Source organism: Pseudomonas qingdaonensis, from assembly GCF_018398475.1.
GTDB classification, from domain to species: Bacteria; Pseudomonadota; Gammaproteobacteria; order Pseudomonadales; family Pseudomonadaceae; genus Aquipseudomonas; species Aquipseudomonas palmensis.
Genome location: NZ_CP074676.1, coordinates 3,185,635 through 3,242,521 on the forward strand (window position 1 = coordinate 3,185,635; position 56,887 = coordinate 3,242,521).

A 56,887-nucleotide genomic window follows, 5' to 3' on the forward strand; every position below is an offset into this window, starting at 1 on the left:
GCCAGCAGGTTGGGCAGCCGCGCCCGCAGGCCGTTGATGTTGAATGTGGCGATCTTCAGCGTTTTCATCCGCACCTCCCTGGCGATCAGGTATCCGGGTCGTCGACCTTGGCCTCCACGGCCGCTTCGATGGCGTGCGTGTTCGCCTCATCGGCCATGGCCTTGAGCGCCAGCCAGTCGTCCCATTCGATGGCACCGTCGTCCAGCAGCGCCTGGGCCAGGCTGACCAGGGCCTGGTGGTAGGCATCCGGCGACTCCAGCCGGTAACTCTGATCGTCCAGCACGGCATACCAGGCTTTGAGTTCAGGCGTATTGCGGTCAACCGACATGGCATTGTCCTCTGGGTCACTCAGCTCTAGTGAGTGCCGGGCGCGGCCGAACGTTCAGTTGCAGTGCACAGGCGGTCAGTCGGCCGCCACCACCTGATTGCGCCCCTGGGCCTTGGCGCGGTACATCGCCTGGTCGGCGCTGTTGAGCAAGGTGTGCAGGTCGCTGTGCGCCGCACTGGCCACCGCCACGCCGAAGCTGGCCGTCATGCCCTGGCGACCATCGCTGTGGTGCACGAACTGCAATTGGGCGATGGCTTGCGCCAACTGTTCGGCGATGCCCAGCGCCGTGTCCATCGGGGTGTCGGCCAGCAGCACCGCGAACTCCTCCCCGCCCAGCCGACCGTACACGTCGGTGTCGCGGAACGAGGCCTTGATCACCCCGCCGATCTGGCGCAGCACCTCGTCGCCGACCTGATGACCGTAGGTGTCGTTGATGCGCTTGAAGTGATCGATGTCCAGCATCAATGCGCACAGCGGGCGCTGCTCGCGCTGGCTGTGGGAGTACAACTGCTGGGCATGTTCGAAGAACGCCCGGCGGTTCTTCAGGCCGGTCAGCTCATCGGTTTGCGCCGCGCTGCTGGCGATGTGGTGCGCGCGTTCCATCTCGTGGGTCAGGCATAACGCCTTCTCCAGCGCCGCGCAGAGCTTGCCGGTGGCACGCAGCATGAACGAGGAAAACACCAGCACCGCCAGGGCCATGCCGGTCTGCAACTGCGAGGGCTGAAACAGCAGCCACAGCGTGCAGGGCAGCAGCACCAGGCCGATGGCGGCCAGGGTCATCGAGCGGTAGGCGTAATAGCAGGACACCGCGCTGCCCGACATGCCCACGGCGAACAACAGCACGATCGCCTGGGCCAGCAGGCTGTCGTGCGGCATCACCGCCAGCGCCCCCAGGCCCCACACGCCGGCACTGAACACCAGGGTGACCCAGTATCTGCGTTCCCAGCGCGACGGGGTATGGCTGGTCTCGGGGCTGCGGTAGTAAGCGGTGAACAGCACGATGCGCGACAGGGTCGCCACGCTCAGCACGCCGATCCAGCTCAACGCGACGTTGTGCTCGATGTAGTCCCAGCACAGCCAGCACAGCATCACTGCGCCAAGAAAGCTGCCGTATACCGCGGTCAGCGACTGACGGAACAGCAACTGCAAACGGTCGGTACGGGCCAGTTGCGCCACAGTGGCATCAGGGTGCGAAAAGGGATGATCCATTGGCTATGCCCGCTATGGTGAAGCGCTGGTAAGCCGCATTGTGGCACTGTGCGATCATCTCGAACAGCCGGCTGTCGGCTGGGGCGCGCACGTGCGATTGAATGTTCAGAGGGTCGAGGATAGCCTGTGCGCACGGCGGCCATGCCGACGTCTGACGCCAGGAGTGCACCATTGGTCTTGAACCTCGATATTCGCAGCTATCAGGCTGAAAGCGCTCATCACCAGCATGACTTCACGCAACTGGTGCTGCCCATCTGCGGGCGCATGGAAATCGACGTGGATGGCCGTGGCGGCAGCATCGACAATGCCCTGGCGGCGCTGGTGCGACCCGGTTCGCAGCACGCGCAGCTGGCGCAGCCCGGCAGTCGCTTCCTGGTGCTCGACTGTGCCCCCGATGCACTGCACGGCCAGCCGTTCACGGCGCTGGCGCAACGCACCTACGTCGCCATCCCGCCCGCTACCCGGCGCCTGATCGAATATGCCGAGCTCATCGGCCGTGGCCAGCTGGCGGCCACTGCAACGCACCTGGCGCCCTTGCTGCTGGCGTCGCTGGCCGCCCTGCCGGTGCAGCCGAACCCCGGCCTCAACCGCCTGATTGCCCAGGTACACGCCCGACCAGCCGCCGCCTGGAGCAACGAGCGCATGGCCCATGTCGCGGGCATGAGCCTCAGCCAGCTGCATCAGCGCTTTCGCGAGCTGCATGACTGCACCCCGCAGGGCTGGCTGACCCGCGTACGGATCGAGCAGGCCCAGCGCTGGCTGGGCGACAGCCACCTGCCGATTGCCGAGATCGCCCTGCGCAGCGGCTTCAGCGACCAGGCCGCCCTTACCCGCGCCATGCAGCGGGTGGGCGGCATCACTCCCGCCGCCTACCGCAGGCGCCAGCAACAGCCTGGGTAAAAAACCCCGCAGTCGGCGCCAATACCACCACTGGCAAAACCCGCATGCTGGGCACCTTTCACGGCAGGGGTGGTGCGATGTTCGCTGATCGTTCGTTGGTAAAGGGGCTTGGCTACGGCGTGGCGGCCGGGGTGTGCTGGGGCGTGATCTTCCTGGGCCCCGAACTCACCCCAGGGTTGAGCGGGGTGCAGTTCGCGGTACTGCGGTTCCTGTGTTACGGGCTGTTTTCGCTGGTGCTGCTGATGCCGCGCCTGCACCGGGTATGCGCGCAGCTCACCCGTGCCGACTGGGTCTCGCTGTTCTGGCTGAGCCTGGTGGGCAACCTGGTGTACTACTCGCTGGTGGGCAGCGGCGTGCAACTGGTCGGCATCGCCACCACCTCGTTGATCGTCGGTCTGATCCCGGTGCTGGTGACCCTGGCGGGGCGCCATGACGCCAACGCGGTGCCTGTGCGGCGGCTGATCCCCTCGCTGACCCTGGCGATGGCCGGCGTGGCCCTGATCAGCCTCGATGCGTTGCACAGCGGCGCCGACACCCGCACCAGCAGCGGCCAGGTGATAGCCGGCCTGCTGTGCGCCGTGGGCGCGCTGGTGAGCTGGAGCTGGTACGCGGTGGCCAACGCCCGTCGGCTGGCCCTGGTCGGCGGCGTGTCCTCCCACGACTGGGCCTTGCTCACAGGCCTGATGACCGGCGCACAGGCGCTGGTGCTGGCGATCCCGGTGCTGGGCCCTGAAGTGGCGGCCCATGGCGCGGCAACCTGGGTTCACTTCGTGCTGGTGGCCGCGGGCGTGGCGCTGCTATCGTCGGTGGTCGGCGGCGCCTTCTGGAACCAGGCCAGCCGGCTGCTGCCGCTGGCGCTCAGCGGCCAGGTGCTGGTGGTGGAAACCCTGGCGGCGCTGCTGTTCGGCTTTTTGTGGGAACAGCGGCTGCCCGGTGCGCTGGAGCTGGTTGCTATTGCGCTGCTGGTCGGTGGCGTGGTCTGGTGCCTGAACTGCCACCGCAGCGATACTGCCAGTGCCACCGCAACCTCCTCCTGAACCAATGGACTGTGAAATGCTCACCATCAGACCCGCTACCAGCGCCGATGCCCAAGTGGCCTACGACATACGTCGGGAGGCAGTCCGTCATCACTGCATCGGGGCCTACCCGGCAGAACAGATGCTGGCCTGGACGGCGGGCACGGCCGAGGATGGCTACGCCAGCCTTATGGCCAGTCACTTCTACATGGGGTGCATCGAAGGTGAGCCGGTGGCAACCGGCATGCTGGATGTGAATGCCCGTGAAATCGGGGCGATCTTCGTGTTGCCGGGGTACATGCAGCAAGGCCTGGGCAAACAGATGCTGGCGTTTCTTGAAGCGCTGGCGCGCAACCTGGGGCTGGCGCAGGTGAACCTGGACGCCACGCTGAACGCTGCAGCCTTCTATCGACAGTGTGGTTATGTGGGCGAAGCGACAGCGCTCTATCACTCACCCCGGGGCATCGACCTGGCGTGTGTGCCCATGACCAAGGTACTGGTATAGGTCGGCGCCGGCCTCTCGCGGGTCAAGCCCGCTCCCACAAGGATGGCGGTGTGCCTTGTGGGAGCGGGCTTGACCCGCGATGCTGTCACTTCGTCCCGAACATCGCCGTCCAGTAGATCCCCGCATCGCTCTTGGGGTCCACCGCATAAGCCGCGCCCAGCTCCTTGAACTGCGGGTTCATCAGGTTGGCGCAATGCCCGGCACTGGCCAGCCAGCCATCGACCACCTTGCGCACGTTGTCCTGCCCGGCGGCAATGTTTTCCCCGATCAGCTGATAGCTGTAGCCCTGCAACTCGGCGCGGTCGCCCGGCATGCGCCCGTCACGGTCGCGGTGGTCGAAGAAATTGCCGTTGGCCATGGCCCGCGTATGGCCCTGTGAGGCCTCTGCCAGGGTGGTATTCCAGGCCAGCGGCGCGCTGGCCGCATAGGCCTGGGCGCCGCACTGGCGCGGCTGGGCCCGCGCACTGTTGATCGCATCGAGCAGCTTCTGCCCCTCCACCTGCGACTCCGCCAGCTTGGCACTGAGCAGTGGGCGCGCCAGCACGATGCGCCAGTCACGCCCTTCGCGGCTCACGCCCACATCGACGAACTGCGGGTCGAGCACCACCTTGCAGAAGCTCTCCTGAATCGCCTTCATCGCTGCCGCTGCATCGCGTGGCCCCGACAGGCTGATGGCCTGCACGCTGACCATCGGGTACGAGGCCTTCACCAGCGCCTGCTGCAAGTCACCGACACCGTTGGCCGGGAGCACCAGGCGCTGGTCGCTGGCCAGCGGCGGCAGCTCCAGCGACACCTGCTCGGCACAACGTTGCGACTGGCTGCGATAGCCATTGATCGACTCGACCAGTTGCGTCTCGTCGCTCGCCACCGCCAGCGTGGTGACAAGCATGCCCAGCGCCAACGCGCCCAGACGCAGCCTGGATGATAAGTCGTGCATGTAACTCTCCCTTGAACAAACTGCGCCCATGATGCGTGATTTTGTGTTGCTTTCGTAGCACCACGGGATGCGACGCATTATCAATACCTGCTTATGCGCCGCTATCGAGCTTGGATGCGCAGTGCCGGCCGGCGTTCCTTGCCCTGCGCACAAATCCACCGGTTGACGCCCCTACCCTCACACCAGCCGCAGGCTGGCAGCGGCCTGCGCGCCCGTGTCGCCAAGGCGCTGCTGCACGAATGCCCTGGCCTGGCGGGTGAGTTGATCCAGATGACGGTCGCGCTGCTTTTCGGCGTCCACCATGGCCCGCTTGCCGTGCTGCTTGAGCAGGTAGGCGTGAATCTGCTGGACCTCAAGGGTGCGGTAGATCGGCGCCACGTCGAGCACCGCCAGCAGCCCCTCGGTGGCGTAATCGCGGGTGTTCATCAACACCTGCGGCCCGCGTGCCCCCAGCACCTGAAAGCCCATCGCCTCGAAATACGCCACCTTGCCCACGGCGCAGGCCAGCTCCACGTGCGGGTAGCGCTCGCGCACCTGCCCCAGCAGGGCCCGGGCGATGCCCTGGCGCCGGTGCCCGGCCAGTACCGCCATGTACGCCACCGCACAGGCCTGGGGGTCGTCCTGCACCGGCAGGTACAGCACGAACCCCAGCAGCCGCGAGGGGTCCTGCTCGTCGGTGGCCACCAGCAGCTCCACCGGGATGCCGCGCGCGCCACTCAGGGCCTCCAGGTACAGGTGCACCTCATAGCCGATGCCGTACTGGTAGAGGCTGTACAGCGGGTTGCTCGGCGGCAGGGCCACACTGCTGATGTCGGTCAGGTAGTCGACCACCATCTGCAGGATCTGGCCCTTGATCGGTTCGTCGGGGGGTGTTTGCAGCAGGGTGATGACAGGCATGCGGCGTCTGGCTCCGGAAACAGGGTGACCTTGCGGTCCTGGCGGGGATTCTACAGGTCTGCGCGGCCCCGCCCTACCCCGCGCTCAAGCCCCACAGCACCTGCAGCACATGGCCGGTGGCACGCTCCACCTCGCCGCTGCGGTGCGCGATGCCCAGCTGGCGCCACAGCAGCGGCTGCAACGGGCGCATCACGATGCGCGCATCGGCCAGCGGCGTGGAGCCCTCGTTGGGCAGCAGGGTGGCGCCGTAGCCGGCAGCCACCAGGCTCTTGATCGCATCGTTGTAGTTGAGCTGGATGCGCGGCGCCGGCTGCTGGCCGGCCGCGTTGAACCACTCCGAGGTCAGGCGTGACAGCCCGGTGCTGCTGTCGTTGAGAATCAGCGGCTGGGTCGCCAGCCACTCGGGCGTGACCTGCGCCGGGCAGTCCCAGCGTGCCGGCAGGTACGCCATGACCGGGTCGCGCCGCCAGGGCTCGATGCTCAGCCCCTTCACCGGGCTTTGCGGCAGGGCCACCAGGCCGATGTCCAGCGAGCCCTCGGCGAGCTTGTTGAGTGTTTCGCGCGAGGTCAGCACCGCCACCTGCACATCGATGCCGGGGTGTGCATGGCCCAGGGTTTCCAGCGCCTGGGGCATCAGTTGCGCAATCGCCCCGGTGGACGCCCCCAATCGCACGCGCCCGGCCAGGCCCAGCACCTGGCGCTGCACGTCGTCCAGTGCCTGCTGCGCGTCGGCCAGCAGGCGGCGGGCGCGCTCCACCAGGGTTTCGCCGATGGCAGTGGGCTGCACGTTGCCACGGGTGCGCGAAAGCAGGGTGCCGCCCACCCGTGCTTCAAGCTCGGCGACATGCAGGCTGACCGTGGGCGGCGCCAGGTTGAGCACCCGCGCGGCTTCGGCGAACGACCCCAGGTCGGCAATCGCCACCAGGGTACGCAAACGGTCCAGGCTGATTTCACGCATGGGTGTTGCCTCTTCAGTAAAACTGAACCTGACCTTTGCCAAATTCAACTTTTCCTATCTTAACCGCGCATCGAAGATAAGCCCTGACCTTTTTCACGTGCGAGCACACTCATGGCCACACCCGTTGTATTCATCGATGGCGACCAGGGCACCACCGGGTTGCAGATCCACCAGCGCCTGCAGGGCCGAACCGACCTGCAGTTGCTGACCCTGCCCGCCGAACACAGAAAGAGCCCGCAGCACCGCGCCGAGGCGATCAACGCCTGCGACATCGCCATGCTGTGCCTGCCCGACGATGCCGCGCGCGAGGCGGTGGCCAGCATCCGCAACCCGGCGGTGCGGGTGATCGACGCCAGTTCCGCGCACCGTACCCACCCGGAGTGGGTCTATGGTTTCGCCCAGATGAGCCCGCAGCAGGCCGAGCGCATTGCATCAGCCAAGCGGGTGAGCAACCCCGGGTGCTACCCGACCGGGGCCATCGGCCTGCTCAAGCCGTTGATCGATGCCGGCCTGTTGCCGCAGGACTACCCTGCCAGCCTGCATGCCGTGTCGGGCTACTCGGGCACCGGGCGTGCCGGTGTCGAGCTGTACGAGGGGCCGGATGCGGCCGGGGCGCCGGCATACCAGGCGTATGGGCTGGGGCTTGCGCACAAGCACGTGCCGGAGATCCAGCAGTACAGCGGGCTGGGCCAGCGGCCGATGTTCATGCCGGCCTATGGTGCGTTCCGCCAGGGCATCGTGCTGACCATCCCGGTGCAACTGCGGCTGCTGGCGCCGGGTGTTACCGGGGAGCGCTTGCATGCGTGCCTGGCCGAGCACTATGCGCAATTGCAGCACGTCGAGGTGCTTTCGATGCAGCAGGCCAAGGCGCTGACGTACCTGGACCCGCAGGTGATGAACGGCACCGACGACCTGCGCCTGATGGTGTTCGAGAATGGCGAGCAGGTGCTGTTGGCGGCGGTGTTCGACAACCTGGGCAAGGGCGCGGCGGGGGCGGCGGTGCAGAATCTGGACCTGATGATGGGGGGTGAGTGAGGGACACTTCCCTGGCGATTGGCGCGGTGGCCTCGCAGCAAAAGCCTGCATTGTGCATGTAGGCCTTGCGACCGCTTCGCGCTCGATTCGCGGGTCAAGCCCGCTCCCACGCCCTGCGGGCAGAAGCGGATTATGCATGGCTCAATGATCTGTTTCGGGCCGCCAGGCCGTGGGAGCGGGCTTGCCCCGCGATCTGGTGCGCAGCGCCAGCAAAACCTGCACACGCGGTTTTTCTGCCCACTCCGTTGCCAACCTCGCCCCACCAAGGCACTCTGCCATCGCTCGGCTGTTGCGCACCCTCGGCAATAAGGACCATTGCAATGACCTCACCCGATTTTCGGCCCAAGCCCGTCCACCAGCTGATCAGGGAGGACAGGCAAAGCCCGGTCAATCGCTTCTGGATCCCCGCCTACCAGCGCGGCTACCGCTGGAAACCCGAGCAGGTGCAGCAACTGCTGGAAGACATCCTCGAGTTCGCCTACCGCAAGAACCCGCAGAACGACGACTTCTACTGCCTGCAGCCACTGGTGCTCAAGGCCCGCGACAATGGCCAGTATGAAGTGGTCGACGGCCAGCAGCGCCTCACCACGCTGCTGCTGATTCTGCGTTTCTTCAACCAGCGGCTCACCGAAAGACACCGCGCACCGGTGTTCGAACTCAGCTACGAAACCCGCCCGCACCTGCCGGATTTTCTGCTCGAGCCCTCGGCCGAGCAGGCCCGCGGCAATGTCGATTTCTTCCACCTGTACCAGGCCATGCACAGCATCGAGCACTGGTTCGATCAGCACGACAACGAAGTCGACGACTTCAAGTCCACCCTGCTCAACCGCACCAAGGTCATCTGGTACGAGCTGGCCGCCAGCGAGAACCCGGTGGACGCCTTCACGCGCCTGAACATCGGCAAGATCCCCCTGACCGACGACGAGCTGATCCGTGCGCTGTTTCTCAAGCGCAACGCCGACGACGCCTCGGGCGAAACGCCCCAGCAACTGCGCATCGCCCACGAATGGGATCAACTCGAAAAGGCACTGCAGAACGACGCGCTCTGGTACTTCCTGAACGAGCAGCCAAGCACCGGGCGGAACCGCATCGGCTTCCTGTTCCAGCTGGTAGCCCGGCTGGAAGGCGCAAGCGCGCCAGCCCGACAGCGCTACTCCGTGTTCCATCACTACAGTCGCCGGCTGGCTGCCCCCGACGCCTCGGCGCAACCGCTATGGCAGCAGGTCAAGAACACCTGCATGCTGCTGGAGGAATGGTTCGAGGACCGCCGGCTCTACCACATCATCGGTTTTCTGGTGCAGCAGGGTGTCGCCGTGGCCGAGCTGTTCGCCCTCTCGCAAGGCCTGCCCAAGAGCCAGTTCGAACAGCGCCTGCGCCAGCGCGTGTTCATGCAACTGACCGGCTCGCCCCTGCCCCAGCCGGCTACCCGCGACGCCATTACCGATGCGCTCTCGCCCTTCCTCGCCGGCCTGGACTACTCACAGCGGGACAGATCGGCCATTCGCGCGACCCTGCTGCTGTTCAACCTCGCCAGCCTGCTGCAGAACCCGCAATCGAACGTGCGCTTCCAGTTCGACAGCTTCAAGAAGGAGCGCTGGGACATCGAACATGTGCGCTCGGTCACCGCCCACCGCTTCAACGGCGCCGAGGAAAAACAGCAATGGCTGCAGCGCTGCCTGCCGCACCTGCCGGACAAGACCGAAACCCGGCCCCTGCGCGAGGCCCTGGAGGCATTCATTGGCGACCCCAAGGGTGCAGACGATGAGGCTTTCAACGCGCTCCACCAGGCAGTGCTGGAGGCGTTCGGCGAAAACCAGGAGGTCGACGACAGCATCGCCAACCTCACGCTGCTCGACCAGAAGACCAACCGCAGCTACAAGAACGCGATCTTCGCGGTCAAGCGCGAGCGCCTGCTGGCCCTGGACCAGGGCGGCGTGTTCGTGCCGCTGTGCACGCGCAACCTGTTCCTCAAATGCTACAGCCCTGACGTCAAGCACCTGCTGTTCTGGGGCGAACAGGACCGCAAGGGCTACGCGCTTGCGCTCTTGCACACCCTGATAGCCTTCTTCGCCGACCCACAGGAGCAGCACGCATGAGCGCCAACAGCCAGATCATCTTCGGCCAGCTGTTCGAGCGCTACGCCGGCACCCGCATCCCGCTGATCCAGCGCGACTACGCCCAGGGCAGGGCCGATACCGAAGAGGTGCGCAGCGAATTCCTCGGTGCCCTGGCCCGCGCCCTGGCACTGCCGCCCGACGACCCGAGCCTGCCGCTGAACCTGGACTTCGTCTACGGCACGCTGAACCCCCAGCGCCAGTTCGTCCCGCTCGACGGCCAGCAGCGCCTGACCACGCTGTTTCTGCTGCACTGGTACCTGGCGCAACGCGACGGTGAGCTGGCAGCCTTCGCCCAGCTGTTCTGCAACGCCAACGGCAGCGCCCGATTCGCCTACAGCGTCAGGCCCAGCAGCAGCGAGTTCTTCGACGCCCTCAGCCAGCATGCGCCCTCGCCCGCGCTGGGTGCCGACGACTCGCTGATCGAGCACCTCACCGACCAGCCCTGGTACTTTCGCCACTGGCGCCTGGACCCCACCATCCAGTCATGCCTGACCATGCTGCAGGCCATGCACGAGCGCTTTCACAACGCCGCCACCGCCCGTTTTGCCCGCCTGATCGATGTGCAGCGGCCGGTGATCAGCTTCCAGATCCTCGACCTGGACGACTTCGGCCTGGCCGACGACCTGTACATCAAGATGAACGCCCGCGGCATGCCGCTGACCGCCTTCGAGACATTCAAGGCGCGCTATGAACGGCACCTGCACACCCAGTTCGACGGTCACACCCGGCAGATGCACGGCAAGCCGGTCAGCACCGCGACCTTCTTCGCCTGGCGCATGGACACGCGCTGGGCGGATTTTTTCTGGAACTTCAGCAACGCCCGCAATGACGCCACGGCCCCCGCGACCATGCGCCTGTTCGACCAGGCGGTGATGAACCTGTTGCAGATGGTCGCCGCGGCCACCCGCGCGCCCGAGGCGCCGGGCTACGAAGCCGACCTGCTCAAGCTGCGCAACCGCCAGCAGCGCCTGAGCTACCAGGTGTACGAGGACAACGGCTGGCTCGATGATGCGTTTTCCGAAACCCTGATGCTGCTGCTCGAGGCCTGGAGCGAGGGGCCCGGCAATTTCGCCACCCAGTTGCCCACGGCGCACTACTTCGACGAGGTCGCCTTCTTCAACCACGCCATCAGCGACCAGCCACTGAACTACACCCGCCTGGTGCAGTTCTGCGGCTATGCGATGTTCCTGCGCCGCCATGGCAGCAGCCAACCGCAGGCATTTGGCGAGTGGATGCGACTGGTGGTCAACCTGTCGGTCAATGCCAGCTACGACGGGCCGGACGATGTAAAGCGCAGCGTCAGCGGGCTCGGCGAAATGCTGGAGCAGGCGCTGGACATCCTCGCGCACTTTGCCAGCGTCGACAGGCCCGTCAGCGGCTTTCGCGGTACCCAGGTGCGCGAGGAAATCACCAAGGCGAAACTGATCGTCGCCGACAGCCAATGGCGGCCGCTGCTCGAACACGCCGAGCAGCACGGCTACTTCCAGGGCCAGATCGATTTTCTGCTCGACCACAGCAGCGCCGCCTGGGCGCTGCAAAGCCACGCGCATGCCACCTGGCAGGAACACTTTGCCAGCAGCCTTGCGCTGGCCGAGCAGATGTTCGACGACCACGGCCTACGCGCAATCGACGACTTCCTCTGGGAGCGCGCGCTGTTGAGCGAGGGTGATTACCTGCTCAAACGCGGCTACAACCATTCGTTCCTTGGCGACGGTCTCACGGGCCCTGGCACCTGGAAACGCCTGCTGGCCAATGAAGACGGCATGCGCGTGACGCTGTTCTGCCTCTGGAACCGACTGGACGAAACCCGCCCGCTGCCGGCCCAGTTGCAACGCATCATCGACCAGGCCCGGGTGCGGGAGCCGTGGCGCCAGGTGCTGATCCAGACCCCCTCGGCCCTCGGGTATTGCGCGTTGCGCCAACTGCGCTTCGAACGCGACCAGGTGTACCTGCTGGCCAGGGAACGCATGAGTGGCAGCCATGCCGAGCTGTTCAGCTTCGCCCTGCATCAACAGCTGCAAACCCCGCAGCGGCTGGCGCAACTGGCACCGCTGTCGGTCGAAGGCTACGTGCCGGTTTCCGGCAGTGCCGACGAACCCTACCTCTACCTGCTGCACAGGCACAGCCCGCAGGTGCACACCCATCTCTATGTCACCTCCACGCCGCATGGCTTTCTGCTGCAGAACGATGTCGATGAACTGCTCGGGCGCGACGCCCTGGCCCATGCCCTGCAGCAGGACTTCGACTTTGTCGTCGAGGCCGGCTACCTGCAGAGCCACTGCCCCCGCGACACGGTCGAACAGCGGCTGGTCGCGCTGGCCGGCCTGTTGGCGGCCTGAGGCACGCGGACTGCCCGCCGCCCTCCAAGTGGTCGGTTGATGCCCGCGCCCTGCCCCTATGCTTGGGCAGGTCGCGAGGCATGCAGCCTTGCCATCAACGAGGACCATCAGCGATGACCAGCAGTACCGCATCACTCGCCATCCGCCCCATCCAGCCCACCGACTTCGAGGCCTGGCTGCCGCTCTGGCTGGCCTATCAGGACTTCTACCAGGTCGACCTGGGCGAAGCCGTCAACGCCACCACCTTCAAGCGCTTTCTGGACCCCGACGAGCCCGTGTTCGCCGCAGTGGCCGAGTACGACGGCGAGCTGGTCGGCATGGTCACCTGGGTCATCCACCGCTCTACCTGGTCGACCACCCACTACTGCTACCTCGAAGACCTCTACGTCGCCCCGCAGATGCGCGGCCAGGGTACCGGCGAGCACCTGATCGCCTGGGTCAAGGCCGCCGCCGACCAGCAGCAGTGCACACGCCTGTACTGGCACACCCACCAGACCAACCATCGCGCCCAGCAGCTGTACAACCGTGTGGCCGTCAACCCCGGCACGATCCTCTACCAGATCGCGCTGTAACCTTCCCCCGTTCAAGGGCAGGCATGGACAGCCGGGCCCTGGCAGGTCAGCATGCCGGCCTGCCCTTCTTCACTGCACAGACGTCATGGCCCACAGTTTTCAACTCGACACCCTGAAGATCCGCCTGGCCGCCGCCGAGCTGGCCCCGCTGGAGCTGCGCGTGCGGGTACAGCGCGCCCTGCGCGAACTCATTCTTGCCGGCGAACTGCCGCCGGGTTGCCGCCTGCCCGCCACCCGCACCCTGGCCAGTTCCCTGGGACTGTCTCGCGACACCGTGGAGATGGCCTATGTGCAACTGCAGCTGGAGGGCTGCATCTGCCGCCGCCCAGGCTCGGGCAGCTATGTGGCCGAGCACCTGGGGCCGCGTCTGCTGGGTGCACGCCCCCCGCGCACCGGCGCGCCACAGCACGCGCCTGCCACCGTCGGCCTCAGCGCCCGTGGCGCGGCGATCCTGGCCAGCGGCGGGGTCAGCGACCAGCAGCAGGTCAAGGCCTTCGCCACCGGCCTGCCCGAGACGCGCAACTTCCCCCTCGACACCTGGGACCGCCTGCAACGCCAGGCCCAGAAGGACTACCGCGCCCAGGTGCTGCTGCATGGCGACCCGCTGGGTGCCGCGCCACTGCGCCAGGCCATCGCCCGCTACCTGAACCTGGAACGCGGCGCCAGGGTGCACGCCGACCAGGTGCTGGTGCTGAGCAGCGCGCGCCAGGCGCTGTACCTGTGCGCGCAGGTGCTGGCCGACCCCGGCGGGCCGATCCTGCTCGAAGACCCGGGTTACTTTGGCGCGCGCAAGGCCTTCGAGATGGCCCAACTGCAGGTGGTGCCCGTGGCCGTGGATGAGCACGGCCTGCGCACCGACCTGCTGCGTGCCGACCGCAGCGGCGCCAACACCGTCTACGTCACCCCGTCGCACCAGTACCCCACCGGCGTCACCCTGGCCCTGGAACGGCGCCTGGACCTGATTGCCTGGGCCGCCGAGCGCAACGGCTGGATCATCGAGGACGACTACGACAGCCAGTTCCACTACGACGGCCTGCCCACCGCCTGCGTGCAGGGCCTGGACAGCGCGCAGCGCACGATCTACCTGGGCACCTTCGCCAAGTCGCTGTACCCCGGCCTGCGCATGGGTTTCATGGTGCTGCCGCCGGCCCTGGTCGCGCCCATGAGCCACGCGCGCAGCATGCTCGACGGGCACACCCCGCAGCTGGCCCAGTTGACCCTGGCGCGGTTTATCGAAGACGGCCATTTCGCCGCGCACATTCGCGCCATGCGCACGCTGTATGCCGTGCGCCGCGAGGCCATGGCCGAGGCACTGCACCAGCACCTGGGCGGCATCGCCAGCGCGCAGCTGCCACCGGGCGGCCTGCAGATGCTGTGCCGCCTGGAGCATGGCTGGAGCGAGGCCGAGACGATCCGCCAGGCCGCGCGGGCGGGCATCCACCTGCCCGGCCTCAGCCGCCTGTACGCCACGCCGCCGGCACAGGGCGGCTGGCTGCTGGGCTTCGCAGCGCTCACCCCGCACCAGATCGGCAGTGCCGTGGCACGCCTGGCCAAGGCCCTGCGCCCCGGCGTGCGCAGCGGTCTGGCGCAGGCCAGCGAGGTGGACTGATCGGGCCACCCCTGGCGCGGATACGCTCGGCACCCCAGCCCATCCCACAAGGACCTGCCCATGAACCGAACCGCTTCGCGCCTGCACCCGCGTGACCTCGTCTCACCCACCCTGGCCGCCCTGATCAGCGTCATGGTCAACTATGGCGGCACCTTCGTGCTGGTATTCCAGGCCGCGCAACTGGGCAACCTGAGCGCCGCGCAAACCGCCTCGTGGGTGTGGTCGGTGAGCATCGGCGTGGGCCTGACCGGGGCCTGGCTGAGCTGGCGCTACCGCGCGCCGATCATCACCGCCTGGTCCACCCCAGGCGTGGCGTTCCTGGCCACGGTCATGCCGTTCACACCCTATGGCGAGGTGATCGGCGCCTACGTACTGTGCGCCATCGGCTTCATCCTGCTGGGGCTGTCGGGAGTGTTCGAGCGGCTGGTGCGCTGGATACCGGCCGGCATCGCCGCCGGGCTGCTGGCAGGCATCCTGCTGCAGTTCGGGGTCAACGCCTTCGGCGGGGCCAGCGCCGACCCGCTGCTGGTGATCGTGCTGGTGCTCACCTACGCCGTGCTGCGCCGCTTCACCTCGCGCTTTGCCGTGGTCGGGGTGCTGGTGGCGGGCCTGGCCATACTGCTGGCCCAGCAGCGCCTGGACCTGCACGGCGTGCACCTGAGCATGGCGCTGCCGGTGTTCGAAACCCCGCAGTTCAGCCTTGGCGCGCTGTTCGGCGTGGCGCTGCCGCTGTTCGTCATCACCCTCACCGGGCAGTACATGCCGGGCATGCTGGTGCTGCGCAACGACGGCTACGCCACCAGCGCCAACCCGATCATCACGGTCACCGGGCTGGGGTCGCTGCTGATGGCGCCGTTTGGCGCCCATGCGTTCAACGTGGCCGCCATCACTGCGGCCATCTGCACCGGCAAGGACGCGCACCCCGACCCGGCCAGGCGCTACCTCGCCGGCATCGCCTGCGGGGTGTTCTACGTCACCGTGGGGGTTTTCGGCGTGACCCTGGCCAGCCTGTTCATGGTGCTGCCGCGCACCTTCGTCACCACCCTCGCCGGGCTGGCCCTGCTGGGCGCCATCGGTGGCAGCCTGGCCAGCGCGATGGGCGATGCGCGTACCCGCGAGACCGCGCTGATCACCTTTCTGGCCACCGCCGCCAATGTCACCCTGCTGGGTATCGGCGGCGCGTTCTGGGGGTTGCTGACCGGCCTGCTGGTGCATGCGCTGATGCACGCCGGCCGCCCGCTCAGCCCAGCCGTGGCGAGTGCGCCAGCAAGCCCTGGGTGTACGCCGCCTGGGGGTGGTCCAGCACATCCTGCGCCGGCCCCTGCTCGACAATCCGCCCTTCCCTGACCACCACCACGCGGTCGGCGATGGCGCGCACCACGCCCAGGTCGTGGGTGACGAACAGCAGGGTCATGCCCTCGCCCTGCAACTGCTTGAGCAGCGCCAGGATCGCCGCCTGCACCGACACGTCCAGGGCCGAGGTCACCTCGTCGCAGATCAGCACCGAAGGCTCGCACACCAGCGCGCGGGCAATCGCCACGCGCTGGCGCTCGCCACCCGACAGATGATGCGGGTACTTGTGCGCCGCATCCGGGGGCAGCGCGACCCGTGCCAGCGCCGCGTCGATACGCGCCCGGCAGGCCGCGCCCTTGAGGCCGAAGAAGTGCTCCAGGGGCGCTTGCAGGCACTGCGCCACGGTCTGGCGCGGGTTCAGGGCGCGGTACGGGTTCTGGAAGATGTACTGGATACGGTGGCGCGTGGCCGCGGGCCGCTGGCGCGCCAGCAGGCTCAGCGGCTGCCCGTCGAAGGTCAGCTCGGCCTGGGCGGTATCGCCCAGCCCCGCCAGGGTGCGCGCCAGGCTGGTCTTGCCCGAGCCCGACTCGCCCACCACCGCCAGGCATTCGCCCTTGTACAGGTCCAGCGACAGGTCGAACAGCACCTGGCGGTCGTAGCTCAGGTTGAGGTCGCGCAGGCTCAGCAGCGGCGTGTCAGCGCAGCTGAGCACCGTTGCCGGCACCACCGCCGGCGCGGCCACGGCGGTCAGTTGCGGGTGCAGGCAGGCGACCTGCTGCGCGCTGTCCAGCGCATTCAGCGACGGTTCCAGCGAGGTGCAGACAGCGCTGCGGCGCGCGCACCGCGGGGCGAAGGCGCAGCCTTGCGGGCGCTGACCGGGCGCCGGGGCATGGCCGGCAATCGCCTGCAACGGGCGCTGGCGGGCCACGTCCGGAATCGCCGCCAGCAGGCCCAGGGTGTACGGGTGCGCGGGCCGCGCGAACAGGCGTTCGCGCTGCGCCACCTCGACGATGCGCCCGGCGTACATCACCATCACGCGGTCGACCAGGTCCTTGATCACGGCCAGGTCGTGGGACACGTACACCGCCGCCACCCCCTGCTCCTTGCACAGCCTGCGCAGGGTTTGCAGGATGTGCGCCTGGGTGCCGACGTCGAGGGCGGTGGTGGGTTCGTCGAGCACGATCAGGCGCGGGCGCAGCACGAAGGCCAGGGCCAGCATCACCCGTTGCTGCTGGCCGCCGGACAGTTGATGGGGGAAGCGCCTGAGAAACTCGCGATCGCCGGGCAGGCCGACGTCCACCAGGGTCTGCTGCAGGCGGTCGGCCTGGGCCGCGCGGGCAAGCTGCGGCTCGTGGGCCAGCAGGGTTTCGCGCAGCAGGTTGCCGATGCGCAGCGCCGGGTTGAGGGCCATGGCCGGGTCTTGCGCAACATAGCCGATCAGCCCGCCGCGGGCACGGCGCAGGGCATCGCCCTTGAGCTCGAGCAGCGAGGCGCCGGCAATGTCGATGCGCCCGCCGGCAATCTGCGCACCGCGCCGGGCATGGGCCAGCAGCGCGGTGGCCAGGGTGGTCTTGCCCGAGCCGGACTCGCCGACAAGGCCGAGGATTTCACCGGGGGCCAGGCTGAAGTGGATGTGGTCGATGATATCGGCGCCGCTGGCGAGTTCGACCCGCAGGTTCTCGACCCGCAACGCTTCGCCGGCAACGCCGGCTCCTACAGACGGTGCAAAACCTGTAGGCGCCGGCGTTGCCGGCGAAGAGGCCATCAAGGCATGCGCATTCATTTGCGTTCTCCCGCACTGTGCCGGGCAATGCCCTCGGCCAGAATGTTGGTGCCGTAGGCGAACACCCCGATCAGCAGCGCCGGTGCCAGCACCGCCCACGGCTGCACCAGCAGCCCGGCCTGGTTCTCGTTGATCATCAGCCCCCAGTCCGCCGCCGGCGGCGCCACGCCGTAACCCAGAAAGCTCAGGCCCGACAACATGCCCACGCCCCAGGTCAGCATGTTGCCAAAGTGCACCAACAGCGGCGTGAGCACGTTGGGCAGGATCTCGCGCAGCAGAATCCGCGTGCGCGAAAAGCCCATCATCTGCGCCGCCTCCACGAACTCCTGGCTGGCCACCGCCACCGCACTGCCGCGCGCCAGGCGGATCACGCCGGGGGTAAAGGCAATTGCCACGGTCATCACGATCAGCCACGGCGCGCGCCCCAGCATCGACACGATCAGCAGCACCAGGATCAGGTCCGGAAACGCCAGCCACACATCCGCCAGCCAGGTGATGGCCTGGTCCAGGCGCTGGCGCGACAGCCCGGCCAGCAGCCCCAGCGCCGTGCCCAGCACCAGCGCAATGGCAGCGGCCGCCAGCGACATCCACAGGATCGACACACCGCCACCGAGCAGCCGCGACACCACGTCGTGGCCCAGAAAATCATGCCCCAACGGCGCCTCGCCGCTGGGCGGCCCGTACACCCCGCCAACCATGTCGGTGGGCGCATGCGGCGCCAGCCACGGGCCCAGCAGCGCCAGCAGCACGATGGCCAGGGTCACCAGCCCACCCCGACGAATTTGCGGCTCACGCCAGACACTTGCACTGAACATGCTTTCTTCCTCTCAAGGGGCCTTGGCTGCCGGGCGGCGCCACCAGCTCTGGATGCCGCGACGGTTGCGCTGGATCAGCGTGGCCCGCCGCGCGGTGCGCAGCCTGGGGGTCAGCAGCACGGTGAGCAGGTCGGCCAGCAGGTTGATCGCCACCACGCCCAGGGTGATGACCAGCACCACGCCCTGGATCAGCGGCAGGTCGCGCATCTGGATCGCGGTGTTGAGCTGGGTGCCGATGCCGGGGTAGCTGAAGATCACCTCGGCCAGCAGCGCGCCGCCGATCAGCGTGCGCAAGGTCAGGGCCACGCCCTGCACCGCCGGCACCAGCGCGTTGGGCAAGGTGTGGCGCCACACGATGCGCCATTCGGGCACCCCGCGCAGGCGCGCCGCACTCACGTAGTCGGATTCCAGCGCCTCGATCATCGAGGCGCGTACCAGCCGCGCCAGGTACGGCAGCGACGACAGGCTCAGGGCCAGGATCGGCAGCAGCAGAAACTCCAGCTGCTGCCACAGGTGCTTGTCCGGGTCGAGGATCGACACCGCCGGCAGCAGGCTGAACTGCGGCATGGAAAACAGCAGCACCAGCCCGATGGCCAGCAGAAAACCCGGGGTGGCCTTGAGAAAGATCTGCGCCGACAGCGCCCAGCGGTCCAGGCGGCTGTCACGCCGCAGCGCCAGGCTCACGCCGATGCTCAACGCCAGCGGCACCACCACCAGCAGCACGCCGCCCAGCAGCGCCAGGGTATTGCCAAAGCGCGCGAGAATGATGCCGGCCACCGGTTGGTTCGAATCCAGCGAGATGCCCAGGTCGCCGTGCAGCACCTGCCCCAGCCAGCTCAGGTACTGCAGCAGGATCGGCCGGTTCAGGCCCAGTTGCTCGCGCAGGGTCTGGATGCTCTCCAGCGGCGCGTCGGGGCCCAGGATCACCCGCGCCGGGTCCGAGGGCAGCGCCTGGGTGGCGATGAACACCACCAGGCTGATGACCCAGGCGGTGAGCAGGCCGTAGCCCAGGCGCCCGATGAACCAGGGCAGCCAGGCCGGCAGTCGATGAGAGGTTGCGCACGGTTCAGGCATGGTTCAACCACAGGCTGTCAAAGCGCCAGGAGGCGAAGGTGGTCTGTTCGCCGTGCAGGCCGCCGACCTTGTTCGAGGCGGCGTCCAGCACGTCGGTGAAGCCCCAGATCAGCAGGCCGCCGCGCTGGTGCTGAATGGCCTGCGCCTCGTGCACCAGCTGCTTGCGCTGCGCCAGATCCGGCTGGCCGAGGGCCTGGGTGAACAGCGCACTGAAGCGCTCGTCACGGAAGTTGCTGCGGTTGTAGATCGCCAGCGGTGCATCGTTGTGCAGGCCGGTGGCCAGAAAGCCGCGGGCCGGTGTCGAGCCGGGCGACATCAGCCACTGCTCCTTCTGCGGGCCGTTGAATACCGAGGCGTCCACCGGCGTGACCTTGACCTGGACCCCGGCCTTCTTCGCCTGCTGGGCGAACACCAGGGCAGCGTTGATTTCGTTGGCGGTGGTGGTCAGCTCTATGCGCAGGTCGGTCTGCCCGGCCTGGCGCAGCAGCGAACGGGCCTGGTCCAGATCGAAGGGGCGCTGGGCGATGGCATGGTTGTAGGTGGGGTCGGTTGGCGAATACAGGTCGTTGGCGATGCGCCCGAAACCGTTGAGGCCACGGCCCACCAGCTCCTGGCGGTCGGCCAGCAGGCGGAAGGCCTGGCGCACCCGCTCGTCCTGGAACGGCGCCTTGGCGGTGTTGAGGTTGAAGCCACTGAACGAGGTGGTGGGCGACACCACCAGTTGCAGGCGCGGGTCGGCCTTGAGCAAGGCACTGTGCTCGGCCTGCACGCCGCTGGCGATGTCGATCTGCCCGGCACGCAGGGCGGCCACGCGCGATACCTGGTCCTTGAATTCGATGATCTCCAGCTCGTCGGCGTACGGCTGGTTGGGCTTGTAGTAGTTTTCGAAACGGCTGAACAGCGCACGCTGGCCCGGCACGAAACGTTTGAGCCGGTACGGGCCGGCGCCCACCGGGTTGCTGACCGGGTCGTAGTCGGTTGGCACGATGCCGCCGAAGGCAATCAGGGTCTCGTCCAGCGGGAAGAAGCTGCGGCCCTGCTTGAAGCGGATCTCGATGGTGCGCTCGTCGAGCTTGCGCAGCGCCTGGCGGTCGATGGCGCCCACCAGCCCGGCAAATGGCGAGGCAAGTTTCGGGTCGGTCAGGCGCAGGATCGAGAACAGCATGTCGTCGGCGCCGATGCTTTTGCCGTGGTGGAACTCCAGCCCCGGCTTGATGCGAATGGTCCAGGCGCTGGCATCGGCATTGGGCTCGGCAAATTCGGCCAGGCCCAGGCGCGTGCTGACGTCGTCGTTCCATTCCCAGAACTTGCTGTACAGCGCCCAGCCGCGAATGATCCCGCCACCGGAAGGCTTGTGTGCATCCAGGTTGCCGGCCTGGTCGCCGTCGATGATGCCGACGCGCAGGCGCCCGCCGTGCACCGGATTGCCCGGGCGTGCAATGGCCGCCGCGCTGCTGGCAGGCCCGCCGGCATCGCAGCCGCCCAGCAGGCTGGAGCCCAGCAACAGGCCGCCACCGACGGCCAGGCTGTTGCCGAGGAAGATCCGGCGCGAGAATTCATGAGGCATGGGCAGCTCCTTAGGCCGGCTCGGCAGCGGTGCGCGCACCCAGGCGCGGGATCTCGAACCCGTGGTCCAGTTCCAGCAGCGGGAACAGCAGGTCGGCCACCCGGTGCGCTTCATCGATCAGCGGAAAGCCCGAGAGAATGAACGCCGAGGTGCCCTGCTGCTGGTACTCGCGAATGCGCTCGGCCACCTGCTCGGCACTGCCCACCAGGTAGGTGCCGGACGACGGGCCGAGGATGTCGAAGCCGAACAGGCTGGGGCCGGTCCACACGTTGGGGTAGATCTCAAGCTCGCGCGCAGTGGGCAGGCGCCCGTCGCGGATGCTCTGCACGTTGCGCTGCACCTGCGGGTTGTCGCTGTGGAAGGTGTCCAGGGTCTGGCCCGGCGGCAGGCGGCGCTCGATGGCGGCGCGGGCGGTGGCCAGGGAGGTCTGTTGCAGCAGATTCTCGGCATGCGCCCAGGCTTGGGCCTCGGTCTCGCGCACGATGACCTGCAGGCGCGTGCCGTAGGTCAGTTCGCGGCCGATCTTCGCCGCTTCGGCGGCCACGCGGCGGAACTTGTCGCCCAGCCGGGGCGGGGTGTCGGCAAAGCTCAGATACACGTCCAGCAGTTGCACCGAATGCGCCACGCCCACGTCCGAGGTGCCGGCGCCCCACAGGGGTACCGCCAGGCGCTGCGGCGGGTGCCAGCCGCCCAGCGGATGGCGCGCCGCCGCAGCCGGGCGTGGCGCGAGCTGCACGTACTGGCCGTCGAAACCGGCGGTGTCGCCGGCATAGATGCGCTGGAAGGCGCGCCAGTACTCCAGGCTGAACTGGTAGCGCTCATCGTGCGGGTAATGCACACCCAGGGTGGCCAGGCCCGCGTCGCTGCCATTGACCACGTTGAACAGCAGGCGGCCGTTGGAGAACTCGTCGAAGGTCAGCGCCCACTTGGCCAGCACCGCCGGCGACAGCTCGCCCGGGTGCTGCGCCACCAGAAAGCGCAGGCGCTCGGTGGCATCGATCAGTGCCGCCGACACCGCCAGGCTCTCGTTGGGGCTTGAACCCAGCAGGGCGCCGTAGAACCCCAGGCGGTCACTGGCCACCGCCAGTTGCCTGAGGTGGGCGAAATCGGTTTTCCAGCGCCCCTGGGGCTCCCACGGGTAGGGGCCGTCGGGGCTGGTGAGGTACCACAGGATCTTGATGGCCATGGCAGGTTCCTCAGGCGCGTGGACGGTCGATGGCCGGGACCAGGCCCAGCGCGTGGGCGCGGTCGATCAGCTTGCTCATGTTCCATTGCTGGGTGAGCACGCCGGGGCCGTAGGGGCGCGAGCCGCCGATGGACTCGGCCAGCAGTTGCAGTTGCGCGCCCTCCTCCAGCAGCAGGATGAATTCGGCGGTGGCGCGCAGGCCCTGGCGCCCCCACACGGTCGCACCGCCGTTGGCTTCGAGAATCGCCGGGGTGTAGGGATTCTCGGCCAGGCGCTCGAGAATGAAGTCGACCTCGTCCTGGCGCCGGTCGATGTACACCGGCAGCTCGCGGGCCAGCTGGTAGCGCTGCACCGGCACGTAATGGAACGGCAGGCTGCGCTGGGTCTGCGCCCAGGCGCCCAGGTACGGGGTGTGCACGTGGGACACCGTGGTGATGCCGGCGTCTTCGCGAAACAGCCGGGTGTAGCGGCCCAGCCCGCCCTTGCCCTGGCCATGCACCAGGTTGCCGGCAAAGTCGCTGACCGTGGCCTGCAGCGGCTTGCGGTAGTCCCACGGGCCTGGGTAGTTGACCGACACCAGCAGCTCGCGGCCCGGTACGCGCTCGATGAAGCCCACGGTGCCGGCGGCGGTGAGGGTGTTGGTTTCGCGGAACACGGTGAAGGCCTGTTCGGCCTCGTGCAGCACCTGCTCGATGAAGGCCTTGAGGTCGGCGTCGATCAGGTGCTCGGTGGTCAGTACGGTCATGGCGGACTCCTTGGTTCAGGCGCGGGCGCGCCGGGCCAGCAGTTGATGGGCAGCTTGCAGTGGACGCGGGTCGACCCAGTCGGCCAGGTTGAAATCGGCTTCGAGAAAGCCATGCAGGTTGAGGAAGGTCTTCTGGATGTCCAGGTAGCCCAGGCGCTGGGCCGAGAGGTCCGGGGCCAGGGTGGTGTGGAAGTCGCCACGGTAGGCTTCGTCCACGCCCTGGGCGCCGGCGCGGGTCTCGTCCTGCAGGATGCGCAGCAGTGCCTCGCGGTTGTGGCTGGCCCAGTCGGCGGCGCGCAGGGTCTGCGCCAGGAAGCGCACCACCAGCTCGAAGTGGTTGTCCAGCAGGCTCTGGTGCACGGTGATCGGCCGTGGCGTGCCGTTGTTGATGCGGTAACGCGGGTCGCTGATCTGGTCCAGGTCGATGCCCACCACCAGGCCCAGGCGGCGCGCTGCATCGGCAGCGGCGGCGCCCTTGACGTACACCGCGTCGACCTCGCCACGGGCCAGGTAGTCCAGCCCCGACCACAGGCGCTGCAGGCCCTGCTCGGGGGTGGGGGCGTCGTCCTGGTTGTGCAGCGCCACTTCCACCAGTTCGACATCGTCGAAGCTCAGGCCGGCCAGGCTCAGCGCGCCCTTGTAACCATGCAGGCTCATGGCGCGGGCGATGCTGCCCGGGCGGTTGTCGCCCCAGGCCGGCAGCGCCAGGCGCTTGCCCTTGAGGTCCCGGGCGCTGCGGATGCCGGAGTCGGGGCGTACCAGGACGGTCTGCCATTCCTCGATCCAGGTCAGGCCGATCAGGCGGCTGGGCGAACCGGCGGCGCGGGCGGCCAGGGCCGGCACGTTGCCGCCCTCGCGAAACAGCCCGGGCAACTGGTGGTCGTAGTGGTGATGGCCGAGCTGGCGGGCCTCCTGCAGGGTCTCCACCGGCAGGCCGTCGGCGGCGAATTCCTCCCCCAGCCAGCCCAGGGTGTAGGCGATGCCGGAGGCGGTCGGCACCGGGCAGCGAGTGAACCAGATCTGTTCGAGGGCCGGTGCGGCAGGCAACGGCAAGGTAGCGGCGATTGACATGGGCATGTTCCATCAAGCGAAGGTAGCCATGCCATTGCAGCGCCCGTGCCAACTCACCAACTCATTGTTTTTGTTGGCTTTTTAAAGACCTGTTGAACACCGGGTGCTGGCCTGGCAGCAGTGTTGCAGCTGCCCTGCTGCTGCCAGAGCAACAATCGGCGCCCCGCTGCTGCCCCAGCAGCACCCCGCCGCCCGTACCTGGCCGCAGTCCTTGTGGCACAAGGCTTTGCGGTGTGTGGCACAGAACCTGCTCAAGGGCCTGAAACCTGTTCATTCAAGGAAGCCCCCGCATGAGTACCCCGCCCCGCCGCCTGGAAAGCGCCGCCCAGGCCATCGCCGCCGCCCATGAAATCGCCGGCCAGATCGCCGAGCTGGCCCGCGACCGGCACAACAACCGCCAGTTGCCGCGTCGCCAGGCCCAGCTGCTGTCCGACAGCGGCCTGACCGCCATCGGCGTGCCCGCGCAGTTCGGCGGGCTGGGCGCTTCGGTACAGACCATCGTCGAGACCGTGCGCATCGTGTCCGCCGCCGACGGCGGTGTCGGGCAACTGCTGCAGATTCACAACGTGATGCTGCGCGGTGTGCTCAGCGGCTACCCGGATGAAGTGCGCGAGCGCCTGATCGCCGACCTGCTGGCCGGCAAGCGCCTGGGCAACGCCCTGGCCGAGGTCGGCGGCAAGAACAAGTTCGCCCTCAAGACCCGCATCGAGCGCCGCGAAGACGGCAAGCTGGTGCTCAACGGCAGCAAGTTCTACTCCACCGGCTCGTACCTGGCCGAATGGATCTCGCTGACCGCCGCAAGCGACGACGGCGGCGCCGGGGTGCTGCTGCACCGCGACACGCCGGGCCTGACCCTGCTCGACGACTGGGACGCCTTCGGCCAGAACAACTCGGTGAGCGGCACGGTGCAGTTCGACAACATCGAGCTGGACGAGCGCTATGTGCTGCGCCGCCAGGGCCCGATGAAGCGCACCGGGCTGACCTTCCCGCAGATACTGCACGCGGCCATCGACACCGGCATCGCCGCCGGCGCCCTGCAGGCCGGCATCGACTACCTCAACCAGCACGCGCGCCCGTGGGTGGAGAGCGAGGTGGAGCGCGCCAGCGAAGAGCCGCACATCATCCGCCAGATCGGTGAATACGCCGTGGCCCTGCGCGCCGCCGAATCGCTGCTGCGCGATGCCGCACGGACCTTCGATGCGCACGAGCTGGCCCCCGACGACAAGGCCCTGCAGGACGAGCTGATTCTCTCGGTAGCCACCGCGCGGGCGCACTCGGATGCCGCCTCACTGAAGATCTCCAGCGACATCTTCTCGCTGCTGGGGGCCAGCGCCTCGCTGAGCAAATGGAACCTGGACCGCTTCTGGCGCAATGCGCGGGTGCACACCACCCACGACCCGATCCGCTGGCGCCTGCACCACGTGGGCAACTACTACCTCAACGGCATCGACCCGGGCGAATACACCGCCATTCTCGCCGCCAAGCAGAGCGCGGGCGCCAGCCGCTGAACACCGGGCGCGGGGCCTGCCCTGCGCCTGTTTTCCCCTTTGCCTCGAGTTTTCCATGAGCCCTCGACACCCGCTGCTGCGCAGCCTGGCGATCTACCGCGAAATGCCCTGGCGTTTCGCCCTGGTCGCCGGGCTGTTCGTTTTCATCAACCTGGGGCTGGTCTGGCAGCAATGGCTGATCGGCCATGCGCTGAACGACGTGAGTGCCGGCGCCGCCGTGGTACGCCTGGCCGATGGCAGCCTGGATGCACGCCTGGCCTGGCACTGGTTCTGGCTGATAGGCGCGGTGGCGCTGGGCCGCGCGGTGTTGCAGTACGCCGCGGCCATCGGCTCGCTGGTGCTCGGCCAGGCGCTGCTCACGCGCCTGCGCGAGCGCCTGCTGGCCCAGGTGCAGGCCCTGCACCTGGGCTACCACTGGCAGCACGGCATGGGCGAGATGGTCACCCGCACCACCCGCGATGCGGACAAGGTGCGCGATGCCCTGATCAGCTTCTGGCGCCAACTGGTGGAAACCCCATTGGTGGTGCTGGCCACCGTCGGCCTGCTGGCCTGGTACGACCCGTGGCTGGCCCTGGGGCCGCTGCTGCTGACCGTGCTCGGGCTGGGCATCTTCGTGCACCAGACCGAGCGCCTGGTGGCACTGGACCGTGCCGTGGGCGCCGCCTACGACCGGGTCAACCAGGACCTGGCCGAAGGCATCGGCGCGGTACGGGTGATCAAGTCGTTCGGCCTGCAGGCCCAGCGCATCCAGGGCTTTGCCGCGCAGGTGCAGGTGTTTGCCGGGCATGCACGCCAGGCGCTGGCCTACGCCAGCTCGCGCATACCGCTGCCGCAGGCGGTGGTGGCGCTGGGGCATGTGTGGATCCTGGTGGTCGGTGCGCAGCTGGTGGCCCAGGGGCGCATCGGCATCGGCGAGCTGGTGACCTCGCTGCTGATCGCCACCACCCTGGTGTTTCGCATCGAAGGCATCGGCCGGGTGATGCAGACCTTCGCCGACGCGCGCGCCTCGGCCGAGCGTATCTGGCAGTTGCTCGATGCGCCGGTACACATCGTCAGCGGTCAGCAGTCGCTGCCCCCGGGGCCGCTGGGCCTGAAGCTGGAGGCTGTCGGCGTGGCAGCGCCCGGCGGTGGGCAGGCGGTGCTCAGCCAGTGCTCGTTGCAGATAGAACCCGGCGAGGTGGTCGCGCTGGTGGGCGCCACCGGCACCGGCAAGAGCCTGCTGGCCAGCCTGCTGCCGCGCCTGACCGAGGCCGACCAGGGCCGCGTGCTGCTGGGCAGCGCTGCACGGGGCTGGCACGACGTGCGCACCCTGGCGCTGGATGAACTGCGCCGGCGCGTGCATGTGCTGCCCCAGGAGAGCTTTCTGTTCGCCGACAGCCTGGCTGCCAACCTGCGCCTGGGTGCGCCCACGGCCAGCGACGCGCAACTGCTCGATGCACTGCGCCAGGCCAGCGCCGAGGACGTGCTGGCGCGCCTGCCCCAGGGCCTGGACACGCCGCTGGGCGACCGTGGCGTGACCCTCTCGGGCGGCCAGCGCCAGCGCCTGTGCCTGGCCCGCGCCCTGCTGGCGGCCCCCGACATCCTGTGCCTGGACGACGCCACCAGCGCGCTGGACGCGATCAGTGAACAGCGTGTGCTCGACACCCTGCGCCAGCGCCGCAGCGATGGGCATGCACCGACCCTGCTGCTGATCGCCAGCAAGCTGAGCACCGTGCAACTGGCCGACCGCGTGCTGCTGCTGAGCAGTACCGGCATTGCCGACAGCGGCAGCCATGCGCAGCTGCTGCAACGCAACCCGACCTACCGTGAACTGCTGGGGATCGAGCATGGCTAAGCCGCAAGCGGGCACTGCCCTGAGCGATATCGAAATAGAAGAATTACTGGCAAGAAAGGCCCTGGACCGCAGCATGTTCCGGCGCCTGCTGCCCCTGCTGCGCCCGGTGCGCCGGCAGATCGGCTGGGTGATCGGCCTGGAGCTGGTGCTGGTGTTCACCGTGTTCCTGCGCCCGTGGTTCGTGCGCGAGCTGCTCGATCACGGGCTGATCCATGACGGCAACGCCTGGCTGCTGGACCCGCCGCTGGTGCTGTGGCTGGGCGCGGGCCTGGCGGCAAGCTGGCTGGGGCGCTTCGTGCTGGCGGGGCTGTCGCAGTACATCGCCGGCAGCGCCGCGATCAGCGTGCTCAACGACCTGCGCGTGCGGGTGTTTGCGCACGTGCAGGCGCTGAGCGTGGGCTACTTCGACCGCACCCGCGCCGGGCGCATCATTTCGCGGGCCGACCGCGACGTGGACGCGCTTGAGCCGCTACTGATCCAGGGCCCGCCCGAGCTGCTCGGCGCCCTGCTGCGCTGCAGCCTGGCGGCGGTGATGCTGTGGCTGATAGAGCCGCTGTTCTTCTTCAGCCTGATCGGCAGCGTGCCGTTGCTGCTGCTCGCCACCTGGGGCTTCAAGCGTATCGCCCAGCGCAACTGGGCGAAGGTCGCGGAAAACCGCAGCCGCTTCACCGCCCACCTGGTGGAGAGCGTCAGCGGCGTGCGCCTGCTGCAGCAGACCGGCCGGCAGCAGACCAACCTGCAGCGTTACCAGGGCCTGCTGGACGACTTCAACCGCGCGCTGATTCTGGGCAGCCTGCGCTCGGGCTGGTTCGCGCCGTTCACCGCGCTGCTGGCCGCGATGGGCATGGCGGTGCTGGTGCTGGTGGGTGGCTACGGGCTGGCCGAGGGTTCGGTGACGGTAGGCCAGGTGGGTGAAAGCCTGTTCTACGTGATGCTGTTTCTGGGGCCGTTGCAGGAGCTGACCGACCTGTTCGAGCGCTATGCCACCGGTTCGGCTTCGGCGCAGCGGATCTTTCTGCTGCTGGACACCGCGCCGCAGATTCTCGACCCGCAGGTGCCCGTGGCGTTGCCCAGGGCGCGTGGCGAGGTGCGCTTCGAGCAGGTGCGCTTTGCCTATGAGCGTCAGGCGCCAACGCCGGTGATCGACGGGCTGGACCTGCACATACGGGCCGGCGAGGTGCTGGCATTGGTCGGGCCGTCGGGGCATGGCAAGAGCACGCTGGTGCAGTTGCTCACGCGCTTCTATGACGTGGACGGCGGCGCGGTGAAGCTCGATGGCATCGATGTTCGCCAGTTGAGCCAGCAGCAGTTGCGCCGGCACGTGGGTGTGGTGCTGCAGGACAACGTGCTGTTTGCCGGCAGCATCCTCGACAACCTGCGCCTGGCAGCACCGGGGGCGGACGATGCGACGCTGATCGCGGCGGCCCGCGAGCTGGGCGCCGATGAAGTGCTGGAGCGCCTGCCGCACCAGTACGCGACCCAGGTGGGAGCGCTGGGCGCGCACCTGAGCCATGGGCAGCGCCAGCTGGTGTGCCTGGTGCGGGCGTACCTGGCAGACCCCGCGGTGCTGGTGCTGGACGAAGCCACCTCGGCGGTGGACGTGCATACCGAGCGGCGCATCCAGCGGGCGTTGCGTCGGCTGTGCGAGGGGCGCACGGCGATCATCATCGCGCATCGGCTGGCGACCATTCGCGAGGCAGACCGCATCGTGGTGATCGGCCAGGGCCGCCTGGTGGAGCAAGGGCCGCATGCGCAGTTGCTGGCCAGGGGTGGGGCGTATGCGGCGCTGCATCGCAGCTATGCGCGGGCCGGTTAGGGCCAATCGCGGGTCAAGCCCGCTCCCACAGGGGGGCATTGCTCTGGTGCTGCAACCGCCGCACCCACTGCTGCTGCACTGCTGCCCTGGCAGCAGTGCAGCAGCCCACCCCCCGCAAAATCGGGCCCGCACCGCGTGGCATGACGGTTGCACCACCTCTGGCACATTCACCGAGGAACAGCCATGAGCACCGAATTCTTCTGGCGCCTACCCCTGGGCACCGACGGGCCGCAATTGAGCACCGACCGGCACAACCGTGGCAGCTTCAGCCACCAGCACGGCCATATCGCACCCGGCCGGCTGGCAGACGGCCGCCCCGACGGCTTCACCTATATCGACTACATCGCCCAGGTGGCCAAGGCTGCCGAACTGGCCGGCTTCGAAGGCGCCCTGCTGCCCACCGGCCCCGAACCCTGGATCGTGGCCGCCGCACTGGCCCGCGAAACCCGCCGCCTGCGCTTTCTGATCGCCTTCCAGGCCGCCTGGACCCTGCCCGCCTACGCCGCACAGCAGGCCGCCATCCTGCAGCACCTGAGTCACGACCGCCTGGACTGGAACATCATCACCGGCGGCAACCCCGCCAGCCAGCGCGCCCAGGGCGACTTTCTCGACCACGACCAGCGCTACCGGCGCACCGGCGAATTTCTCGACATCATCGACGGCCTGTGGCGCAACGAGCACTTCAGCTACCAGGGCGAGGTCTATCAACTGGACAACGGCGCCCTGCCCGAGCACCTGGCCCATGTGCGCAAGCCGGGGGTGTATTTCTCCGGCTTCTCCGACCCGGCCCTGGACGTGGCTGCACGCCACGCCGACGTGTACCTGAACTGGGCCGAGCCGATCGAGCAACTCAGGCCGCATATCGAGCGCGTGCGCGAGCTGGCCGACAGGCAGGGCCGCACGGTGCGCTTCGGCCTGCGCGTGGACCTGTTCGCCCGCGAAACCGAAGAGGCCGCCTGGCGCGACCTGCGCCGCCAGTTCGACAGGCTCGACGGCAGGCCCAGCGCCCTCTCCAGCACCTTCAGCACTGCCAGCGACTCGGTCGGCGGCGCCCGCCAGAGCGCCTATCACCAGAACATCCAGCGCTTCGACGACCTGATTCTGGGGCCAAACCTGTGGGCCGGTTTCGCCAAGGCCAAGCCCGGCCCCACCGTGGGCCTGGTGGGCAGCCACCAGAACATCGCCGAACGCCTGGCCGAGTACCGCGACGCCGGCTTCTCGACCTTCATCCTGGCCGGCAACCCGCACCTGGAAGAAGCCCTGCGCATCGGCCAGGAAGTGCTGCCGCTGGTGCAACAACGACAACCCATCAAGGACCCGATGCCCCTATGACCACCCCTCTCGATACCCTCTGGTACACCCACAGCCCGGTGCCGACCGGCCTTGGCATCGCCGTGCAGACCGGGCGCCTGGCCGAGGCGTTCCAGCCGCTGGGCACCTCGATCCAGTCGCTGCGCGAGTCCAGCGAGCGCGAAGTGCGCGAAGCCCACTACGACCATCACCTGCCCAACTCGGTGCGCCACGGCGGCAACATTCCGGCGATCTGGGCCTACGCCAGCGGCGTGCAGACCCGCGTGCTGGGGCTGAGCTGGGCCGATGAGGTGCAGTTGATCCTGACCACCGAGGACAGCGGCGTGAAAAGCGTGCGCGACCTCAAGAACCGCCGCTTCGGCCTGCCCAAGTGGGCCAACGTGCAGATCGACTTCACCCGCGCCCAGGCCCTGCGCGGGCTGGAAAACGCGCTCAGGCTCGAAGGCCTGGACGTGGCCGATGTGGAACTGGTGGACTACCCCTACGGCGGCACCCACAGCGACGAGCAGGTCACCCATGTGCATGGCGCCACGGTGACCCTGGGCATGAACCGGGTGAGCCGGCGCAACAACGAACTGATCGGGCTGCTGCGCGGCGACATCGACGCGATTTTCCTCAAGGGGGCCTCGGCCTTGCAACTGGCCCACGAGTTCGGCCTGCGGGTGGTGATCGACACCGGCTCGCACCCCGACCCGCTGATCCGTTCCAACAACGGCACCCCGCGCACCCTGACTGTTGACCTGAACCTGCTGCAACAGCATTTCGGCGCGTGCACGCGCATCGTCGACGTGGTGCTGCGTACCGAGCAGTGGGCCTGGGCCAACCCCGATGAAACCCGGCGCTACCTGGCGCGCGAGCTCAACACCAGCGAGTACTGGGTGGCGGCGGCGTATGGCGAGGACGCGCACCGACGCCTGCGCACCACGCTGGACAGTCGCTCGATCGAGGCGCTGCAGGATTTCACCGATTTTCTGCATCGGTGGCATTTCATTGCGCGGCGCTTCGATGTGCGCGACTGGATCGATTTCAGTGTGCTGGAGGCGGTGATCGGGTCGACGTCGCGGGTGGCCACCTGAAAATCGTGTCGCCCCATTCGCCAGCAAGGCTGGCTCCTACATAGGCCTCGCCCCCTGTAGGAGCCAGCCTTGCTGGCGAAGCTTTTCAAACCGGTTGCTGCTGCAGCAGCAGGCATTCCACAGCCCCCTGCTGCACCACTAGCAACCCACCCCGAAACACCCGATAAAACCCATGTAAATCAACAGCTTGCAAACATGGCACAAACCCTGCTCTAGCCCCGTATCAGCCACACTCGGGGAGCCACACCATGCATCAGCTTCATCCACTGGCCAAGGGCATCGGCCTGGGCCTGCTGCTCGCAGGCACCAGCACCGCCCACGCCGACGACAGCACCACGCCGGCACTCAAGACCGTCACCGTCACCGCACAACACCGCGAAGAAACCCTGCAGGAAGTGCCGGTGGCGGTCAGCGCGGTCCAGGGCACCAGTATCACCGCCGACGGCGTGCGCGCCATGGGCGACATCACCACCTTCATCCCCAACGCCTCGGCCAAGAACCCCGATGGCGATGGCCGCCCGCGCTGGTACATCCGCGGCCTGGGCACCGGCGACACCGGCGCCGCCACGGTCTACCCGGTGGGCATCTATGCCGACGACGTCTACCTCAACGCCCCCGTCGCCGGCGGCGGCCCGCTGTTCGACCTGGAGCGCATCGAGGTGCTGCGCGGCCCTCAGGGCACCCTGTACGGCAAGAACACCACGGCGGGGGCAGTCAACGTGATCTCGAAAAAGCCCACCTTCGACACCGACGGCTTCGGCACCATCGGCTTTGGTAGCAAGAACGAACGCATCCTCAACGGCGCCCTGGGCGGCACCCTGGTGGACGAACGCCTGGCCGGCCGGGTGTCGCTGTATTCCGAGGAGCGCGACGGCTTCACCCACAACCTGACCAACGACCAGACCTATGGCGACGTCAACAAGAAGGCCGTGCGCGTGCAGTTCCTGGCCAGGCTCAACCCGGACCTGGAGGCGCTGTGGAAGCTCCACGGGCGCCAGTTCAAGGGCGATGGCAGCAGCGGTTCGCTGCCGCTGGGCACCTATTACAACGTCGGCTACCAGCGCCCCCAGGGGCGGCGCATCGAGCTGAACGTGGACGAGCACTCCAAACTCGACCACGACGGCACCTCGCTGACCCTGAACTGGGACATCGGCGACTACCGGCTGACCTCCATCACCGCCTACGACTCTATCCGCCAGCAGTCGCTGACCGACGCCGACTACACCCCCTACGAGGTCAACGGCGCGAGCGACACCGACAACCGCTACGACCAGTACTCGCAGGAATTTCGCCTGGCCTCCCCGCAGCAGGAAACCCTGCGCTGGATGCTCGGCACCCATTACTTTCACGAAACCCTCGACAGCACCGACCGGCGTTTCGTGACCCCGGGCCCGACGCCCAACGGCACCGGCTCCAACCAGATCGGCGGGGTCGACCTGAGCAGCCTCGACTACACCCACAAGACCGACAGCTACGCGCTGTTCGGCAACCTGGCCTATGACCTGAGCGACAACTTCACCGTGACCGGCGGGCTGCGCTGGACCACCGAGAAAAAGAGCATCGACCTGGACCTGGCCCAGCTCACCCGCACCAGCGCCAACGGCCCGCTGGTGCCGCTGGGCGCTGCGGGCGCCAACGGCAACCGCGACGAGAGCAAGCGCTGGGACGCCTGGACCTACGATGTGACGCCCGAGTACCGCATCAACGACAACCTGCGGGTGTTCTTTCGCTATGCCCACGGCTTTCGCTCCGGCGGCTTCAACACCGGCCTGTCGAGCAACCTGGCGCAGCTGACCACGGTCGACCCGGAACAGCTCGATGCCTACGAGCTGGGCCTGAAATCGGAGTGGTTCGACCACCGCCTGACGGTCAACGCCAACCTGTTCTACTACGACTACCAGGACATCCAGGTCAACCTGCTGACGGTCAACAGCGGCGTGCTCACCACCGCGCTCACCAACGGTGCCAAGGGCAAGGTCAAGGGCGCGGAGCTGGAGATCGAGGGCCAGCCCACCGACTACCTGCACCTGCGCGCGGCGGTGTCGTTCCTGGACACCGAGTACACCGACTTCAAGAACGTCAACCCCACCACCGGCGAAGTGACCGCCGACTACAGCGGCAACAGCTTCGTGCGCTCGCCGCGCAACGTGGTGTCGCTGGGCGCCGACTACACCATCCCGCTGGCGATCGGCGGCAAGCTGGTGGCCGGCGCCGACGTGAGTTTTCGCGACAAGGAGTACTTTCTGGCCAACCGCCAGAGCAGCGCCGAGCCGACCCTCAGCCAGCCCCACTACACCCTGGCCAACAGCCGCCTGACCTGGTTCAGCGCGGATGAAAAGCTCAGCGTGACCGGCTTCGTCAACAACCTCACCGACCGCCGCTACCAGGTGCACGGCCGGCCCAACGGCCCCCAGGGCCAGTACGTGCTGACCTACGGCGACCCGCGCACGGTCGGCCTCAGCGTCACCAGCCGATTCTGATCGAACGCGCCGGCGGCAGGCTGCCGGCGCACTTCAACTGCCTTGCAAGGAGTACACCCCATGTTGCGTCCCACCCCCTTGGCCGGCGCCATCGCGCTGGTCATCGGCAGCGTTGCCGTGCCCGAATGCTCTGCCCAGGCCGCACCCGGCGCGGATGACAAGCTCGATACCGTGGTCGTGGTCGGCACCCGCCGCAGCGACGTCACCGCGCTGCAAAGCGCAGCCCCGGTGGATGTGCTGAGCGCCGAAAAGCTGCAGGACACCGGCGCCAGCGACCTGTCCGGTGCGTTGACCGCCCTGTCGCCCTCGTTCAGCTTCCCGCAGTCGCCCCAGGGCGCGTTCGCCGGCTCCATCGCCCAGGGCGCCTCGCTGCGCGGCCTGGCGTCGGACCAGGTGCTGGTGCTGGTCAACGGCAAGCGCCGCCATACCAGCGCCAACGTGACCCGCCAGGGCCTGGCCAACGGGCGTGGCGCAGCGGCCGTGGACCTGAGCCTGATCCCGCTCAGCGCGGTGTCGCGGGTGGAGATCCTGCGCGACGGCGCCGCCGCCCAGTACGGCTCGGACGCCATCGCCGGGGTGATCAACATCGTGCTCAAGGAGAACGACGACGGCGGCAACGTGGGCTATCGCTTCGGCGGCTACGACAAGGGCGACGGCCTGCAGCGCAAGCTCAGCGGCTGGAAGGGCCTGGCCCTGCCCAACGATGGCTTCCTGACCCTGAGCTTCGATGCCGGCAGCCAGGACCCGGCCAGCGACACCAACCCCGACAACCGGATCTTCTACCCCGGCAGCACCAGCACCGATACCCCGCGCGAGCAGAACAACCGCTACCGCACCTGGCGCTGGGGCTCGGGCAATGTCTCGGACCAGTACAACCTGGTGGCCAACAGCGAAATCGGCCTGGGCGAAGGGCTGACCGCCTATGGCTTTGCCACCTATGCGCACAAGAACACCGACGCCGACGGCTTCTTCGACCCCCCCACTACCCTGGCCCGCAACTACGGCAGCGATGCGCTGCGCCGCTACCCGGACGGGCGCCTGCCGGTCACCCGCTACAACCTGCAAGACTATGCCGTGACCGGCGGCCTGCGCTGGGAGGACGAAACCCTGGGCACGTTCGACCTGGCTGCCAACTACGGCAACGACACGTTGAAGTCCACCGACCGCAACGCCATCAACCCCAGCTGGGGCACGGCCAGCCCGTCGAGCATCTACACCGGCGAGCGCGAGAACCAACAGACCAACCTGACCCTGGACTGGGTGCGCGACTTCCCCACCGACCTGCTGGCCAGGCCGCTGACCCTGTCGGCGGGCCTGGCCTGGCGCAAGGAGAACTACCACCTGGGCGCCGGCGAGGCGGCCGGCTGGCAGAACGGGCCGCTGTTCGGCAGCCTGGACCCGGTCAGCGGGCGGCCGATCCCCGGTTACTACTCGGGCATCACCAACGTCGATGCCGCGTCGCTGGAGCGCAAGGTGTTCGGCGCCTATGTCGACCTCGAAGGGCAGCTCACCGACAAGTTCCAGGCCGGCGTGGCGCTGCGCTCGGAGCATTACTCGGACTTTGGCGACACCACCAACGGCAAGCTGTCGCTGCGCTACGACTTCACCCCGCAGATCGCCGCACGCGGCAGCCTCAGCACCGGCTACCGCGCCCCTTCGCTGGTGCAGAGCGGGCTGTCCTCGTTCAGCGTGCAGGTGGTGGAGCAGCCACCTGGCAGCGGCAACTGGGTCGAGGTGCAGCAGCGCACCCTGCGTGCCGACAGCCCCGAGGCCGCGCTGCTGGGCGGGCGCGCGCTCAAGCCCGAAGAGTCGACCAACTACTCCCTGGGCCTGGTGTGGCGCCCGCTGGCCAACGCCTCGGTGACCGTGGACGCCTACCGCATCGACATCGACAACCGCATCACCCTGTCCGACCAGTTGCCGGCCAACGTGGTGGGGCCGATCTTCGCCGGTACGCCGTATGCCAACATCCAGAGTGCGGCGTTCTATACCAACATTGCCGACACCCGCACCGACGGCATCGAGCTGGCCGGCCAGTACCAGTGGGACCTGGCGCAGTACGGCCGGCTGGACCTGAACGCCGGCTTCGCCAAGACCCGCACGCGCATCACCGAACTGCGCGATGCCGGCGGCATTGCCGGCAACCAGATCGTCGGGCGCGCCACCCAGGGCCTGATCGAGCACGGCACCCCCGACACCAAGCTGACCCTCAGCGCCAACTGGCTGTACCAGAACTGGGGCGTGACCCTGACCCAGCGCCGCTACGGTGAATGGCAGAGCCTCAATGCCAGCAACCCCGACCTGGACCAGACCTTCAGCGCGCAGTGGATCACCGACCTGGACCTGAGCTACCGCTTCGACCAGGGGCTGAAGGTCTCGGTGGGTGCGATCAACCTGTTCGACAGCCACCCCGACAAACTCGAAGGCCAGACCCTGTACGGGGTGCAGAAGTACTCGATCACCTCGCCCGAGGGCGCCCAGGGCGCGTTCTACTACACCAGCCTGAGTTACGACTTCTGAGTTTTGTCCGACAATAAAATTGAGCTGGATCAACGTTTGGCGTGATGTATGGCACTTAGCCTTCATCCACTGCGACAGCGCTTCTATAGTGTGGCGGGAACCACGTTCCCCCCACTCTAAGGAGCGTTCATGCTGCGCGTACTTTCACTGGAAAACCTCACCGTCACCCGCAAACTGGCACTGGGCTTCGGGCTGATGCTGGCCCTGGCGGTGTGGTTGGCCGCCACCGGCCTCAAGGGGTTGCACAACGACAAGACTTCGTTCGAGCGGATCAACCGACTGAGCACCCTGTTCGACGAAACGGTGTTTGCCCGCGAGGCCAACTACCAGTACGCGCTGGCGCCCCAGGCCGCCCACCTGGACACCCACCAGACCCACCAGCAGGCCTTGCACAGCGCACTGAACGCGGTGCTCGAGGACGTGCAGCGCGGCGCCTGGCCCGCCGAAGACCTGCAGACCGTGCAGCAACTGGCCGACGGCCTGCAGGGCTACATCACCACCCACCAGGCCGCCCTGGCCCTGGACCCGCCCGACAGCGCCCGGGTGGTGCAGGCCAACGCCCTGCTGGCCGACCTGCAGGGCAGCATCAACGTGCTGTACAAGAAGGAAGAGGAGCGCGCTGCCGCCAGCGTGGCCACGGTGGTCTCGATTCTGCTGGGCGTGACCGTCGCGACCCTGGTGCTGGGCACCCTGATCGCCTGGCTGATCGGCCGGCAGATCGTGCGCCCGCTGCGCCAGAGCCTGGAGGCGGCCGAGCGCATCGCCCACGGCGACCTTACCGTGCAGCTGGACAGCCATCGGCGAGACGAACTGGGCCAGCTGCTGCGCGCCATCGGCGACATGAGCCAGCGTCTGCGCGAGGTGATCACGCGCATTGGTCACGGCTCCTCGCAACTGGCGGTATCGGCCAGCCAGCTGGCCACCATCACCACCCAGACCCAGGCCGGCACCGACAGCCAGCGCAGCGACACCGACCGGGTCGCCACCGCCATGAACCAGATGACCTCGATGGTGCAGGCCGTGGCGCGCAACTCCGAAGACGCGGCCCAGGCGGCCCGCCAGGCCGACGAGGAAGCCAGCGGCGCCTCGGGCATCTCGCGCAATGCCATCGTGCAGATCGAGGCGCTGGCCGGCGAGGTCGGGGTGTCGGCCGAGTCGATGAGCCGCCTGCACCAGGAAATCGACCGTATCGCCAGCGTGCTCGGGGTGATCAAGGCCGTGGCCGGGCAGACCAACCTGCTGGCGCTCAATGCCGCCATCGAGGCGGCACGTGCCGGCGAGGCCGGGCGCGGCTTCGCAGTGGTGGCCGACGAGGTGCGCAGCCTGGCCCAGCGTACCCAGCAGTCTTCCGAGGAGATCGAGCACCTGATCGGCGAGTTGCAGCGCATTGCCAACGAGAGTACGCAGATCATGCAGTCCAGCGTGGAGCAGACCCAGTCGACCGTGACCGGGGTGCGCAACACCGGCGATGCGCTGGCGGCGATCACCCGGCAGGTCTCGGACATCCAGCAGATGAGCCTGCGCATCGCCAGCGCCGCCGAAGAACAGACCACGGTGGTCGAGGAAATCACCCGCAACGTGCTGCATGTGCGCGAAACCGCCGACCAGTCGGCACTGGCCAGCAGCGAGATCGCCAGCTCCAGCGTCGAACTGGCGCGCCTGGGCAGCGACCTGCAGAGCCTGGTGGTGCATTTTCGCACCTGACGGCTCGCGGCACGGGCTGCGGCGCAGGGTGCGGGCAGGTGAAGGGGGAAAACGGATTGACTCCGTTTCCTGGCTGACCCAAGCTTGCCCCACCCCGCCTGCCCGGATGCCGCATGTCAAAACCGCGCCTCTATACCCTGCTCAGCCTGCTCGTGCTGCTCGTCATCGGGCTGGGCTACGGCTGGCTGGGTGACGCCCCGGCCCCCGCGCCGGCCCCCAGCCATGGCTACACCAAGGCGCTGACCATGGCCCATGAAGGGCAGCCGGGGGCGGCGCGGGTGCTGTACCAGCAACTGGCGCGCGCCGACCTGTCGGGCATTCGCCGCGCCAGCCTGCATGCCGAGCTGCCCAACTACCCTTCGCCGCTGGCGCTGAAGCTGGCCGACCAGGACCTGAGCCACGACGACCCGCTGGTGCGCCGCGCGGCGATCGCCAGCATCAGCGCGCTGGTGCCGGCGCCGCAGCGCAGCGTGCTGCTGGGGCCGATGCTCGAAGACCCCGAGCAGAGCGTGCGCTTTGCCGCGGTCGATGCGCTGCTGGGGCTGGGCCCGGACGATGTCGGCCTGTACTACGGCCCGCTGCAGCAGGCACTGGAGCAGTACCAGCAGGCCTTGCTCAAGCAGCTCGACGATGCCGCCGCCCAGGTGCACCTGGCCCGGCTGTACGTGCACGAGGGCCATGACGACGAGGCGGCGCAGGCACTGGAGCGAGCGCTGACGCTGGCCCCCGACGACCTCGAGGCACTGGCGGCCAAGGTGCGCCTGCTCGACAGCCAGGGCCACGCCGATGCCTCCCGCGAGCTGCTGGCCCAGGCGCTCAAGCGCCACCCCGACTCGGCCTTCCTGCAACACGAGCTGGGCCTGTGGCTGATGCGCCACGACCAGCACGAATACGCGCTGCTGGCGTTCGACCGGGCCCTGGCGCTGGACCCGGACAACGCCGAGTATCGCTATACCCTGGCGTTGACCCTGCACAGCCTGGAGCAGGTCGAGGTGGCGCAGAAGCAGCTCGAAACCCTGCTCGCCCGCCAGCCGGCCAACCGCAAGGCGCGGGTGCTGCTGATCGGCTACTGGAAAGAGACCGGCCAGCTGCAGAACGTGCAGGTGCTGCTGGCCCAGCTGGAGCAGCAGAACCCGGACGATCCGCTGGTGCAGCAAGGCCTCTGAGGCCCCTCGTCCGGGCTCCCGCAAGCGTTTTGAACCCCGCCGAAAGTGGCGTGTCCAGTGATAGTGCATGGATAAAAAGGCAATCGCCTGGCTGTGCGTTATCAAAGGAGATCGCCCGTGAACAATTCGGTGCCAAACGGCGAACGCGCACTGATACTTGCCCCGCCCACCCTCAGCCGCCTGGCGCTGAACCTGTTCGACGAAGCCGGCATACAAGCGCTGGCCACCCGCGACCTGGACGAGATGGCCGATGCCCTGGGCCAGGGCGCGGGGCTGGCCATCATCGCCGACGAGTCCCTGGGCGGCTTCGTGCAGTCGCCCGTGCACAACTACCTGCGTACCCAGCCCGCCTGGTCGGACCTGCCGGTGGTGCTGCTGACCAGCCCGGCCCGGGCGCCGGACGCCGACCTGCACACGGCGCTGGGCAACCTGTTCCTGCTGGCATGCCCGTTCCAGCCCAGCGGCCTGCTGGCCCTGACCCACGCTTCGCTGCGCGCCCGCCGTCGCCAGTACCAGGCCCAGTACAGCGCGGCCCGCCTGCAGGACCTGGAGCAGCGGGTGGAAGAGCAACTGCGCCACCTGCGCGAAGACGAACAACAGCTGCGCCACACGCAGAAGATGGAAGCCATCGGCCAGTTGGCCGGCGGTGTGGCCCACGACTTCAACAACCTGCTTACCGGCATCGGCGGCAGCGTGGAGCTGATCCGCCGGCGCCTTGCCCAGGGCCGCCAGGAAGACCTGCCCAAGCTTATCGACATGAGCCTGGGGGCGGTGCAGCGCGCCGCCAGCATGACCCATCGGCTGCTGGCATTCTCCAGCCGTCAGCCGCTGGATGCGGGCCCGGTCAGCCTGGCCAGCCTGCTGGACGGCGACCAGCTGCGCGCCCTGCTGACCCCGCAGATCGACCTGCAGGTCAGCCTCGACGCCGACCTGTGGCACATCGAGGTGGACGCGCAGCAGTTGCGCGAAGCCATCGACAACCTGCTGAGCAACGCCCGTGATGCCATGCCCAACGGCGGTGAGCTGCGCATCCACGCCGGCAACCGTCGCCAGGGCAAGCCGTTGCCTGGCGGGCATCCGCTGGCCAGCGGCGACTATGTACTGTTGAGCGTGCACGACAACGGCTGCGGCATGCCGCAAAGCAGCGTGGACCGCGCCTTCGACCCCTTCTTCACCACCAAGCCCATCGGCCAGGGCACGGGGCTGGGCCTGTCGATGGTGTATGGCTTCAGTCGCCAGTCCCAGGGGCACGTGGCGCTGTACAGCAGCATCGGCCATGGCACCCAGGTCGAGCTCTACCTGCCGCGGCATGTGGGGGATGTACAGGGCGCGCCAGCGCCCGCCCCCGGCCCGCCGCCGGAGGCCAATGGCAGCAACCGCGTGCTGATCGTGGAGGACGACCACACGGTGCGCCAGCTGGTCCACGAGACCCTCGCCGAGCAGGGCTACCAGTGCTGCGAGGTGGCCGACGCCAGCCTGGCACTGTCGGTTCTGCGCTCCGACCGGCCGATCGACCTGCTGATCAGCGATGTGGGGCTGCCGGGGATGAACGGGCGTCAGCTGGCGGAGATCGCGCGCAAGCTGCGCCCGGGGCTGAAGGTGCTGTTCATCACCGGCTATGCCGAAAACGCCACCTCGTGCCGGGGCTTTCTCGACCCGGGCATGCAGATGATCAACAAGCCATTCAAGTTCACCCAGCTGACGCGCAAGGTGGCGCAGATGCTCGGCCCGGGCAACCTCCCATGAGCCTGCCCCAGCCCCCGCCGGTGGCCGGCCGGCAGGTCACCGAGCACGCCGTGCGGGTGCTTACGGTGAATGTGCACAAGGGCTTCAGCGCGTTCAACCGGCGTTATGTGCTGCCCGAGCTGCGCGAGGCCGTGCGCAGCCAGGACGCCGACCTGGTGTTTCTGCAGGAGGTGCTGGGCAGCCACCGTGGCCATGCCAGCCGCCACCCAGACTGGTCCCACGTGCCGCAGTACGAGTTCCTGGCCGACAGCCTGTGGCCGCAGTACGCCTACGGGCGCAACGCGGTGTACCCGGACGGCGAGCACGGCAATGCGCTGCTGTCCAAGTTCGCCATCCGGCATTACGAAAACCTCGATGTGAGCGTGACCGGCAGCGAGCGCCGCGGCCTGCTCCACGCCGTGCTCGATGTACCCGGCCAGCGCCCGCTGCATACCGTGTGCGCGCACCTGGGGCTGGATGAGCGCCAGCGCGTCAAGCAGTTGCGCCTGCTGTGCCGGCTGCTGGAAAGCCTGCCCGCCGAAGCGCCGGTGATCGTGGCGGGCGACTTCAATGACTGGCGCCAGCGCGCCGACCAGCACCTGGCCGGCTGCGGCCTGGTGGAGGTGTTCACCCAGGCCCACGGGCGCCCCGCACGCAGCTTTCCGGCGCGCTGGCCGCTGCTGTGCCTGGACCGTATCTATGTGCGCAACGCCCAGGCCCGGCAACCCCGGGTGATGGGGCGCAAACCCTGGTCGCACCTGTCAGACCACTTGCCGCTGTTCGTGGAGGTACTGCTATGAAGGCCGACTGGCGCGAGGATAACGAGGTGCAATTGCTGATCAATGGCGAGGCGTACTTCCCGGCCGCCTTCGAGGCGATTGCCAATGCCAGGGAGCAGGTGCTGCTGGAGACCTTCATCATTTTCGAAGACAAGGTCGGCAAGCAGCTGCAACAGGTATTGATCGAGGCAGCGCAACGCGGCGTGCAGGTGGAGGTGCTGGTGGACGGTTATGGCACCGCCGACCTGAGCAACGCCTTTCTGCTGGCGCTGAGCCAGGCCGGTGTGCACCTGCAGGCGTTCGACCCGAGCCCGCGGCGGCTGGGGCTGCGCACCAACCTGTTCCGCCGCCTGCACCGCAAGATCCTGGTGATCGACGGGCACACTGCCTTTGTCGGCGGCATCAACTACAGCGCCGACCACCTGGCCGACTTCGGGCCGATGGCCAAGCAGGACTACGCCGTGCGGGTACGGGGGCCGATCGTGGCCGACCTGCAGCAGGCCACCCTGACCCTGCTCGACGCCCAGCGCGCCCGCCCTGTGCGGCCCCGGGGCTGGTGGCGCCGGGCACCGCCGATCAGTGCCGACAGCGTGCAGGCGCGCATGTGCCTGTGCATCCGCGACAACGCCGAGCACCCCACCGATATCGAGCAGCACTACATGCGCGCCATCGTCACCGCGCGCGAACGGATCATCATCGCCAATGCGTACTTCTTCCCCGGCTACCGGATGCTGCGGGCCCTGCGCAATGCGGCCCGGCGTGGCGTGGACGTCACCCTGATCCTGCAGGGCATGCCCGACATGCCGCTGGTGCGGCTGTGCTCGCGCATGCTCTACAACTACCTGCTGCGCGACGGCGTGCGCATTCACGAGTACTGCGAGCGCCCGCTGCACGGCAAGGTCGCGGTGGTGGACCGCGAGTGGTCCACGGTGGGGTCGAGCAACCTCGACCCGCTGAGCCTGTCGCTGAACCTCGAGGCCAACCTGGTGATCCGCGACCAGGCCTTCAACCAGCTGCTGGGCGAGCACCTGCAGGCGCTGGCCCACAGCCAATGCAAGCCGGTGACCCTGCAACGGGTGCTGCGCGGCTACTGGTGGCGCGCACCGCTGATCTTCATGGCGTTCCACTTCACCCGCCTGTTCCCGGCCATCGTCGGCTGGCTGCCTGCGCACCAGCCCCGGCTCAAGCCGCTGCAGCCGCCAGCGGCGCTCCAGGAGCCGCTGTCATGAAGCTTTCCGGCACACACTGGCAATGGGCGCGCCGGGCCCTGACCCTGGCGTTCTTCATCCTGATACCGACATTGCTGTTCATGTTGCTGCGCAACCAGGACTGGGGCGAGGTGCTTCACGCCCTGGTGTCCTACCCGCCCGGGGTGTTGCTGCTGGGCGGGGCGATTGCGGCGTGCAGCTTCGTGCTGTTCAGCTGCTATGACCTGCTGGGGCGGCGCTACACCGGCCACCAGCTGCCGGCGCGCCAGGTCGTGCCGCTGGCCTTCGTGTGCTACGCGTTCAACCTGAACCTCAGTGCCTGGGTGGGCGGGGTTGCCCTGCGCTATCGCCTGTATTCGCGCCTGGGCCTGGATGTACCGACCATCAGCCGCCTGCTCGGGCTGGGCCTGGTGACCAACTGGCTGGGCTACCTGCTGGTGGCCGGCAGCCTGTTCGCCTGTGGCCTGCCGCGCCTGCCGGCGGGGATGGAGATCGGCACCGGCGGGCTGCGCGTGATCGGTGTGCTGATGCTGCTGGCCGCTGCGGCCTACCTGGGCGCCTGCGCGTTCGCCAGGCGCCGCAGCTGGCAGGTGCGCGGGCAGGTGCTCACGCTGCCGGGTATCCGCCTGGCACTGCTGCAGGCCGTCATGGGGGCATGCAACTGGCTGCTGATGGGGCTGGTGATCTACACCCTGCTGCCGGACAAGGCGGGCTACCCGAGCATCGTCGGGGTGCTGATGATCAGCAGCATTGCCGGGGTGATCACGCATATTCCGGCAGGCCTGGGGGTGCTGGAGACGGTGTTCATCACCCTGCTGCAGGGCCAGTACGCCAAGGGCACCCTGCTGGCGGCGCTGATTGCCTACCGCGTACTGTACTTTCTGCTGCCGCTGCTGGTGGCCTGCGTCGTCTACCTGCTGCTGGAGCGCGTGGCCAGTCAGGGCGCCGGCGTGCCGGCCCCCGGCCCGCGCGACTCGGCGCGCTGAAGCATGGCCTTGACCTTGCGCTGCAGGCGGTCCAGCGGGAACGGCTTGGTCAGCAGTTCCACCCCCGCCTCGAGGGTGTCACGCTGGGCGATGGCTTCGTCGGTGTAGCCGGTGATGAACAGTATGTTCTGCTGCGGGTTGTGCCGGCGCACCTCGCTGGCCACCTGGCGCCCACTGAAACCGCCGGGCAGGCCGATGTCGGTGATCAGCAGGTCGACCGGGGGGCCGGCCAGGCACGCCGCCAGGCCTGAACGGCCATCCACGGCCTCGATCACGTCGTAGCCTTCCTGTTGCAGCACCTCCTTGATCAGCATGCGCAGGGTCGGTTCGTCATCGATCAGCAGGATCCGCCCCTTGCCCGGCACGCTGGCCTTGGCCGGCACCGGTACGCTGGCCGCAGACTGGCTGTCGGCGCCACAGTAGCGTGGTAGCACCAGCCTGATGCGGGTGCCGCCGGTATCGGACGCCTCGATCCACACCCGCCCGCCCGACTGACGCACGAAACCGTACACCATCGACAGGCCCAGGCCGGTGCCCTGGCCCACGGGCTTGGTGGTGAAGAAGGGTTCGAAGGCGCGCTCCATCACCTGGGGGCTCATGCCCTGGCCGTCGTCCTCGACCGTCAGCGAGCAGTAGTCGCCAGGGGGCAGGCCGTCCCTGCCTGCGACCCGGGCATCGTAGCGTTCATTGCCGGTACTGATGGTCAGGCGCCCGCCGGCGCGCATCGCATCGCGTGCGTTGATGCATAGGTTGAGCAAGGCGTTTTCCAGCTGGTTGGCGTCCACCAGGGTGCGCCACAGCTGCGGCTCGACCTTCAGCTGCAGGGCGATGTCCGGGCCCAGGGTCTGGCGGATCAGGGCGTCCATGCCGTGCACCAGGGCATTGAGGTCTGCCGGGCGCGGGTCGAGGGGCTGGCGCCGGGCGAATGCCAGCAGGCGGTGGGTGAGCACCGCCGCGCGCTGGGACGCCTCCTTGGCGGCGGCGATGTAGCGATCCAGGCCGTCCAGCTGGCCACTGCCGATACGCCGCTCGATCATTTCCAGGCTGCCGCTGATGCCGGTCAGCAGGTTGTTGAAGTCGTGCGCCATGCCGGCGGTCAACTGGCCCACGGCGTCCATCTTCTGGCTCTGGCGCAGCAGTTCCTCGGCTTGCACCAGGGCCGCGGCGCGCTCCTGGTCCAGGGTGATGTCGTGGCCGATGGCGGTATAGATGCCGGTGCTGGGCACGATCGACCAGTTGAACCAGCGGTAATGGCCGTCACGGTGACGGTAGCGGCACTTGAAGCCCTGCACGGTCTGCCCGGCCCGCAGTTGCTGGTGCACCGCTTCGATGCCCGGCCGGTCGTCGACATGGCACAGCTCCAGCACCGGCCTGCCGATGAACGAATCGTCCCAGCCCAGCAGCTCGCGACCGCAGGCATTGATGGCGTAGATCTGCAGGTCTTCGCGCACCAGCATCATGATGTCGCTGGACAGCTCCCAGATGCGTTCGTGGTCTGCGGTCTGCTCCATGATCTTCTGTTCGAAGGCATCGGCGCGTTCGCGCCACACTTGCTCGTTTCTGACCGTCTCGGTGGTTTCGAACACGGTGTTCAGAAAGCCCGCCACCTGGCCGGACTCGTCGCGCACCGGGCTGTAGCAGAAGGTGAAGTACGCCCGCTCCACATCCCCGTTGCGGTCGGTATCGAGCGCGAAGTTTTCCATGAACACCGCTTCGCCGGCGTAGGCCCGCTGCGCCAGGGCGCTGATATCGTCCCACACGTCGCTCCAGATCACGCTCAGCGGCTTGCCCAGCGGCGCCGGCTTGGCGCCGAGCAAGGGCACGAACGCGTCGTTGTGGATGCTGATCAGCTCGGGGCCCCACACCAGGCAACCCGGAAACTTGGAAGCCAGCAGCATGTCCACGGCGATGCGCAGCGAAGCCTGCCATTGCGGCGCCGGCCCCAGGGCGGTGCGGCTCCAGTCGAACTGGCGTACCGCATCGCTCATGCCGCCCGACAGGTTCGGGGCCGCTTCAGAGTGGGGGGTGTGCATGATCGGGTGCGCTTCCTTGGGGCTCAAGGCTCGGACTGCTCGCCGATATCTTCGTTCCAGAGCTGGGGGTGGTCCTCGATGAATCTGCGCATCAGGCCGGTGCAGGTGGCGTCATGCAGCACCTGCAGGTTCACGCCACGGCTCTGCAGCAGGGCCTCCTCGCCCAGGAAGGTGTGGTGCTCGCCGATCACCACCTGCTTGATGCCGTACAGCAGGATGGCGCCGCTGCACATGGCGCAGGGTGACAGGGTGGTATAGAGGGTGGCGTCGGCGTACACGCTGGCCGGCTGGCGCCCGGCATCTTCGAGCGCGCTCATTTCACCATGCAGTATCGCGCTGCCCTGTTGCACCCGGCGGTTGTGGCCGCGTCCGATGATCCTGCCCTGGTGCACGATCACCGAGCCGATGGGAATGCCACCTTCTGCCAGGCTCTTCCGCGCTTCGTCGATGGCGGCCTGCATGAACGGATCGGTGTGTGTGGACATGATGACGGTGACTCCTGTGACAGCGGCTGTATGGGTGGAAACTAGCACAACGCCCTGGGCGATGGCGGGTTTTGCGGCCGCGACTATGCTCTATAGGTTTGCTTCGCCCCACCCCTCCCCGCGCCCGATCACCAGAGGAACGCTGCAATGAGCAAGAAAGTACTGGTAGTGCTGACCAATACCGCCAGGTATCCGAGCCTCAAGCGCGCCACCGGGCTGTGGCTGGGCGAAGCCGTGCACTTCGTTGCGGTGATCGAGAAGGCCGGCTACAAGGTGGACTATGTGAGCCCCGCCGGCGGCTACGTGCCGATCGACCCGCACAGCCTAAGCATGGCCCCGGACCTGGATTGGCAGTGGTACGACGACAAGGCGTTCATGAACCGCCTGGGCGCCACCCTGGCCCCTGACCAGGTCAAGGCGCAGGACTACCACGCGATCTATTTCACCGGCGGCCACGGGGTGATCTGGGACTTCCCCGACAACACGGCATTGCAGGGCCTGGCGCGCCAGATCTTCGAGGCCGGCGGCGTGGTGGCCTCGGTGTGCCATGGCGCGGTCGGCCTGCTCAACATCAAGCTCAGTGACAACACCCTGCTGCTCAAGGACCGCGAGGTTACCGGGTTCTCCAACGTCGAGGAACAACTGGTCGAACTGGACAAGGTGGTGCCGTTTCTGACCGAGAACGAACTGGCCGCGCGCGGTGGCCTGTACAGCAAGGCCGAGGACCCCTGGCAGGAATACGTGGTGCGCGACCAGCGCGAGGGGCGCCTGATCACCGGGCAGAACCCCGCCTCCTCGGCCGCTGTCGCACGCCAGGTGCTGGCAGTACTGGCCGCATCGAAGGCAGGCTAGCCCCCCGGAGCGTCGACGAATAGCACGGCCAATGTCGTCGCGTCTTACAAGGGCAAACTACGCCCCTCACTTATGCTGAACGGCATCCGCTCAAGATGCCCGCGCGCCCCTGCGGCCCGCTCTGTCAACATAGGTGAATCATGCCCCGTCACAAATTTCGCGCTGGCCGTGTGCTGCTGGAACTGCTGGTCATCCTGTTGATCGGCCTGACCCCTGTGGGGTGCGGCCTGTTGATCATGAGCTGGCAGGTGGAAAAGATGCTGGCCGAGTCGACCCTGGTCTCGATCCAGCACACCCAGCAGGACATCGATCGCATCCTCGACTCGCTGCACAATGCCAGCAACAAGGTGCTCAACCTGGCGGACTTCCCCTGCCCGCGGGCCCTGCCCAGCCTGCGTACCGAAGTGGTGATGCGCCCCGAGCTGCGCTCGCTGGTGCTGGTGCGCGAGAACCGGGCCTACTGCAGCACGGTGCACGGCGAATACCAGCTGCTGGTCGACCCGGGCAGCTTCTTCAACCAGCGCCTGCGCCTGGAGCCGGGCAACGATGTGACCCCGGACTCGGCCATCCTGTATTACCGCCTGCAGGAGTACCCGCTCGGCGTGCTGGCCCTGGTCGACGCCAAGACCCTGCAAGCCACGATGCAGCGGGTAAAGGCCAGCGCCAATCTGGTGCTGCAGTTCGGTGACGATTACCTGTGGAGCGAGGGCAGCACCTTCGACGACGTGCTGCCCGATCACTCCGAACAGCATGTCCGCGTGCTGTCCGCCAGTTACGGGTACACCATCCATGGCGGCTACCCGGACGGCCATATCTGGCAGGCGATGCTGTCCAACGCCCAGGCCATCATCCCGTCGTTGCTGCTGGTGGGCGTCATGACCTCGGCAGCGGTGTACTGGACGCTGTTTCGCAACCGCCGCGCGCCATCGGTGCGTCGTTACGGTTGAGGCCGGCGCAGGCACAAAAAAGTGCCGGTGTCAAGCCTTGCGCGCAAAGCACGTAGGGCTTGAACCGTATATGGGACAGTAGGTTAGCTCTTTTCGGGGCCGCGTTGCAGAACCACGGCTTCGTCGGCTAGGAGCCACATAAGAGCGTCGAGGGAGAAAGCCGCATCGCACTGCGTCGTGCTGGATTGCCGAGTAACGGCGGGCCTGTCGCATCATCATAGCCCAAGGGGCTTGGCGGCATCCAGAATGAAGAACGCGCAGCCTGGGGCTGCGCGTTCAATGGGTGCCGTTGGATTGCGAAGCGATCATGTCGGCTTCGATGGCGCGCTCCGGGTCGCCGTGCCCTTCCTGAATCCCCGATCCCCCGCCATGAACGCCTCCAGCATGTGCGGGATCAACGTCGTTGCATCTACGGCCTCGCCATATGCCTGCGCGTGCAGCGCGGCGTAGCGGTCGAGGTCGGCTTTCAGGCTGGCCGGGCACGTGAAGGTCAGCTTGACGCTCTCGGTCTTGGGAAGCGGCCCGAGCCGCAGCTTCTTGGTCGTGCTCATTGCGAAGCTCCCCGGTTGAATCCCCGGTTGAAGAACAAGGGCTGGTACGGCCGCAGCACCAGATCCCGGTTGACGATGATCCGCACCGGCAGGCCCGGCCGCTCGGTCAGCGTCGGCTGGATGTTCATGTTGCGTCGGGTGATCTCCTGGCCGACCTGATTGATGCTGTCTTGGGCGCTGTCACGCCCGGCGATGACGATGCGGTTGCCGTCCTGGCGGTTCTCCGGCGCGGCCAGCTCGGCGCCCACGCCCAGCAGCGTCGTCAGCACAGCGCCCGCGACGATGCGATCCCAATGCCAGTCCACGTCGTCTTCCAGGCCGGCGTAGCCGGCCGGGTCGGTGCCCACGAGGTTGTCGAGCGTCAGCGAGGACGTGTCGGGCAGGATGACCCGGTTCCATACCACCTGCACGCGGCTCTGCCCGTAGCTGACCTGGCTGTTGTAACGGCCGAGGATGCGCGATCCCTGCGGGATCAGCAGGAACTTGCCCGTGGCCGTGTCAAAGACCGGCTCCGTCACCGTGGCGATCACGTCGCCGGGTAAGTCCGACTTGATACCTGTCACCAGCGCGCCGGCGATCACCGTGCCCGCCATCACCTGATAAGGCGATGCCGGCAGCGCCAGGTTGCCGGAATTGCGGGTTTCCGTAGCGCCGCTTTTCAGGAATGCCTCTTTCTGGTCTTGCCGGTTCTGCACGGCGGTCGGGTCGGCTGGCTGCGCAGCCACCGAGGCCGGCCCGGCAGCGAGTGGGTCGAAGGCCGCGAGCGCGCTGGCAGCGCCAGGCGCCCCCGGCGCCGCCTGCGCCACCGTGGCGGCGGCCTGGCCCTGGCCGCCCGAGCGGAAGAACACCGACGAAGCCGCCGCCGCATCAGCCTCCTTGCGCAAGGCATCCTCGGGATCGTGACCCGGCGGCGTATAGGCCGGCGTCACCGGCTGCTGCGAGTTCACGATGGCCGGGCCAAGATCGCCCGGTAGTGGCGGCCTCAGCTCGGGCACCTTCGGCGGCAGTTTCGAGTAGTCGGCCGGCAGGCCATCCAGCCCTTCGGACTTCGAGACGCGATCGACGTTGTAAAGCTCGGTCTGCTCGTTGGCCCCCCGCCGCTGCGGTTGCAGCGACCAGATCGTGGCTCCGAGCATGGCGACCGACAAGCCGCCGACGAGGATGGCCAGCGTGCGCCGGTTCAGGCGAGTGACCGGGCGCGGCTGGGCGCGCAGTGCCACCGCCTCGGGCGCGACCTTGCCCGTCGAAGGCGTGGCACGGTCAAGGGTGTCGTCCTGGCTCATGGTCAGTTCCTCCGTGCCAAGCCATCCGTGCGCTCGATCCGCACTACATCGCCCTTGTCACCGCCCAGGCGCAGTTCGGCGGCGCCGAACAGCCGATCCACGATGTAGTACGGCGAGCGGAAGCGGTAATTGACCAGTTGCCCGCCGCCTTCCGGCCCGATCACGAACAGCGGCGGCAGCTCGCCTTGCGCGATGCCGGCGGGGAATTGGATATAGACCTTCTGCCCGTCGTCGAATGCACGCAGCGGCTTCCACGAAGGATTGCTGCCGCTGATCGCGTAGCGGAAACGCAGGTTTTCCAACGACAAGCCGGAATCCACCGGCGCGGCTGCGCTGGCCGCCTGCGCCTGGCGCTGCAAGGCCAGCATCCGGTCGCGCGGATACTCCCAGGACACCGACGCCATCCACGTCTTTTCCGTCGAGGCCAGCTCCAACAGGTACGTCCTGCGGCTGGTGGTGATGACAAGATTGGTCTTGAGGCCCGAGCGGATCGGCTTAACGAGCACGTTCACGCGCAACTCGGCACCGCTGCCGCTGGACGTGTCGCCCACGATCCAGCGCACGGTATCGCCGGCGGCGACCGTCACCAGTTCCTCGCCCAGCTGGAGCGAAACCACGGTCACGCGGCCCACGGCCGCATAGACCTGATACAGCGCGCCATCGGTGAAGGGCCACACCTGAATTGCGTTGACGTAGCCCTCGCGCGTGGGTGCGACGCGCGCATCGGCATTGGCCCGTGAGACGCGCACCTTCTCGTCGGCTGGCTCCGGCGTGGGCTTGGCGTCCTCGGCTTCGGGCAACGGCTTCAACTGCGCCGGCAACGGCAGCACCTCGGGCACGGCCACCACCTCCACCGGCACCGGCGGCTCTGGCAGCGGCTGGGCCTGCACCGGCTCATCGAGCGAGATGGTTGGCGGTGGTTTGCCCTGCGTGGCGCAGCCCGTGGACAGAACAGTCGATGCAAGCAAGATCACCGGCAAAGCGGCTTTACGGAAAAGATCACTCATGGCTTGGCTCCTTCGGAAGAATCCAGTTCGCGGCTCCACGACAGGCCGTTGACGTAGATGCCCAAGGGGTTCTTGCGCAGGCGTTCTTCGGTGCGTGGCGGCTGGAGCACGATGGACACCACGGCCGTCCACCTCTCCAGGCCCGTCGCGGCGCCGTTGACGTAGCGGCGCTCCGTCCAGCGCACGTTGAAAGACGTGTCGCTGGCGCGCACGACGCTGGTGATCTGCACCGTCACCGACTCCTTACCGATGCGCGCGAACGGATCGTTGACCCGTGCGTAGTCGTTGAGCACGGCCGCACCCTTGTCGGTCGTGTAGTCGTAGGCGTCGAGCCAGTTCTGGCGAACGACGATGGGGTCGATGGACAGCGAGCGCACCAGCGTCACGAAGCGCGCGATGTGGTGCGCCGTCTGTGCATCGTTGGGCCGGTACGGCGTGGCGGCCTCGCCCACGGCGCGCACCTGGCCTGCGTTGTCCACCTCCACAACGTAGGGCGTCACGAAGGACTGCGCCGAGCGCCACACCAGGCCGCCGGCAATCAACAGCGCGAGCGTCAGGCAGCCGAAGGCCATCAGGCGCCAGTTCTTCGCCTGCACGCGCGGCGAGCCGATACGGTCGTCCCACACCTGGCCAGCGGCGTGGTATGGCGTGGCAGGCTGCGGCGTGTCGGCATAGCGCACCTGCGGTTTTCTGAATCGCATGGTCAGTTCTCCTTATGGATCGCTTTAGTCGTCGGAGCCGCGCAGACTCGGGCCTTGTCCCGAGCCGCCACCGTCACCGCCGCGCAACGTGTGCGCGGTGGTGGTCGCGGCGTGGGTGAGCTGCTGGCGGCGATGCAGCCGCTTGGCCCAGGCGGGTTGTTCCGGCTTCTGTGCAGCGGCGCCGCCTGCGGGGGCTTCTCCTGCGGAGGCTTGGCCGGTTGACGCGCCAGCGCCGGCCGTCGAGCCATTCCAGCCAGCACGGAACGGAGCGGCCATCCGCTGCCCGGCAGCGGATGCACGGGATGCAGCCGCGCGTCCGGCGGACTGCGCGCCGGTCTTGGCGACGTTGCCCAGGCCCGCCATCGCGCCCTTTGCGCCACCGCCTGCGGCAGAGGACCCGGCCTGGAACGCCGACCGTGCGCTGCTGGCCGTCGAGGCGGCGGCGCGCGCACCGCTACCGGCCAGCTTGGCGGCAGCCGGGGCCATGCGCGCACCAGCAGCCACGGCGCCACCCACGCCCGTCGCGGCAGCGCCGACGGCGACGGCCGTGCCGGCAGCGCCGACAGCAGCACCAGCCATTGCGCCCGCTCCGAGCTGCGGCGCACCGGACACGAGGCCCGTGGCGATGCTGGGGCCGAAGATCCCGAGCGCCAGCAAAGTGAGCGAGGCCAGCATGATGACCAGCGCGTGGTCGATGGACGGCTCGGCGGGATGGACTTGGAACTGAGCGAACAAGCCCGAGCCGATACCGACGATCACGGCCAGCACCAGCACCTTGACGCCGGAGGCCACCACGTTGCCCAAGACCTTTTCGGCGAGGAACGCGGTCTTGTTCCAGAGCGCGAACGGCACCAGCACGAATCCGGCGAGCGTGGTCAGCTTGAACTCGATCAGCGTGATGAACAGTTGGATCGCCAGCACGAAGAAGCACAAGACCACGACCAGCCACGCGAGGAACATCACCACGATGGGATCGAGGTTCACGAACACTTCGGGAAAGCCCGCCATCTCGCCGATCTGCTCCAGAATCGGCGCCCCGGCGTCGATGCCGGTTTTCGCCAGCCGGCCCGGCTGCAAGAAGTTCTCCATCGTGATGGCCGAGCCGGTGGCGGTGATGCCCAGCCCCGCGAACGAGCGGAACACGATGCTGGCCAGCCAGTTGAAGTTGTTGAGGATGTAGGCGAAGGCGCCGACGTAGAGCACCTTGCGCAGCAGCTTGGCGATCACGTCCTCGCCCTGGCCGGTCGCGTGGCTCATGGCCCAATACAGCCCGGCGATCGTCATGTCGATGACGATCAGCGTGGCCGTGAGGAACGCCACTTCGACGCGCAGCAGCCCGAAACCCGAGTCGATGTAGGTGGCGAAGGTGTTGAGGAACTGGTCGATGATGGTCACGTCATTCATGGCGTGTTCTCCGGTGCGGCAGGCAAGGCCGGCGCGATGCCATCGGCCGGTTCCTCGAAGCTGGGCGGGATCGGCGGTAGGTCGGCCAGCGTCTGGTATTCATCCGGCCCGGCCTCGCCGGAAAAGAAGCGCCGCCGGAAGGCTTCGGCGGCGGCGCGGCAAGCTTCCTCGCCCGTGGCCTGCATGACCTGTTGTGGATGGGCCGCGCATTGCGCGCGCAATGCCTTCAGCCGCACGGGATCGGCGGCCAGGGCATCGGCAAGGTTGTCGGCCGGCTGCTCGCCGCAAGCGGCCAGCAGCGCGGCACACAGGACGAGGACGCATCGCATGGCGGCCTCCCGTCAGTTGCCGTAGAAATCCACGCGCTGCGGCGTGTACGGCGTGCCATCGCCCATGAAACGCCGCCGAACTTCGCGGGCGCGCTCCGTGGCTGCGGCCTGCCGCGCCAGCTCCAGTGACGCCGCACGGTCTTGCGTGATCTGGAGCCGCTGCGACTGGATCGACTGCTTGGCCTGCAAGGCCAGCAACTGGTTCATGGCCTGCATCGCCTGTAACGCGCCCTGGGCCGACTGGCTCTTGCCCACAAGATCGGCCAGCACGCTTTCGTCTTCGCCCAGGTTCTGCGACACCTGGGCCTGCATCTGCATGCTGGTCTGCAAGCCGTTGAGCGTGTTCCTCCAATGCTCCTGCGCATCGAGGTACATCTGATTGCCGCTCACCGTGGTGGCGTACTTCTCGGGATATAGACGCGCGAACTCTCGGTCGATGCTTGTCACGTCGTAGGCCAAGCCCTCGGCCTGCGCGATCAGCCGCTGGGTGGTCGCTAGGTTCGCTCGCAACTGGCCCACCACGTTGGACGGCAGGCTGGCTAGGTTGCGTGCCTGGTTGATGAGCATCTGGGCTTCGTTTTGGAGCTGCTGGATCTGGTTGTTGATCTGCTCCAGGGTACGAACGGCCGTCAGCGTGTTCTGCACCAGGTTGGTCGGGTCGAGCACGATGTCACCGACGCCGAACAGCGCGTGAGCGGGCTGTGCGATGCCGAAGGCGAGCACACATGCAGCGGTCAGCGCGGCGAGCTTGGGACTATGCGATTTCATAGCTTGTTCTCCTGTGAGTAGTCAGCAGTACGGAAGGAACCCGGCCCAAGGCCGGGGAACGAGGGCAGCAGGTCGGCCGCCCAATCGAGGCCGCAATGACGCAGCCAGGCGCCCGCGAAGCCGGGCACGCCGGCGTCCAGCAGTACGCGGTCTATGTCCCGCTGGTCCTGCGGCGTGGACGCGCCCGCAAACGCCAGCGCCGCCTGCCCCAGGTCGAGGTCGAACAGGCGGTTGCCGAGGCGGGATTGGTAGTAGTAGTCGCGCTTGGGCTGCGCGGTGGCGACGATTTCGATCTGCCGCCGGTTGAGGCCGAAGCCCTCGTAGATCGTGCGAATCTGCGGCTCGGTGGCCTGCGGGTTGGGCAAGAAAATCCGACTCGCGCAGCTCTCGATGATCGCGGGCGCGATGCTCGAATCCTTGATGTCGGCAAGGCTCTGCGTGGCGAAGATGACGCTGACGTTCTTCTTGCGCAGTGTCTTGAGCCACTGGCGGATACGCGCGGCAAACACCGGGTCATCGAGGAACAGCCACGCTTCATCGAGGATCAGCAGCGTGGGCGCACCGTCGAAGCGTTCATCGAAGCGCGCAAAGAGGTAATGCAGCACGGCCATGACGGCGGCCTTGCTATGCATCAGTTCCTCCATTTCGAAGCACTGCACGTCGGCCATGCCCAGCCGGTCATGGTCGGAGTCCAGCAGCTTGCCGTGGGCGCCACCCAGCACATAAGGCGACAGCGCCTGCCGCAGCGTGTTCGATTGCAGCAGCACGGAAAGCCCCGTCATCGTGCGCTGCTCCACCGGAGCACCGGAGAGACTGCCCAGCGCCGACCAGATGGCCGCCTTCTCGTCGGGTCCGACTGCTACGCCTTCGTGCAGCAAGCGGCCTTCGATCCATTCGGCGGCCCAGGCGCGGTAGCTCTCGCGGTCGATGCGGGCCAATGGCTGAAAGGCGATTTCGCCATCCATCCCGAGGTCGTAGTGCTCGCCGCCCAACCCGAGGATCGTGGCCCGCATGGAGCGGCCCATGTCGAAGGCGAAGATGCGCGAGCCGCGATAGCGGCGGAACTGCATCGCCAGCGTGGCGAGCAAGACCGACTTGCCCATGCCGGTCGGCCCCGCGACCAGCGTGTGGCCTACGTCACCGATGTGCGTTACCAGCCGGAACGGCGTAGCGCCGTCGGTGCGCGTGACGATCAGCGGGGGGCCGTCGAGGTGGTCGTTCTTCTCCGGCCCGGCCCATACCGCTGACAACGGCATCAGGTGCGCCAGGTTCAGCGTCGAGACGATGGGCTGACGCACGTTGGCGTAGGCGTTGCCCGGAATGGACGAAAGCCACGCATCCACCGCGTTGAGCGTTTCGGGGATGGTCACGAAGCCCCGGCCCTGGATGACGCGCTCCACCATGCGCAGCTTCTCGTCGGCCACGGCGGCGTCCTCGTCCATGACGGCGACCGTCACCGTCAGATAGCCGAAGGCGACTTGATCGCTGCCCAGTTCCTGCAAGGCGGCGTCGGCGTCGGCGGCCTTGTTGTTGGCGTCGGTATCGACCAGCGGGCTTTCCTGCTGGAAGATCGTTTCGCGCAGCAGCGCGATGACGTTCTTGCGCTTGGCGAACCACTGGCGGCGCAGGCGGGAAAGTTCTTTTTCCGCCTCGGTTTTGTCGAGGCAGAGAAAGCGCGTGCTCCAGCGGTACGCAAAGCCCAAGCGGTTGAGGTCGTCCAGAATCCCCGGCCAGGTCGAGGTCGGGAAGCCCCGCACCGACACTACCCGCAGGTGCTGATCGCCCAGCATGGGCGCCAGGCCGCCGACCAGCGCGGAGTCGGTCAGCAGCGCGTCGATGTGGAACGGCACTTCGGGCACGCCCACGCGATAGCGCCGCGTCGAGATGGTCGCGTGCAGGTAGGTCAGCGTCTGGCTGTCATCAAGCCAGGCGATCTCCGGCATCACGCCGTCGAGCAGGTCAAAGACGCGATCCGTTTCCGCGACGAAGGCTTGCAGCCGCTCTCGCCAGTCCACGCCGTTCGTCGGCGTGTTCTCGTAGAGCATCTTGGCTGCACGGGCACGGGACTCCTCCGGCGGCAGGTACACCAGCGTCAGGTGATGGCCGCTCTCGAAGTGATTGCGCGACTCCTCGAAAGCGGCCCGACGTTCTTCTTCCACCAGCCACGACAGCGGCTCGGAAAACTCCGAACGCGGATAGTCGGCAGCGGCGTGGCGCTCGGCCTCGATGAACAACGCCCAGCCCGAGCCGAGCCGGCGCAGTGCGTTGTTCAGGCGTGCCGACGTGGCGATCAATTCGCCTTGCGTCGCGCTGTCGAGGTCAGGCCCGCGAAACCGGGCCGTGCGCTGGAAACTGCCGTCCTTGTTCAAGACGACGCCCGGTGCGACCAGCCCGGCCCAGGGCAGCCAGTCGGCAAGCAAGGCCGGGCGCTGGCGGTATTCGGCGAGGTTCAGCATCG

The 56,887-nt window shown here is 67.7% G+C and carries 48 protein-coding genes and 1 pseudogene (1 of these 49 cut by a window edge); 26 read left to right on the forward strand and 23 right to left on the reverse strand.

The features are described from left to right. The 3 genes from xth to KH389_RS14510 form a co-directional block, all read right to left on the reverse strand. Window positions 1–68, reverse strand: partial view of an exodeoxyribonuclease III gene (gene xth / locus KH389_RS14500; protein WP_043860499.1) — the 5' portion only. Its footprint begins 721 nt before the window's first position; 68 of the gene's 789 nt are visible here — the first part of the coding sequence; the start codon lies at window positions 66–68; its stop codon lies beyond the left edge, outside the window. A 17-nt stretch (window positions 69–85) separates the two neighbouring features. Then, window positions 86–328 carry a hypothetical protein gene (locus KH389_RS14505; RefSeq protein WP_054915353.1) on the reverse strand — a complete coding sequence of 81 codons (243 nt, stop codon included), beginning with the start codon at window positions 326–328 and terminating at the stop codon, window positions 86–88. Between the two features lie 75 nt (window positions 329–403). Next, window positions 404–1,537: a GGDEF domain-containing protein gene (locus KH389_RS14510; RefSeq protein WP_043860497.1), complete on the reverse strand. Its 1,134-nt coding sequence runs from the start codon at window positions 1,535–1,537 to the stop codon at window positions 404–406. Window positions 1,538–1,708: 171 nt separating this feature from the next. Here KH389_RS14510 and KH389_RS14515 point away from each other — a divergent pair, with 171 nt between their 5' ends. The 3 genes from KH389_RS14515 to KH389_RS14525 all read left to right on the forward strand — a co-directional run bounded on the left by KH389_RS14515 (window position 1,709) and on the right by KH389_RS14525 (window position 3,958). Next, complete coding sequence (locus KH389_RS14515; RefSeq protein ID WP_213605718.1) at window positions 1,709–2,437, forward strand: AraC family transcriptional regulator; 729 nt, start codon at window positions 1,709–1,711, stop codon at window positions 2,435–2,437. Between the two features lie 77 nt (window positions 2,438–2,514). Next, entirely contained in the window at window positions 2,515–3,474 is a 960-nt protein-coding gene (locus KH389_RS14520; protein ID WP_078480222.1) for a DMT family transporter, read from the forward strand. 16 nt (window positions 3,475–3,490) lie between these two features. Further along, the gene (locus KH389_RS14525) at window positions 3,491–3,958 is read left to right on the forward strand and encodes a GNAT family N-acetyltransferase (RefSeq protein WP_058540690.1); all 468 of its coding nucleotides are present in this window, start codon (window positions 3,491–3,493) and stop codon (window positions 3,956–3,958) included. Between the two features lie 85 nt (window positions 3,959–4,043). Here KH389_RS14525 and KH389_RS14530 read toward each other — a convergent pair whose 3' ends face one another. The 3 genes from KH389_RS14530 to KH389_RS14540 all read right to left on the reverse strand — a co-directional run bounded on the left by KH389_RS14530 (window position 4,044) and on the right by KH389_RS14540 (window position 6,750). After that, window positions 4,044–4,895: a CAP domain-containing protein gene (locus tag KH389_RS14530; RefSeq protein WP_116054412.1), complete on the reverse strand. Its 852-nt coding sequence runs from the start codon at window positions 4,893–4,895 to the stop codon at window positions 4,044–4,046. Between the two features lie 177 nt (window positions 4,896–5,072). Beyond that, window positions 5,073–5,792, reverse strand: a complete 720-nt coding sequence (locus KH389_RS14535; RefSeq protein ID WP_213605719.1) for a GNAT family N-acetyltransferase — start codon at window positions 5,790–5,792, stop codon at window positions 5,073–5,075. A gap of 73 nt (window positions 5,793–5,865) precedes the next feature. Continuing rightward, a complete protein-coding gene (locus KH389_RS14540; protein WP_043860492.1) occupies window positions 5,866–6,750 on the reverse strand; it encodes a LysR family transcriptional regulator in 885 nt (294 codons plus the stop codon). Window positions 6,751–6,861: 111 nt separating this feature from the next. Between KH389_RS14540 and argC the strand changes: the two genes are divergently transcribed. From argC to KH389_RS14570, 6 genes are all read left to right on the forward strand, one after another. Then, window positions 6,862–7,785 (forward strand): N-acetyl-gamma-glutamyl-phosphate reductase, encoded by a 924-nt coding sequence (gene argC / locus KH389_RS14545; RefSeq protein WP_210015220.1) that lies wholly within the window; start codon window positions 6,862–6,864, stop codon window positions 7,783–7,785. A gap of 320 nt (window positions 7,786–8,105) precedes the next feature. Continuing rightward, the gene (locus KH389_RS14550; RefSeq protein ID WP_213605720.1) at window positions 8,106–9,881 is read left to right on the forward strand and encodes a DUF262 domain-containing protein; all 1,776 of its coding nucleotides are present in this window, start codon (window positions 8,106–8,108) and stop codon (window positions 9,879–9,881) included. Continuing rightward, on the forward strand, window positions 9,878–12,241 hold the full coding sequence (locus KH389_RS14555; RefSeq protein ID WP_213605721.1) for a DUF262 domain-containing protein: 2,364 nt from the start codon (window positions 9,878–9,880) through the stop codon (window positions 12,239–12,241). The genes KH389_RS14550 and KH389_RS14555 overlap by 4 nt, the downstream gene beginning before the upstream one ends. 113 nt (window positions 12,242–12,354) lie before the next feature. Continuing rightward, window positions 12,355–12,813 carry a GNAT family N-acetyltransferase gene (locus KH389_RS14560; protein WP_054915360.1) on the forward strand — a complete coding sequence of 153 codons (459 nt, stop codon included), beginning with the start codon at window positions 12,355–12,357 and terminating at the stop codon, window positions 12,811–12,813. Window positions 12,814–12,898: 85 nt separating this feature from the next. Continuing rightward, entirely contained in the window at window positions 12,899–14,422 is a 1,524-nt protein-coding gene (gene pdxR, locus KH389_RS14565) for a MocR-like pyridoxine biosynthesis transcription factor PdxR (protein WP_210015223.1), read from the forward strand. A 60-nt stretch (window positions 14,423–14,482) separates the two neighbouring features. Then, complete coding sequence (locus KH389_RS14570; RefSeq protein ID WP_213605722.1) at window positions 14,483–15,769, forward strand: benzoate/H(+) symporter BenE family transporter; 1,287 nt, start codon at window positions 14,483–14,485, stop codon at window positions 15,767–15,769. Here KH389_RS14570 and KH389_RS14575 read toward each other — a convergent pair. The 7 genes from KH389_RS14575 to KH389_RS14605 are packed head-to-tail and all read right to left on the reverse strand — an operon-like array spanning window position 15,663 to window position 23,956. After that, the gene (locus KH389_RS14575) at window positions 15,663–17,498 is read right to left on the reverse strand and encodes a dipeptide ABC transporter ATP-binding protein (protein WP_213605723.1); all 1,836 of its coding nucleotides are present in this window, start codon (window positions 17,496–17,498) and stop codon (window positions 15,663–15,665) included. The two genes, KH389_RS14570 and KH389_RS14575, sit on opposite strands and share 107 nt — an antisense overlap. Beyond that, the gene (locus KH389_RS14580) at window positions 17,495–18,313 is read right to left on the reverse strand and encodes an ABC transporter permease (protein WP_043860485.1); all 819 of its coding nucleotides are present in this window, start codon (window positions 18,311–18,313) and stop codon (window positions 17,495–17,497) included. Before KH389_RS14580 ends, KH389_RS14575 begins: the two co-directional genes overlap by 4 nt. A gap of 12 nt (window positions 18,314–18,325) precedes the next feature. Beyond that, the gene (locus KH389_RS14585) at window positions 18,326–19,387 is read right to left on the reverse strand and encodes an ABC transporter permease (protein ID WP_213605724.1); all 1,062 of its coding nucleotides are present in this window, start codon (window positions 19,385–19,387) and stop codon (window positions 18,326–18,328) included. Further along, window positions 19,380–20,954: an ABC transporter substrate-binding protein gene (locus KH389_RS14590; protein WP_213605725.1), complete on the reverse strand. Its 1,575-nt coding sequence runs from the start codon at window positions 20,952–20,954 to the stop codon at window positions 19,380–19,382. The genes KH389_RS14585 and KH389_RS14590 overlap by 8 nt, the downstream gene beginning before the upstream one ends. Window positions 20,955–20,964: 10 nt before the next feature. Further along, window positions 20,965–22,140, reverse strand: a complete 1,176-nt coding sequence (locus KH389_RS14595) for an LLM class flavin-dependent oxidoreductase (RefSeq protein WP_043860482.1) — start codon at window positions 22,138–22,140, stop codon at window positions 20,965–20,967. Window positions 22,141–22,150: 10 nt separating this feature from the next. After that, window positions 22,151–22,885, reverse strand: coding sequence for a class II aldolase/adducin family protein (locus tag KH389_RS14600; RefSeq protein WP_054915366.1), 735 nt, complete (start codon window positions 22,883–22,885; stop codon window positions 22,151–22,153). Window positions 22,886–22,900: 15 nt separating this feature from the next. After that, window positions 22,901–23,956: an ABC transporter substrate-binding protein gene (locus KH389_RS14605; protein ID WP_054915367.1), complete on the reverse strand. Its 1,056-nt coding sequence runs from the start codon at window positions 23,954–23,956 to the stop codon at window positions 22,901–22,903. 290 nt (window positions 23,957–24,246) lie between these two features. Between KH389_RS14605 and KH389_RS14610 the strand changes: the two genes are divergently transcribed. The 15 genes and pseudogenes from KH389_RS14610 to KH389_RS14675 all read left to right on the forward strand — a co-directional run bounded on the left by KH389_RS14610 (window position 24,247) and on the right by KH389_RS14675 (window position 44,069). After that, entirely contained in the window at window positions 24,247–25,464 is a 1,218-nt protein-coding gene (locus KH389_RS14610; RefSeq protein WP_054915368.1) for an acyl-CoA dehydrogenase family protein, read from the forward strand. A gap of 55 nt (window positions 25,465–25,519) precedes the next feature. Next, entirely contained in the window at window positions 25,520–27,298 is a 1,779-nt protein-coding gene (locus tag KH389_RS14615) for an ABC transporter ATP-binding protein (RefSeq protein WP_088515373.1), read from the forward strand. Then, entirely contained in the window at window positions 27,291–29,114 is a 1,824-nt protein-coding gene (locus tag KH389_RS14620; protein ID WP_054915370.1) for an ABC transporter ATP-binding protein, read from the forward strand. Before KH389_RS14615 ends, KH389_RS14620 begins: the two co-directional genes overlap by 8 nt. A 183-nt stretch (window positions 29,115–29,297) precedes the next feature. Beyond that, the gene (locus KH389_RS14625) at window positions 29,298–30,446 is read left to right on the forward strand and encodes an LLM class flavin-dependent oxidoreductase (RefSeq protein ID WP_078480151.1); all 1,149 of its coding nucleotides are present in this window, start codon (window positions 29,298–29,300) and stop codon (window positions 30,444–30,446) included. Continuing rightward, window positions 30,443–31,501 carry an ABC transporter substrate-binding protein gene (locus tag KH389_RS14630; RefSeq protein ID WP_043862916.1) on the forward strand — a complete coding sequence of 353 codons (1,059 nt, stop codon included), beginning with the start codon at window positions 30,443–30,445 and terminating at the stop codon, window positions 31,499–31,501. Before KH389_RS14625 ends, KH389_RS14630 begins: the two co-directional genes overlap by 4 nt. 69 nt (window positions 31,502–31,570) lie before the next feature. Further along, window positions 31,571–31,717: a hypothetical protein gene (locus tag KH389_RS14635; RefSeq protein ID WP_160328366.1), complete on the forward strand. Its 147-nt coding sequence runs from the start codon at window positions 31,571–31,573 to the stop codon at window positions 31,715–31,717. Window positions 31,718–31,749: 32 nt separating this feature from the next. Beyond that, a complete protein-coding gene (locus KH389_RS14640) occupies window positions 31,750–33,981 on the forward strand; it encodes a TonB-dependent receptor (RefSeq protein WP_213605726.1) in 2,232 nt (743 codons plus the stop codon). Window positions 33,982–34,041: 60 nt separating this feature from the next. Beyond that, on the forward strand, window positions 34,042–36,501 hold the full coding sequence (locus tag KH389_RS14645; RefSeq protein ID WP_210014756.1) for a TonB-dependent receptor plug domain-containing protein: 2,460 nt from the start codon (window positions 34,042–34,044) through the stop codon (window positions 36,499–36,501). A 195-nt stretch (window positions 36,502–36,696) separates the two neighbouring features. Then, window positions 36,697–37,350 (forward strand): annotated as a pseudogene (locus KH389_RS27795) (HAMP domain-containing protein); the annotation flags it as partial. Further along, entirely contained in the window at window positions 37,342–38,205 is an 864-nt protein-coding gene (locus KH389_RS27800) for a methyl-accepting chemotaxis protein (protein ID WP_370409184.1), read from the forward strand. The pseudogene KH389_RS27795 and the gene KH389_RS27800, both read left to right, overlap by 9 nt. Window positions 38,206–38,318: 113 nt before the next feature. Beyond that, window positions 38,319–39,371, forward strand: coding sequence for a tetratricopeptide repeat protein (locus KH389_RS14655; RefSeq protein ID WP_213605727.1), 1,053 nt, complete (start codon window positions 38,319–38,321; stop codon window positions 39,369–39,371). Window positions 39,372–39,488: 117 nt separating this feature from the next. Further along, entirely contained in the window at window positions 39,489–41,117 is a 1,629-nt protein-coding gene (locus KH389_RS14660; protein ID WP_054915375.1) for a response regulator, read from the forward strand. After that, window positions 41,114–41,896, forward strand: a complete 783-nt coding sequence (locus KH389_RS14665; protein WP_054915376.1) for an endonuclease/exonuclease/phosphatase family protein — start codon at window positions 41,114–41,116, stop codon at window positions 41,894–41,896. The genes KH389_RS14660 and KH389_RS14665 overlap by 4 nt, the downstream gene beginning before the upstream one ends. Next, a complete protein-coding gene (clsB, locus tag KH389_RS14670) occupies window positions 41,893–43,104 on the forward strand; it encodes a cardiolipin synthase ClsB (RefSeq protein WP_054915377.1) in 1,212 nt (403 codons plus the stop codon). Before KH389_RS14665 ends, clsB begins: the two co-directional genes overlap by 4 nt. Next, window positions 43,101–44,069, forward strand: a complete 969-nt coding sequence (locus KH389_RS14675) for a lysylphosphatidylglycerol synthase domain-containing protein (RefSeq protein WP_213605728.1) — start codon at window positions 43,101–43,103, stop codon at window positions 44,067–44,069. Before clsB ends, KH389_RS14675 begins: the two co-directional genes overlap by 4 nt. Here KH389_RS14675 and KH389_RS14680 read toward each other — a convergent pair. Further along, window positions 44,021–46,102 (reverse strand): ATP-binding protein, encoded by a 2,082-nt coding sequence (locus tag KH389_RS14680; RefSeq protein ID WP_058540719.1) that lies wholly within the window; start codon window positions 46,100–46,102, stop codon window positions 44,021–44,023. The two genes, KH389_RS14675 and KH389_RS14680, sit on opposite strands and share 49 nt — an antisense overlap. 23 nt (window positions 46,103–46,125) lie before the next feature. Then, window positions 46,126–46,587: a nucleoside deaminase gene (locus KH389_RS14685; RefSeq protein ID WP_238596426.1), complete on the reverse strand. Its 462-nt coding sequence runs from the start codon at window positions 46,585–46,587 to the stop codon at window positions 46,126–46,128. 147 nt (window positions 46,588–46,734) lie between these two features. Between KH389_RS14685 and KH389_RS14690 the strand changes: the two genes are divergently transcribed. Both KH389_RS14690 and KH389_RS14695 read left to right on the forward strand, forming a co-directional pair. Then, the gene (locus tag KH389_RS14690; RefSeq protein ID WP_043862926.1) at window positions 46,735–47,439 is read left to right on the forward strand and encodes a type 1 glutamine amidotransferase domain-containing protein; all 705 of its coding nucleotides are present in this window, start codon (window positions 46,735–46,737) and stop codon (window positions 47,437–47,439) included. A 140-nt stretch (window positions 47,440–47,579) separates the two neighbouring features. Beyond that, the gene (locus KH389_RS14695; RefSeq protein WP_043862927.1) at window positions 47,580–48,386 is read left to right on the forward strand and encodes a CSS-motif domain-containing protein; all 807 of its coding nucleotides are present in this window, start codon (window positions 47,580–47,582) and stop codon (window positions 48,384–48,386) included. A gap of 305 nt (window positions 48,387–48,691) precedes the next feature. On the opposite strand, the gene KH389_RS14700 is transcribed toward KH389_RS14695, so the two are convergent. Genes KH389_RS14700 through trbE form a run of 8 tightly spaced genes read right to left on the reverse strand, consistent with a single transcriptional unit; the run spans window position 48,692 to window position 56,885 of the window. After that, window positions 48,692–48,937, reverse strand: a complete 246-nt coding sequence (locus KH389_RS14700) for a DUF2274 domain-containing protein (protein ID WP_213605729.1) — start codon at window positions 48,935–48,937, stop codon at window positions 48,692–48,694. Further along, window positions 48,934–50,220, reverse strand: a complete 1,287-nt coding sequence (locus tag KH389_RS14705) for a TraB/TrbI/VirB10 family type IV secretion system protein (protein WP_213605730.1) — start codon at window positions 50,218–50,220, stop codon at window positions 48,934–48,936. The genes KH389_RS14700 and KH389_RS14705 overlap by 4 nt, the downstream gene beginning before the upstream one ends. A 2-nt stretch (window positions 50,221–50,222) precedes the next feature. Then, entirely contained in the window at window positions 50,223–51,227 is a 1,005-nt protein-coding gene (gene trbG, locus KH389_RS14710; RefSeq protein ID WP_213605731.1) for a P-type conjugative transfer protein TrbG, read from the reverse strand. Beyond that, entirely contained in the window at window positions 51,224–51,928 is a 705-nt protein-coding gene (trbF, locus tag KH389_RS14715; RefSeq protein ID WP_213605732.1) for a conjugal transfer protein TrbF, read from the reverse strand. The genes trbG and trbF overlap by 4 nt, the downstream gene beginning before the upstream one ends. A gap of 24 nt (window positions 51,929–51,952) precedes the next feature. After that, complete coding sequence (trbL, locus tag KH389_RS14720) at window positions 51,953–53,332, reverse strand: P-type conjugative transfer protein TrbL (protein ID WP_213605733.1); 1,380 nt, start codon at window positions 53,330–53,332, stop codon at window positions 51,953–51,955. After that, window positions 53,329–53,661 carry a hypothetical protein gene (locus tag KH389_RS14725; protein WP_213605734.1) on the reverse strand — a complete coding sequence of 111 codons (333 nt, stop codon included), beginning with the start codon at window positions 53,659–53,661 and terminating at the stop codon, window positions 53,329–53,331. Before KH389_RS14725 ends, trbL begins: the two co-directional genes overlap by 4 nt. Window positions 53,662–53,673: 12 nt before the next feature. Then, the gene (gene trbJ, locus KH389_RS14730) at window positions 53,674–54,429 is read right to left on the reverse strand and encodes a P-type conjugative transfer protein TrbJ (protein ID WP_213605735.1); all 756 of its coding nucleotides are present in this window, start codon (window positions 54,427–54,429) and stop codon (window positions 53,674–53,676) included. Next, window positions 54,426–56,885, reverse strand: coding sequence for a conjugal transfer protein TrbE (trbE, locus tag KH389_RS14735; protein ID WP_213605736.1), 2,460 nt, complete (start codon window positions 56,883–56,885; stop codon window positions 54,426–54,428). The genes trbJ and trbE overlap by 4 nt, the downstream gene beginning before the upstream one ends. Window positions 56,886–56,887 lie beyond the last annotated feature (2 nt).

Bases quoted from the DNA above. Each gene is read 5' to 3' on its own strand.
- KH389_RS14505 (WP_054915353.1), bottom strand. From the start codon at position 328: ATGTCGGTTGACCGCAATACGCCTGAACTCAAAGCCTGGTATGCCGTG.
- KH389_RS14510 (WP_043860497.1), bottom strand. From the start codon at position 1,537: ATGGATCATCCCTTTTCGCACCCTGATGCCACTGTGGCGCAACTGGCC.
- KH389_RS14520 (WP_078480222.1), top strand. From the start codon at position 2,515: ATGTTCGCTGATCGTTCGTTGGTAAAGGGGCTTGGCTACGGCGTGGCG.
- KH389_RS14525 (WP_058540690.1), top strand. From the start codon at position 3,491: ATGCTCACCATCAGACCCGCTACCAGCGCCGATGCCCAAGTGGCCTAC.
- KH389_RS14530 (WP_116054412.1), bottom strand. From the start codon at position 4,895: ATGCACGACTTATCATCCAGGCTGCGTCTGGGCGCGTTGGCGCTGGGC.
- KH389_RS14535 (WP_213605719.1), bottom strand. From the start codon at position 5,792: ATGCCTGTCATCACCCTGCTGCAAACACCCCCCGACGAACCGATCAAG.
- KH389_RS14540 (WP_043860492.1), bottom strand. From the start codon at position 6,750: ATGCGTGAAATCAGCCTGGACCGTTTGCGTACCCTGGTGGCGATTGCC.
- argC (WP_210015220.1), top strand. From the start codon at position 6,862: ATGGCCACACCCGTTGTATTCATCGATGGCGACCAGGGCACCACCGGG.
- KH389_RS14550 (WP_213605720.1), top strand. From the start codon at position 8,106: ATGACCTCACCCGATTTTCGGCCCAAGCCCGTCCACCAGCTGATCAGG.
- KH389_RS14555 (WP_213605721.1), top strand. From the start codon at position 9,878: ATGAGCGCCAACAGCCAGATCATCTTCGGCCAGCTGTTCGAGCGCTAC.
- KH389_RS14560 (WP_054915360.1), top strand. From the start codon at position 12,355: ATGACCAGCAGTACCGCATCACTCGCCATCCGCCCCATCCAGCCCACC.
- pdxR (WP_210015223.1), top strand. From the start codon at position 12,899: ATGGCCCACAGTTTTCAACTCGACACCCTGAAGATCCGCCTGGCCGCC.
- KH389_RS14570 (WP_213605722.1), top strand. From the start codon at position 14,483: ATGAACCGAACCGCTTCGCGCCTGCACCCGCGTGACCTCGTCTCACCC.
- KH389_RS14575 (WP_213605723.1), bottom strand. From the start codon at position 17,498: ATGAATGCGCATGCCTTGATGGCCTCTTCGCCGGCAACGCCGGCGCCT.
- KH389_RS14580 (WP_043860485.1), bottom strand. From the start codon at position 18,313: ATGTTCAGTGCAAGTGTCTGGCGTGAGCCGCAAATTCGTCGGGGTGGG.
- KH389_RS14585 (WP_213605724.1), bottom strand. From the start codon at position 19,387: ATGCCTGAACCGTGCGCAACCTCTCATCGACTGCCGGCCTGGCTGCCC.
- KH389_RS14590 (WP_213605725.1), bottom strand. From the start codon at position 20,954: ATGCCTCATGAATTCTCGCGCCGGATCTTCCTCGGCAACAGCCTGGCC.
- KH389_RS14595 (WP_043860482.1), bottom strand. From the start codon at position 22,140: ATGGCCATCAAGATCCTGTGGTACCTCACCAGCCCCGACGGCCCCTAC.
- KH389_RS14600 (WP_054915366.1), bottom strand. From the start codon at position 22,885: ATGACCGTACTGACCACCGAGCACCTGATCGACGCCGACCTCAAGGCC.
- KH389_RS14605 (WP_054915367.1), bottom strand. From the start codon at position 23,956: ATGTCAATCGCCGCTACCTTGCCGTTGCCTGCCGCACCGGCCCTCGAA.
- KH389_RS14610 (WP_054915368.1), top strand. From the start codon at position 24,247: ATGAGTACCCCGCCCCGCCGCCTGGAAAGCGCCGCCCAGGCCATCGCC.
- KH389_RS14615 (WP_088515373.1), top strand. From the start codon at position 25,520: ATGAGCCCTCGACACCCGCTGCTGCGCAGCCTGGCGATCTACCGCGAA.
- KH389_RS14620 (WP_054915370.1), top strand. From the start codon at position 27,291: ATGGCTAAGCCGCAAGCGGGCACTGCCCTGAGCGATATCGAAATAGAA.
- KH389_RS14625 (WP_078480151.1), top strand. From the start codon at position 29,298: ATGAGCACCGAATTCTTCTGGCGCCTACCCCTGGGCACCGACGGGCCG.
- KH389_RS14630 (WP_043862916.1), top strand. From the start codon at position 30,443: ATGACCACCCCTCTCGATACCCTCTGGTACACCCACAGCCCGGTGCCG.
- KH389_RS14640 (WP_213605726.1), top strand. From the start codon at position 31,750: ATGCATCAGCTTCATCCACTGGCCAAGGGCATCGGCCTGGGCCTGCTG.
- KH389_RS14645 (WP_210014756.1), top strand. From the start codon at position 34,042: ATGTTGCGTCCCACCCCCTTGGCCGGCGCCATCGCGCTGGTCATCGGC.
- KH389_RS27800 (WP_370409184.1), top strand. From the start codon at position 37,342: ATGAGCCAGCGTCTGCGCGAGGTGATCACGCGCATTGGTCACGGCTCC.
- KH389_RS14655 (WP_213605727.1), top strand. From the start codon at position 38,319: ATGTCAAAACCGCGCCTCTATACCCTGCTCAGCCTGCTCGTGCTGCTC.
- KH389_RS14665 (WP_054915376.1), top strand. From the start codon at position 41,114: ATGAGCCTGCCCCAGCCCCCGCCGGTGGCCGGCCGGCAGGTCACCGAG.
- clsB (WP_054915377.1), top strand. From the start codon at position 41,893: ATGAAGGCCGACTGGCGCGAGGATAACGAGGTGCAATTGCTGATCAAT.
- KH389_RS14675 (WP_213605728.1), top strand. From the start codon at position 43,101: ATGAAGCTTTCCGGCACACACTGGCAATGGGCGCGCCGGGCCCTGACC.
- KH389_RS14680 (WP_058540719.1), bottom strand. From the start codon at position 46,102: ATGCACACCCCCCACTCTGAAGCGGCCCCGAACCTGTCGGGCGGCATG.
- KH389_RS14685 (WP_238596426.1), bottom strand. From the start codon at position 46,587: ATGTCCACACACACCGATCCGTTCATGCAGGCCGCCATCGACGAAGCG.
- KH389_RS14690 (WP_043862926.1), top strand. From the start codon at position 46,735: ATGAGCAAGAAAGTACTGGTAGTGCTGACCAATACCGCCAGGTATCCG.
- KH389_RS14695 (WP_043862927.1), top strand. From the start codon at position 47,580: ATGCCCCGTCACAAATTTCGCGCTGGCCGTGTGCTGCTGGAACTGCTG.
- KH389_RS14700 (WP_213605729.1), bottom strand. From the start codon at position 48,937: ATGAGCACGACCAAGAAGCTGCGGCTCGGGCCGCTTCCCAAGACCGAG.
- KH389_RS14705 (WP_213605730.1), bottom strand. From the start codon at position 50,220: ATGAGCCAGGACGACACCCTTGACCGTGCCACGCCTTCGACGGGCAAG.
- trbG (WP_213605731.1), bottom strand. From the start codon at position 51,227: ATGAGTGATCTTTTCCGTAAAGCCGCTTTGCCGGTGATCTTGCTTGCA.
- trbF (WP_213605732.1), bottom strand. From the start codon at position 51,928: ATGCGATTCAGAAAACCGCAGGTGCGCTATGCCGACACGCCGCAGCCT.
- trbL (WP_213605733.1), bottom strand. From the start codon at position 53,332: ATGAATGACGTGACCATCATCGACCAGTTCCTCAACACCTTCGCCACC.
- KH389_RS14725 (WP_213605734.1), bottom strand. From the start codon at position 53,661: ATGCGATGCGTCCTCGTCCTGTGTGCCGCGCTGCTGGCCGCTTGCGGC.
- trbJ (WP_213605735.1), bottom strand. From the start codon at position 54,429: ATGAAATCGCATAGTCCCAAGCTCGCCGCGCTGACCGCTGCATGTGTG.
- trbE (WP_213605736.1), bottom strand. From the start codon at position 56,885: ATGCTGAACCTCGCCGAATACCGCCAGCGCCCGGCCTTGCTTGCCGAC.